Raw genomic sequence first — 57,671 nt, 5'->3', positions numbered from 1 at the left:
AGCCTGTGACAAACAGGGAATCAAAGGGAGTGCTATGAAAGACAAGGTCAATCCAGTGTACCTGGATAAAGTAAAACAATTGAACGCGGATGAGGCTGAGCGTATTTTGTCTCGCATGGGCGGCAAATTGCCTAAGCGTTTTATCAAGGAAAAATTGAGCCAGGAAGAAGCGCTGGCTTTGCAGTTGGAAATCGAAGATGAGCAATTGCAAGAGTGGCGCGATAAAGTCGTCAAATTGCGCGAAGAAGATGAAAAACGCGATAAGAAGAAGAAAGACTGAGTCGCAATCAACGCAATAAAAAAACGGGCATAAGTGCCCGTTTTTTATTTGGCCATTTTGATTTAGCTGTGCCGGATTTCCAACTGCCAGCCCAGCTTTTGCCATAACAGGCATTCTTCTTCCAGCAGGTAGTGCGTTTGCGGGTGCTGGCTGGCCCATTGTGATGACAGTGCCAGTATAAATTGCTGTTTATGCCGTTCCAGTTGTAAGTGTTTGAGTGCTGGCAGTCGGCGCGAGTGGCAGAAAATCACCGCTAACCGTAATGCCATCAACTGACAGACCAGGTCCTGGTTATCAAAGTCTGCGGCTAGTTTGCGCAATTTACCCTGGTGCCCGAGCACGAGCAGGCTGATGGTATGCAGTTCACTTTGAGCGAACCCCATCAGTTCGGTATTATCCAGAATATACGCGCCGTGTTTGTTGCAATCAGTATGCGAAATAGCCCAACCAACTTCATGGCATAGCGCCGCCCAGTGCAATAGCGATTTTTGGCTATCGCAGGCCTGCATGGCACCATAAAAATACAAAGCCAGCTTGCTCACATTGTTGGCGTGATCCATCTCGACGCCAAAGCGTTTGCATAGCCGCACAATCGATGCCGTGCGCAAATCTTCGGTGGCATTGTCTGAGCTCAGCATATCGTACAGCACGCCATGGCGCAGGGCGCCATTAGCCACCATCAGCGTGTCAATTTTTAGCGTGTCAAACACAGCGGTCAAGACTGCCAGCCCGCCACCAATCACGGCACGTCTGTCGTCCTTAAGGCCTTCCATATTGAGGCGGTCGGCGGATTTGGCCTTGATCAGTATTTGTTTCAGCCAGTCCAGTTGTGCACGTTCAATGCGATCTGTGGCAAACCCGGCACCGGCCAATACATCCGCTACTGCGCCTACCGTGCCAGAAGCGCCATACGCCACTTCGGATTGGCCGACGTAACGGCTGGCAATCATGTCGATAATGGATTCGGCAGCAATTTCCGCGCGTTCAAAGTTGCGCTCGCTAAACTGGCCATCGGCAAAATACTTTTGCGACCAGCCAACAGAGCCTAAGCGTAAAGACTCCGTGACATTGGCTTTGAAATGCTGGCCGAGGATAAACTCGGTCGAGCGCCCACCGATATCCACGACCAGACGCTTTTCATCTGATTGTGGCAACATACGACTCACGCCTTGATAAATCAGGCGCGCTTCTTCCACGCCTGAAATAATCTCGATCGGATAGCCGAGTACTTTTTGTGCCTGCCTGATAAACTCTTCACTGTTGGCTGCCTCACGCAAGGTTTGCGTGGCGACGGCACGTACGTGCTCAGGTGGAAACCCTTTCAGGCGCTCGCCAAAGCGCGCCAGGCACTTCAGTCCGCGCTCAAACGCCTGCGGTTTCAGGTTACGGTCTTCATCCAGGTCACCGCCTTGGCGCACGGCTTCTTTTAAGTAGTCGACGCGCAGAATCTGGCCGTCAACGACGCGCCCGATTTCGAGACGAAAACTGTTGGAACCCAAATCTACGGCAGCGAGTTGGGTATCTTGAGTAATATTTAGCATGCGATAATACGGGGTAGGTTACTTTAGGTAGCGGTTAATGGCCTTGGGGTATTCTGGAAAATAGCGTTCAATCACGCTTAAATCAAAGCTTCTCAAAATACTGGTATTGGATTCACGGTCGAGCAAGAACTGGAAAGAGGCCGCCACCAGCTCGGAAGCGTTGTGCGTGGCATCGAGCAACTGGCCTGCATAATCAGGTTTGACACTGACTTGATGCGTGGTGATGTGCGATCCATGTACGGTGACAGAAAACGAGTTCGGACTGGTTTCAATCACCTCAATATTCGCCATGCTTGCCTCCCCAGACAATTGCTGCAAACAGTATAAATTGTTATGTTGGCAGAGGCCAGTGAAACTAATATGAAAATGAAACCGCATGTGTATGCTTGATTTCATCAAACCGTCATGCCACAAAAATAAGATAAAACAAAACTCAATATATCCTAGACACCTTCCATGCGTAGCTTATTTTCCCTGATACTTTCACTTTTGATCGCCCAGTGTGCGCATGCTGCCCGCCCGCTGGTGACCGATGATGCGCGTTTAACCAATGCCCATGGTTGCCAGCTCGAAAGCTGGATGCGCAGCTATCAGGGCGGGCAAGAGTTATGGGCACTGCCCGCCTGCAACCTCGGTGAGAATTTTGAAATTACTCTGGGTGGGGGCAGCTATCGTAACAATGACGACAACTACCATACTGAAGACTGGGTTGCCCAATTCAAGACGCTATTTAAACCGCTGGAAACCAATGGCTGGGGCATCGGCTTTGCCGCTGGACGCGTCATGCATCCGGATATTCAGCCTGGGCCCAACCAGCTCGGTAATACTTACTTCTATATCCCGGTCTCTTTTTCACTGCGTGACGACGACGTGATTGTGCATGTCAACGTCGGCATGCTGCGCGACCGGCAGGAAGATCGCAACAAGGTCAATATGGGTGTCGGCTCCGAGTTTAAATTGGGCGGAAACTTCAAAGGCGTGGCTGAAGTGTTTGGTGACCATACGCAAAATCCCTTCTACCAAATGGGATTGCGTTACTCGCTGGTGCCGGAGGTGTTTCAGATTGATGGCACGGTAGGGCAGCAGGTGAATGGGGATAGTCGGACGCAGTGGTTGTCTATTGGGGTTAGGTGGACGCCATAGGGGATAGTTCTTTTTAGTAGTATTTTTTCGCCTCTCGGCGAGTCACTTTCTGATGCTTGCCCCTCAGAAAGTAACCAAAGAAGAGGGCACCCAGCCATCACGGCCTTCGGCTTCCTTGCGTTGCTCAACAAAGTGGGCGTCCATCGAAACTCGCCCTAGCGGCTTGCACAACCCGCAAGCCACCGCGGAACTCGAACAGCCGATGGCCGACTACTCCCACTTAGTCTCCGCTACTCAGCGTGATGGAATGGGATTTATCTCGCCAAACTCACATCACAGAAGTACGGATGGTTCAAAAACCAGATTCTTTTGTTAAACCCTCTAAACGGTGGCGCTCTCTTGGTGTTCGGGGTCCCCATCTGCCGCGCCGAGTAGCGCAGGCAAAATAAGGAGAAAGGGAGCGACTGTTCGAATCCCGCAGTAGCTCACGTTGTATGTGAGCTACTAGGTTGAGTTTCGTGACCGCTTATTTTGGCGAGCAACGCAGGAAACAAGCGGAAGCTGGGGTGCATTTCTTTTGGTTACTTATTCTTTGTGCAAGCAAAGAAAAGTAACTCGCCGAAAGGGCGAAAGGAAGTGTTGCCTAAAATCGCCAACAATCCAATCTGGCCATCAAAACCTACTTCAACAAAATAATCCGATTAATCTGCCCCAATCTAAACGCCGTCTTAGTCAATTTGCCCCCTTTTAGTGCCAATGGCCGAATCGGGCAGGGCGGGATACGCCGGCCATCTTCGAGCAGGGTGTCATCTTCTGCCGTCGATTGCCAAACACCGCCATTCACTGGCCGGAATTGCCAGTGGATGTACCCGACTTTGGCACCCAACTGCAACATTTCGTCACGGTCCGGTGCTTCGCTCACCAGTAACTCACTTTCGAGTTCTTCGTCATATTTGCCAAACGCCTGTTTGCAGGCGAGGGCTTCATGTTCACTGGCGCCGACATAGGTGCAGGCGCGATGTTCTTCGCGTTGTACGTCCCACGCACCTAATTGCCAGGCGGCGTCGAGTACGGCTTCTTCGACCACTTCAGGCTGCCGCCAGCGGTCATTGATCTGCAAGGCGGAGCCTGGGACTGGCTGCAGGATGGGTTTGAGCATGGGCAGGGCGGGGGTGGGCTGTTTGCGAAAACCATGCCAATGCAACATGAGTAGCAAAGGCGTATCTGCGCGCGGGACGGCGGTCAGGGTGACTGCGTATAGGGGCAGTTTCATGACCTGCATTTGCTCGATTAAGGTGTGAAAGAGATTCATACATTGCTTTCCTGACCGGGTCTTTGAACAAAGAATGCTGCTTTAATCAATCCCTAGCAAAAAGCATGCAAATAAATGCATCTCAAATGCCTGAAAAAGCATGGATTTTAATGACTGTCTGTCAGACGCAGGCGGCTGATTCAGGCCTTAAATAATGGATTGGCTGGCGGATGACACAGCTTTCACAATTCCCCTCTTGAAAAACGGTTTTTATTTCCCCATCTAAACGTAAATTTTTGTGTTTAACCCTGTTTTTTGGAGAAATTGTCATGACTACTGCGACAGCAGAATCGCAATCTAAACAGACCATGGGCTTTCAGGCCGAGGTCAAACAATTACTGCAATTGATGATTCACTCGCTGTATAGCAACAAAGAGATCGTGTTGCGCGAGTTGATTTCCAACGCTTCTGATGCCGCTGATAAGTTGCGTTTTGAAGCGATTTCTAACGGCAGCCTGTATGAAAATGACAGCGAGTTAAAGATTAATATCGCCTTTGATAAAGACGCACGCACGTTGACCATTGCCGATAATGGCATCGGTATGCGCCGCGAAGAGGTGATTAACAATATTGGTACCATTGCTAAATCGGGCACCAAAGAATTCTTTCAGAACCTGACCGGTGACCAGGCCAAAGATGCCAACCTGATTGGCCAGTTCGGTGTAGGCTTTTATTCAAGCTTTATCATTGCGGACAAAGTGACACTGATTACGCGCCGTGCCGGTGAAAGCGAGGCGATCAAGTGGGAGTCGGGTGGTGAAGGTGATTTCACGATTGAAACGACGGAAAAAGCCGGTCGCGGCACTGAAGTTATTTTGCATCTGCGCGAAGGTGAAGATGAGTTCCTCAATGACTGGAAACTGAAAACCATTGTCCGTAAGTATTCAGACCATATTACCTTGCCTATCGTGATGAAAAAATCCGAATGGCAAGATGGCGAGAATGGTGAAGGCGGCCAGATGGTGGCGACCGATGAAGACGAAACCATTAACAAGGCCTCGGCGTTGTGGGCGCGTAGCAAAAGCGACATCACTGAAGAGGAATATAACGAATTTTACAAACACGTCTCGCATGATTACGAAAATCCACTCGCGTATACGCATAGCCGCGTAGAGGGCAAGCAAGAGTATATTTCATTGCTGTATGTGCCGGGTAAAGCGCCGTTTGACTTGTATGACCGTGATCGCCGCCAGGGCATCAAGTTGTATGTGAAGCGTGTATTTATCCTTGAAGACGCAGAAAAACTGATGCCGCAATACCTGCGCTTTGTGCGCGGCGTGATTGACTCTGCCGATTTGCCGTTGAATGTGTCGCGCGAAATTTTGCAAGACAGCCGCGATGTGGAAGCAATTAAAAATGGCTCAGTGAAAAAAGTACTGAGCTTGCTCGAAGACGTGGCAGAAAACAAACCGGAAGATTACGCCAAGTTCTGGGACGAGTTTGGCCGTGTGCTGAAAGAAGGTCCAGGCGAAGATTTTGCCAATAAAGACAAAATCGCTGGCTTGTTGCGCTTTGCCTCTACCCATGCCGATACCGAAGCGCAAAATGTGTCGCTCAAGGCCTATATTGAGCGCATGAAACCTGAGCAGGAAGCGATTTACTACATCACGGCCGATACGTTTGCCGCCGCCAAAAACTCACCGCACCTGGAAATCTTCCGTAAAAAAGGCATTGAAGTATTGCTCATGTCCGACAAGGTAGATGAATGGTTGCTCGGCAGCCTGACTGAGTTTGAAGGCAAAAAATTGCAGTCGATTGCCAAAGGCGATCTGGACCTGGGCAAGCTGGAAGATGATGCTGATAAAGAAGCGCAGAAGCAGGTGGAAGAAAATGCCAAAGACCTGGTTGAGCGACTGAAAGCGGCGTTGGGTGACACGGTGAAAGAAGTCAAAGTGACCCATCGCTTGACCGATTCGCCAGCCTGCCTGGTGGCCGGTGAGCATGATTTGTCGGGTAACCTGGCGCGTATTTTAAAAGCTGCCGGGCAAAAGGCGCCTGACAGCAAACCTGTGCTTGAAATCAACCCGACGCATCGATTGGTAGAAAAACTGGGCGCGGAAACTGACGATGCCAAGTTTGCCGATTACGCGCATGTGTTGTTTGACCAGGCTTTGCTGGCGGAAGGCGGGCAATTGGAAGACCCGGCCAGTTTTGTTAAACGCATGAACAGCCTGATTCTATAGTTGTTTGAATACGCCGTGATGAGAAAGCCACCTGAGCAAGGTGGCTTTTTTGTTTTTGTGCAGATCGAATTATCATCAAGAAACAGATATTTTTTAGCAGCTGTGGCATGATTTAAACTGTTGAATAAGCTAAAAGTGTTAAATGGTTTCATGAATGAAGCAACGCTTGCTATTCTTAACCTAGGCATATGTTTTTATTAATAAAATAAGAGGTGGTTTGCTTGTTTGCATGCCATTATTGGTATGGTTGTTTAATCTTTAGGCCTACAGTACGAGGAGTGTTTATGAAACAATATAACGATGGCCTTGACGACCTTCGTGAGCAAAATCTTCGTGATCCGTTGCAGCATGCACATGCTCTTTTTTCAATCGAACGTGAAGTCAAAGATATGTCAAATGGGATTGCACGGATTTCTGACGATTTAGAAAGCCTTAAAGATGAGTTGGAGGCAGAGAGGAAGTTTCGTTACGAAGATCGTATGAGTTATTTGCCAAAGAGTTTATCGGAAATTACGGAAATTAACCGTTCACTAAGGCATATCAAAGTTCTGATGTTAGCGTTTATAGCATTCCTTATTATCGATTTTCTAAAGTGAAATATTTAAGCCTAACCCATCCTTAAGCGGGATGCGCTAAAGCGTTCCCCTCAATTCAAACGTAGCCACTAATGCCCTCCCTGCTGGACTGAGCTATTCCTACCAATTGATGAGCATATATAAAGCCCGCCTTGGCGGGCTTTATATTTTTTATAGTTATAAAGATATTCAATTTTATTATTTATTGGTATTAAAGTGGCTTGCTATAGTGATTTCATCACCATTTGTATGGAAGTCATTATGCGCCGCTTATCAAACATTATTCCGCTGCTGGTTTCGTTTTCTTTTGGTAGCGCCTGGGCAACCGATGGCTATTTTGCACACGGTTATGGCGTGCGTTCACAGGGCGTGGCTGGTGTGGGCATTGCCTTGCCGCAAGACGCATTGGCGGCTGCGGCCAACCCGGCTGGCATGGGCAAAGTAGGTGACCGCATTGATGCGGGTGCGACCTGGTTTAGGCCGGTGCGCGAGTCTGAGCTGGAAGGTAGTCCTTCACCAGGTGCAAATGGCACCTATAAAGGTAACGATACGCAGAATTTTCTAATCCCTGAGTTTGGCTATAACAAGCAATATTCTGACGACGTGACGCTGGGTGTGAGTGTGTATGGCAATGGTGGTATGAATACCGATTACAAAAACGGTATTCCATTGTTTCAAAGTCAGGGCAGTGCCGGGGTAGATCTGATCCAGGTATTTGTGGCGCCGACCGCGACCTGGAAGGTGTCTGAGAAGCATATTATTGGCGCGTCGTTAAACCTGGCTTACCAGCGTTTTGAAGCCAAAGGACTGCAGGGTTTTGATAACGCAACATTCAGTGCCGCGCCAGGGCGTGTGACTAACAATGGCCACGACAATTCGTATGGGGCAGGCGTCCATATTGGCTGGTTGGGTGAAATCACCGATACCGTGACTTTGGGCGCGACTTATCAAAGCCGTACCTATATGAGCAAGTTTGATAAATATAAAGGTTTGTTTGCCGAGCAGGGGGACTTTGATATCCCGTCTACTTATGGCGTGGGTGTGGCGGTGAAAGTGACGCCTGCATTGACGTTGGCAGCAGATTTTCAACGCATTAATTACGGTGAGGTAGATGCCGTAGGCAATGCCTCACAGGCGAATTTGTTTAATGGCCTCGGCAATGACAATGGGGCCGGGTTTAACTGGCAGGATGCCAAGGTGTATAAAATCGGAGCGCTGTATCAATATAGCCCCGCTTTAACCTTGCGTGCTGGCTTTAACCATGTTGATCAGCCTATCCGCCGCGGTGATACCTTGCTCAATATCCTGGCGCCGGGTGTGGTAAAAGATCACGTGTCACTCGGTGCGACCTGGGTTTTGAGCCCGCAATCCGAGCTGTCGTTCTCCTATACGCATGCCTTTGAAAACAGTGTCAATGGCAGTGGTTCTATCCCGGCTGCCTTTGGCGGCGGTGAGGCAAATCTGAAGATGTATCAGGATGCATTAGGGGTGGCCTATACCTGGAAATTGTAAAACTCTTTTATTTTCGCCATCTTCGGGCGTTATAATCAAAAGCCACAACATGAATTTCGTGGCTTTTTTTATGTCTGACATATTCTTGTTGTAGGCTTGTTTTTTGCTTTTGGCTCATTTAAAGCAAATTTGTGATCAACACCTCAGGGGAAGATGTATGACTGCCAATGTGAAAAAAACACCTAAAAAAGCTGATAAATCTGACACAGCGCAAGCGGTCGATGAGTTCTTGCTTGAGCAACTGCCGATTCCGCAGGCTTTGCGTAATCACCTGACTTTTTCCATCGGCAAGTCCAATTCATGGGCGACGACGCGCGATTGGTACCAGACCGCAGCCTTTACTGTACGCGACCATTTGATGAGCCGCTGGGTGAATACGCGCGATGCCTATCGTGATGCTAATACCAAGCGTGTCTATTACCTCTCCCTTGAGTTTTTGATCGGGCGCATGCTGTCTAATGCCGCACTTAATTTGGGCATTGCACCGGAACTAAGCGATGGTTTGCAGGAAATCGGCCAGCGGCTGGAAGGCGTGGCCGAACTGGAGCCGGATGCTGCCTTGGGTAACGGTGGTCTGGGTCGTTTGGCGGCGTGTTTTGTCGACTCCATGGCGACCATGGATATTCCGGCCACGGGTTACGGTATTCGTTATGACTATGGCATGTTCAGGCAAACCATAGAAAACGGCCAGCAAAAAGAAAATCCGGATAACTGGTTGCGCTACCAGAATATCTGGGAAGTACAGCGGCCAGAGCATACGTGTGAGGTGAAGTTTTATGGCCGCGTGTTGCACGTGCATACTGAACACGGTATCGAGCATCATTGGGTAGATCATGAAACCGTGGTGGCCATGCCCTATGATGTGCCGGTGCCTGGCTATGGCACGCAAACGGTGAACAATCTGCGTTTGTGGTCAGCCAAGGCAACCAATGAGTTTGACCTGGCATACTTTAATGAAGGTAATTATGAGAAATCGGTTGAAGGGCGCCATAGTGCAGAGACCATTTCGCAAGTGCTGTATCCGAATGACACGTCAGAATCTGGCAAGGCGCTACGCCTGAAACAACAATACTTTTTCGTCTCGGCGTCTACGCAGGATATTCTGCATCGGTTTACCAACTATAACGCTGACTGGAGCACCCTGCCGGAGAAGGTGGCGATTCAGCTCAACGATACGCACCCTGCTATTGCTGTTGCTGAAATGATGCATCAACTGCTTGATCATTACCACTTGCCATGGGACAAAGCCTGGAAATTGATCACCAAAATGTTTGCATATACCAACCATACGCTGATGCCTGAAGCGCTGGAAACCTGGTCGGTCGATTTGTTCGCGCAGTTATTGCCACGCCACCTGGAGATTATTTACGAAATTAATCACCAGTTCCTGCAAATGGTCAATCAGCACTTCCCAGGCGATACTGCCTTGTTGCAACGTGTCTCCATTGTTGATGAGACGCATGGCCGCCGCGTGCGTATGGCGCACCTGGCGATTGTCGGCAGCCATACTGTGAACGGGGTAGCCGAGTTGCATAGCGAGTTGTTAAAAACTACCTTGTTTGCCGATTTTAATAAAATCTATCCGGGCAAGTTTACCAATGTGACCAATGGTATTACACCGCGTCGCTGGTTAAACCAGGCCAATCCATTGTTGACCAGTTTGTTAACCAAACATATAGGCACTGGCTTTCAGAAAGACCTGAGCCTGATTAAAAAGATCGAGCCGTTTGCCGATAATGCTGCGTTTAGAAAAGCCTTCCGTGAGGTGAAAAAAGCCAACAAGCAGCGCCTGGCCGACAAAATTCTGCAAAAAACGGGCATCGCCATTAGTACCAATGCGCTGTTCGATGTGCAAATCAAGCGTATTCATGAATATAAGCGCCAATTGCTGAATGTGCTGCACGTGATTACCTTGTATAACCGTATCCGTAGCGGGCAGGTGAGCCAGCATACGCCGCGTGTAGTGATTTTTGCCGGTAAAGCCGCGCCTGGCTACTGGCTGGCCAAGCAGATCATCCGTTTGATTAACGATGTGGCGGTGATGATTAATAATGACCCAGCAGTCAATGATCAGCTGAAAGTCGTGTTCTATCCTAACTATGAGGTGAGCGCAGCGGAGATCCTGTTTCCGGGGGCTGATTTGTCCGAGCAAATTTCAACCGCAGGCACTGAGGCCAGCGGCACCGGTAATATGAAAATGGCGCTCAATGGCGCGCTGACCATCGGTACGCTGGATGGTGCCAACGTTGAGATTATGGAAGAAGTGGGCGACGAGAATATCTTTATTTTTGGCCTCACTACGCCAGAAGTCGCGCAACTGAAAGCCAGCAACTACAACCCATGGGATTATTACCATGGCAACCATGAGCTGAAACAAGTCATAGACATGATAGGCAACGGTTTCTTCTCGGTAGAAGAGCCTAGCCGTTACCAGGCGATTGTGGATACCTTATTGCACAAAGGGGATCAGTACTTGTTGCTGGCGGACTATGCTGCGTATGTCACCACGCAAGAAAAAGTGGCGGCCTTGTATCAGGATGAAGAGGCCTGGTCACGCATGGCGATTTTGAATGTGGCGCGTATGGCGAAATTCTCCAGTGACCGCACCATTGCTGACTATGCGCAGCGTATCTGGCAGGTTTCACCATTTAAAGCCTGATTTTTTTCTGCTTGCCTCAATACAAAGCAAGTCCATCTGGACTTGCTTTGTGCTTTATGGGTACACTGCATTAACTTGTTAAAGAGCGTAATCATGAAAAATACAGCGTGGGTATTGTTGGCCGGTTTATTAATCACAGATGCACAAGCGTTGGACCTCAAAGGCTTGGGCGATATTGTTGAAAAAGTCGGTGGTAGCTCGACCAGTGGTAGCAGTAATAGTAGTGCGGTCAGCAATCTGAGCGAACAGGAAACCAGCGATGGGCTGAAACTTGCCCTTAACCAGGGCGTGAGCAAAGCAGTGGGCCTGCTAGGTGCCACAGATGGTTTTATGGGGAATAAAGAGGTCAAAATCCCATTGCCAGAGTCATTAAAGAAAATCGAAAAAGGCATGCGACTGGTCGGTATGGGCAGCCAGGCGGATGAACTGATTCTCAAGATGAACCGGGCAGCCGAACAAGCCGTGCCTGAAGCTAAAACGCTATTGGTTAACTCGGTCAAGCAAATGAGTGTGACAGATGCCAAGAATATCCTCACTGGCCCGCAAGATGCGGCCACACAATATTTCAAGAAAACGACTTCGACAGATATGGCGGCTAAGTTCTTGCCCATCGTGCAAAAAGCCACCGCCAATGTGCAATTGGCAGATACCTATAATAAATATGCCGAGATGGGCAGCAAGTTTGGCGTGATTAAGAAAGAAGATGCCAACATCAATCAATATGTCACGCAAAAAGCACTCGACGGGGTTTACCTGATGATTGCCAAAGAGGAAGCCGCGATTCGTCAGGACCCGATGGGCCAGGCCAGTAGCCTGCTCAAAAAGGTGTTTGGCGCAGCCAAGTAGCTGATTTTAATAAACCTCTCATTGCACCCGCGTGATGTCGCGGGTGTATCGACATAATTCCTTCTTTTTATTTTAATCTTTTTGTCATGATGCACCTCTAACCTGCACGGCATATGCAGGTGGTGCCCATGATCAGTCAAAATCGTTCAAACAATTCTCTGAGTTCAAGCAATGCCCTAGTAGTGTGGCGTCTTTTAGACGGCAAGCCCGGTCATGAGCATCAGTCTTTAGGCCTGGTCAATGCCATGCAGCAGCGTTTGCCGGTTCACGTCGTCGATGTACCCGTAGGCCGCGGTGGCGCAGGCTGGTTATATCTGGCCGCAGGTGTGTGGCCCGCCGGTAAATATTTGCCCAAACCGGACATGATTATTGGTGCTGGCCATGCCACGCACGGCCATATGCTGGCCGCCAAGCGCGCTTACGGTGGACAAACGGTGTGCATGATGCAACCCAGCCTCCCTGCCGAATTGTTCGATGTCTGTTTGATCCCGGAACACGACCAGTACCGCGGTTTCTCCAGTTTTATCGAAACGCGTGGTGTCATCAATCATATTCAGCCCAGCACTGCCGCCAAAGAGAGTAGTGACGTTTTGATTATGATAGGCGGGCCCAGCAAGCATTTCCACTGGGATGAGCTGGGTGTGATCGCGCAAGTCTATGACTTGGTTCGCAAGCATACCGAAGTCAATTTCGTCCTGACCACCTCCAGACGCACGCCAGCCAGCTTTGTTTCTGCCATGCAGCGCGTCAGGTTGACCAACCTGACGATTATCCCGATTGCTGATACCGGCAAAGACTGGGTGCAGACCACATTGGCACGGGTCTCTACCGCCTGGGTGACTGAAGATTCTGTCTCCATGGTATATGAAGCGCTTACGGCACAAGTGGCGGTAGGGCTGATTAGCCTCTCTGCAAAAAACAGCGGCCGCGTTAGCCGTGGCATCGAAAAATTAGTCGACCGCCAATTGGTCACCAGATATGACCCTTATGGTTTGTATCGCCAATATATGCGACCAGTGCTCGGTTTTAATGAAGCCAGCCGTTGCAGTGATGCCTTGCTGGCTTATTTCAACAGCACTTCTACAAGGCGTCGCCTGGTATCACGATTAAGCTAGTGGTTGAACTCCTGTTTTGCGTACACTGACAGTTTTACAAGTATTACCTGCCTTGCAATCGGGCGGGGTGGAGCGGGGCACCTTGGAGGTCGCTGCGCATCTGGTTTCGCAAGGTCACCGCTCGCTGGTGATGTCGGCTGGTGGCAGGATGGTGGCTGAGTTGGAGGCCGCAGGCAGTACGCACTTTACCTTTCCCATCGGGCGCAAATCGCTGCTGACTTTTTTACTGATTCCTAAATTGCGTGCACTATGGCGGCGTGAACAAGTGGATATTGTGCACGTGCGTTCGCGCTTTCCGGCATGGGTCGTGTATCTGGCCTGGAAAGGCATGCCCTCTGAGCAACGGCCGCACCTGGTGACGACGGTGCATGGTTATTATCGCCCCGGCTGGTATAGCCGCATCATGACCTGTGGTGAGCGGGTGATTGTCATTTCTAAAACGATAGAGGCTTATGCGCAACGAGAGTATCAGGTAGATGCACGCAAATTGCAGCTGATTTACCGTGGGGTGGATACCGCGCAATACACGCCAGGCTATACGCCAGATCTGAATTGGCAACAAGAATGGTTTGCCGAATATCCGCAGACGCGTGGCAAGCGCTTGCTGGTGTTGCCCGCCAGGGTCTCACGTTGGAAAGGCGCCGCAGACTTTGTCGATATGTTGCGCATTGTTTGCCAGCAACATCGGGATGTACACGCTTTGCTGGTGGGCGAGGTGGCTGCTGATAAACAGGCCTTTGCCGCCTGTTTGCAGCAGAAGATACACGCAGCTGGATTGTCTGAGTGTGTCACCTTGACCGGCTACCGCCAGGATGTGAAACAGATCATGGCCATATCCAAGATTGTTTACTCTTTATCTACCGAGCCAGAGGCCTTTGGGCGCACGACAGTGGAAGCATTGAGTTTGGGCGTGCCGGTGATTGGCTACCAGCATGGTGGCGTGGCGGAGCAGTTGGCAGCGCTATTGCCGGAAGGGGCGGTGCCGGTGGGCAACGTGGCTGAAGTCGCCATGCTGACACTGAGCTGGCTTGCGCATCCGCCAACAGTGCAGCCAAATACGCAATTTTCATTGCAGGTGATGCAGCAAAAAACACTGGCGGTTTATCACGATGTGATGGCCGATGCCGGACAAGGGAGTTGACTATGCATGCCATTGCGTCTTTACATCAGGATAAGCCCCTCGCCATACCGCAGGCTTTAGCACACATTTGCTTATTGCTGGCTGTGATGATTATTGCCTGGAGCCCTTTTTCTGGCGGTGCGAGGTTGCCCACTTTGTTACTGGCTATTGTTGGTGCGGGATTGTTGCTGGCGAGGTTCTCAGATTTACGCAAGCAGCGCGCAGTGTGCCGCTGGACAGTTTTGTTTCTGTTGCTATGGCTACCTATGTGGCTATCATTGCTGCATGCGTTTGATGCAAAAGCCACGCTCGCGGCTATTGCCTGGTTTAGCCTGATGTATCTGGCAGGCCTTGCCTTGGTTATGCAATTGCAGCAGGCTATGGTCAGGCAATTACTTGCGCGCTGGCTGAGTTGGGTCATTGCCCTGTGGATACTGGATAGTGCTATTCAATACCTGTTTGGGGTGGATGTATTGGGTATGCCTAAAACGCCGGAAGGCCGTATAACGGGCATGTTTAGCGATTTGCATCAGGGAATCTTGATGCTGGCCGTGCTGCCGTTGATTTTTTATCACTTGCAAGCCAAACGTGCCTGGCTGGCGTGGGTCATGTTGCTGGGGGCCGGGGTGGTAGTGGCGCTGTCTGGTGCGCGTGGTTATGTCTATATTTATCTTCTGATGTTGCTGCTGGGGCTATGGCGCAGCCAGCCTGGCTGGAAGGTCTGGCTGGCCGTATTGGCAGTGCCGCTAGTGGTGACGCTATGTTCCAGCTTTCTAAATCCACAGTTAGCCAAATATAAATTGCAGAATACACAGGCCATTGCTGCCGCTGAGCAATCCATCTTTGACCGGGTGAATCATGCACTCAGTTATCGACTGAACTTGTGGGAAACCGGTTTGCATATGTGGCAAGCCAATCCAGTCACCGGTATAGGCAGTAATAACTACAAGCGTGCCTATGCACAATACGCCAGCCGTGCCGATGATCCTTTTGCCCACAATCCTACACATAGCCATAACATCTATATCGAATGGCTGGCGGAAACCGGACTGGTTGGCGGTTTGGGGTTGGTGGCGATTGTGGGGTTATGTGTCCACTGGTTCAGGCAGGCAACAGTCACTGATCAACATCAGGCCTGGCCTTATGCCTTGCCATTAATGGTGATTTACTTCCCGGTCAATACTACCCAACCCATGTTAGTGCCCTGGTGGTTTCCGGTACTAATGCTGCTGGCTTGCGCTTTTATCGCCAGTCTGGAGCGGAGCAACAATGACCGCGCAAGTTAAACTGATGCAATACCGGGATGCTGATTGTTTTGGCGCAACGCTGGATCACACCATCGTGCGCGATTTGCCGCGTGACCCGGCCATCAAGCGCATCCTCATTATCAAATGGGGTGGCATGGGCGATATCGTCATCAGTACCGCCATCATGGAAGATATCAGGCTAGCGTTTCCGCAAGCGGAGTTGCACCTGAATACCATGCCCGCCTGGCAATCGCTGTTTACACATGATCCAAGGTTTAGCCGGGTCTGGTGCGTCAACCTGCAGCAACAGCCGGGTCGCTGGCGTGCCTACCGGCAATGGCTGGCTGAAGTGGCTGCGATGCAGTATGACCTGATTATCGATTTGCAAACCAACGATAAAAGTCGTGGTTTGCTGACCATGCTCAGGCTTATGGGTAAGGCGCCGGCCTTGTTATTGGGTAATCACCCGCGTTTTCCTTACACCATACGCCAGCGGCAGCGCCTGCTACAGGCACACGGTTTCCAAATCATGCAGCAAACCTTGCTTTGTGCGGGTATCCCTTTGCGCACACCTGCGCCCAAGCTGCATACTCCACCGTCGTCAGTCGCGTCTGCCGGGCAACTGTTGGCAGGGCATGCGTTGCAGCACAAATCGTTTGTGGTTTTTTTATGCGGCAGCCATGCCAGTGGCCAGACCAAGCGCTGGGGTGCTAAACATTATGCTGATTTGGTTGCGCATTATGGTCAGCAGGGCATGCGTGTGGTCTTACTCGGCGGGCGGGATGAGGCTGAGGAGTGCCTGGCCATTGCCAGCCAACATCCACGGCACGTGGTGAACCTATGTGGGCAAACCAGTTTGCTTGAGGTGCCGGTTATCTGCGCGCAGGCGGCCGCCATTGTTGCCAATGATACTGGCACCGCCCATTTGGCGGCAGCGACCAGCACACCGATGACTGTGATCTGTGGCCCGACTAACCCGTTACGCGTGAAGCCACTGGGGCAGCAAGTGCTAGCGCTACAACTGGAGGTGTCATGCAAGAACTGTTACGCCAAGCAATGTAGCCACCATAGCTGCATGCAGCAACTCACTCCGCAGCGCTTGGTTCCTTATTTGGCAGAACCTAAGCATGCCTAAAGTGATTTGGTGGGGTCGTTCGGACCTGGATTATTCGCGTAACCGCATTTGCAGGCAGTTGCTGCAAGCCTTGGGTTATCAACTCATCGACTTTTCACCGCGCATCAGTGCCCTGGCAGATATTGAGGCGCAGTTGAAAGGCCTCAGCGCAGACCTAGTGTGGGTGCCTTGTTTCCGGCACCGCGATGTGGCCGCTGCTGCGCGTTGGGCACGTAAAAAAAATATCCCGTTGTTGTTCGATCCCCTGATTAGCGCCTGGCAGAAGCAGGTTTATGAGCGGCAAAAAATCAGGGCGGATGGCCTGGCAGCACGTCGCTTGCTTAACCGCGAAAGCCAATGGTTGCACTCTGCAGACATGGTCTTGCTGGATACCGAACCGCAGCGGCAGATGTTTATGCAGCGATTCAAGCTGTCCGCTGCAAAAACTGCCTGCGTCTATGTGGGCGCCGAGCAACCGTTGTTTACGCCTATTGCAGCTGAACGCTCCCCATCGATAATTGAGGTGTTGTTTTATGGCAGCTTTATTGCCTTGCATGGGGTGCAAACCGTCATAGAAGCTGCAAGATTGACGCGCCAGTATACGCATATTCGCTGGGTGTTGCTGGGTGACGGCCCTGCCAGGGCAAGCGCCCAACAGCAGGCTGTCGGTTTGGATAATGTGGATTTTGAGGCTAGCGTGCCTTATCGCCAGTTGCCGCAGCGCATTGCGCAGGCAGATCTTGTGCTGGGGGTGTTTGGTGATTCAGAAAAGGCTGCACAGGTGATGCCTAATAAGGTATTTCAAGCATTGGCGTGCGGGCGGCCAGTGATCACGCGTGCCAGCGCTGCGTATCCAGCAGACATCAGTAAGCAGCATGGCTTATGGCAAATTGAAGCAGCCAATCCACAGGCGTTATCAGAAGCGGTGTTGCAATGGTCACATTGTGCGCGTGAGCAAGGCCAGGCCGCGCATACCTTATATGCACGCTATTTTTCTCCACCGCAGTTGCAACAGCAATTGCAGGCAGCACTACACGCTTTGGGGGGAGTGCATGCGTGATCCCCGGAGATTAACGATGACGATGACCGCCAAACGTATTCTCGTGACCACGCTCTCTAATATTGGTGACGCCGTGATGACCACACCAGTCCTGGCCGCCCTGCATGCGCGATTCCCGGATGCATGTATCGCTCTGTTCTGTGATCCTCGTTCCTCTGTCTTGCGGCAAACACGTTATGACATCATTGTAGATTTACGCACTGCTTTTCTTGGCTATCTACTGCGCGCAACGCGGCGACTCAATAAATATTCGAATGCAATTCCCGCTGCAATATATGTGGAGCTATGACAGGTATAAACAACCATAATGAATAATACGCAAAGCACTTACGCATACCTGAGCAGGCTGATGGCCTATATCAAACCCTATTGGCTGACCTTTGCTGCGGCGCTTTGTTGCCTGGTCATCCTCTCTGCCAGTAATACCGGTTTTCTGAGTACTATTAAACATGTGACTGACGAAGGTTTTGCTGGTCATGCAGAAAACAACTCGCGCATCTACCTGGCCGCCATGCTCTGCGGCTTGCTGTTTGTGCGGGCATTGGCCGGTTTTGGGTCTAATTACCTGGTGCGTATTGTCGGACGGCGTGTGATTGAAGATGTACGCAATCATGTGTTTGACCATATGTTAAAACTGCCTGCCAGTTTCTTTGACCAGCATGCCATTGCCAACATCACCACTAAAATGACCTTTGATTGCGAGCAACTATATAGTGCCGTCACCAAAGTCATTATTTCATCCATTCGCGATAGCCTGACGATTCTCGGTATTGTGGCTTATATGCTCTACCTGGATTGGAAACTCACGCTGGTCTTCTTGATGCTAGCGCCTGTCATTACCCGCTACCTGAAAAAAATGACGCCCAAGTTACGTAACTCTGGCAAGCAGGTGCAAGCGAGTATGTCTGACATGACACAGGTGATTGAAGAAGCCGCCAGTGGTCAGCGTGTCGTCAAGGTATTCAATGGCGAAGCTTATGAATACCAGCGGTTTAGTCGCATCGTTGCCACCAACCGGCAAATGATGGTCAGGCTGGGACGCATCTCAGGGCTCAATAGCATGTTTGTTGAAATGCTGGCAGCGATTGCGCTGGGGATGGTGATTTATTATTCTGCCGGGCAATTCACCGCCGGCGAATTCGCGGCGTTTATTGGTGCTTTGCTCATGCTTATCGGGCCGGTGAAGGCGATTGCTTCTGTGAATGAGGATGTGCAAATTGCAGTGACTGCCTGCCAGAGCGTTTTTGCCGTGCTGGATACGCCGACCGAAATAAATCAGGGTGAGTTAGCGCTAGAGCAGCCTGTTAAAGAGATTCAATTCCACAATGTCGCTTTTAAGTATCCTTATGGTCAGCATGCGGCATTGAAAAACCTTAACCTGACTATTCAGGCAGGCGAAAGTATTGCGCTGGTAGGCATGTCTGGTGGCGGCAAGTCTACGCTGGTGCATCTGTTACCGCGCTTTCATGAGGTACAGCAAGGCAGCATTACCATCAATGGCATCAACATACAGCAACTGGGGTTGCCGTATTTGCGCCAGCAGTTTGCACTGGTGAGTCAGGATACTGTGCTGTTTAACGACACTATATATAACAATATCGCTTACGGTAGCTTGCGCGGCGTGTCTAAAGCAGAAGTGATTGCCGCTGCCAAAGCTGCGCATGCCTGGGAGTTTGTCGAAAAGCTGCCGCAGCAGCTGGATACGCATATCGGTGACCGTGGCCTGCGCTTGTCAGGTGGCCAGCGCCAGCGCCTGTCGATTGCACGTGCCATGCTCAAGAATGCCCCTATCCTCATTCTGGATGAGGCGACCTCAGCGCTGGATAACGAGTCCGAGCATAAAGTACAAGCTGCGCTCAACCAGCTGATGTTAGGCAAGACCACGATCATGATTGCCCACCGCCTGAGCACCATACAGCACGCCAGTCGAATTATTGTGATGGACCAAGGTCAAATCGTTGAAGAGGGCGTGCATGAACAATTGATGCAGTCTGGCGGCAAATATGCCTCGCTCTACAATATATTTAGCAAATAACTGTTGACACTGTTTTTGTAAGTTTGCTATAGTCTCACCTCTCGACGCAACACAAGTTTTACTAGTCGATTCGGACGCGGGATGGAGCAGTCTGGCAGCTCGTCGGGCTCATAACCCGAAGGTCACAGGTTCAAATCCTGTTCCCGCAACCAAGCAAAAATGAGTTTAGAAATTAAATGATTTTGATGCTTGACCGAACGAAAAACCTCTGTATAATGCGCACCTCGTTACGAAATAACGGTAACGAAAACGGCTTAGAAGCTGACTGTTCTTTAAAAATTAGGATGACTGATAAGTGTGGGTGTTTGTAGTTGAGTGAAGCGCATTTAATGCGTAGAAACTCAGAAAATACAAATGCTTTACACTTAGATTTATGACAAGTATGTACAGTGTTTTTTACACACATACCTTGAAATGAATTTGAGATATAAGCGAATCGAATACCGCCTCTTAATTGAGGTAAAAAGTAATAGTTAGGAATTAAACTGAAGAGTTTGATCCTGGCTCAGATTGAACGCTGGCGGAATGCTTTACACATGCAAGTCGAACGATGAACCTTAGCTTGCTAGGGGGATTAGTGGCGAACGGGTGAGTAATATATCGGAACGTACCTTGTAATGGGGGATAACTAGTCGAAAGATTAGCTAATACCGCATACGCCCTGAGGGGGAAAGTAGGGGATCTTCGGACCTTACGTTATAAGAGCGGCCGATATCTGATTAGCTAGTTGGTGGGGTAATGGCCTACCAAGGCGACGATCAGTAGCTGGTCTGAGAGGACGACCAGCCACACTGGAACTGAGACACGGTCCAGACTCCTACGGGAGGCAGCAGTGGGGAATTTTGGACAATGGGCGAAAGCCTGATCCAGCCATTCCGCGTGAGTGAAGAAGGCCTTCGGGTTGTAAAGCTCTTTCGCAAGGGAAGAAAACTTACATTCTAATAAAGTGTGAGGCTGACGGTACCTTGATAAGAAGCACCGGCTAACTACGTGCCAGCAGCCGCGGTAATACGTAGGGTGCGAGCGTTAATCGGAATTACTGGGCGTAAAGCGTGCGCAGGCGGTTTTGTAAGTCAGATGTGAAATCCCCGAGCTCAACTTGGGAACTGCGTTTGAAACTACAAGACTAGAATATGTCAGAGGGGGGTAGAATTCCACGTGTAGCAGTGAAATGCGTAGAGATGTGGAGGAATACCAATGGCGAAGGCAGCCCCCTGGGATAATATTGACGCTCATGCACGAAAGCGTGGGGAGCAAACAGGATTAGATACCCTGGTAGTCCACGCCCTAAACGATGTCTACTAGTTGTTGGTGGAGTAAAATCCATGAGTAACGCAGCTAACGCGTGAAGTAGACCGCCTGGGGAGTACGGTCGCAAGATTAAAACTCAAAGGAATTGACGGGGGCCCGCACAAGCGGTGGATTATGTGGATTAATTCGATGCAACGCGAAAAACCTTACCTGGCCTTGACATGCCACTAACGAAGCAGAGATGCATTAGGTGCCCGAAAGGGAAAGTGGACACAGGTGCTGCATGGCTGTCGTCAGCTCGTGTCGTGAGATGTTGGGTTAAGTCCCGCAACGAGCGCAACCCTTGCCATTAATTGCCATCATTTAGTTGGGCACTTTAATGGGACTGCCGGTGACAAACCGGAGGAAGGTGGGGATGACGTCAAGTCCTCATGGCCCTTATGGCCAGGGCTTCACACGTAATACAATGGTCGGTACAGAGAGTTGCCAACCCGCGAGGGGGAGCTAATCTCAGAAAGCCGATCGTAGTCCGGATTGTTCTCTGCAACTCGAGAGCATGAAGTCGGAATCGCTAGTAATCGCGGATCAGCATGTCGCGGTGAATACGTTCCCGGGCCTTGTACACACCGCCCGTCACACCATGGGAGTGGGTTTTACCAGAAGTAGTTAGTCTAACCGCAAGGGGGACGATTACCACGGTAGTATTCATGACTGGGGTGAAGTCGTAACAAGGTAGCCGTATCGGAAGGTGCGGCTGGATCACCTCCTTTCTAGAGAAGATCACTCGGCTTCAAGCATTCACTCTTATCAGTCATCTAAAATTAAGCAGCAACAAAGATTTAGGCAAACCGCCTTAGGGTCTGTAGCTCAGCTGGTTAGAGCACCGTCTTGATAAGGCGGGGGTCGTTGGTTCGAGCCCAACCAGACCCACCACTCTATATTGGGGGATTAGCTCAGCTGGGAGAGCACCTGCTTTGCAAGCAGGGGGTCGTCGGTTCGATCCCGTCATCCTCCACCAAGAACTTTGTTGTGAATTAGAGATTAGAAGCAAGCGTTATTAATTGAAGTTTAATTAAATGTTTGCTTCTGGTTTTTAAACATTAGTTTAACTACTAAGACTGCTCTTTAACAAAATGGAAGAAGTAAAGGAATATAGGTTGTGTGATGACAACTTATATTCAATGGGCGATATTATTTTTTAACCGGAAATAATATCGATTGATTGCAAAATCATAAATATTAAACGCAAGTTGAGAAGTTTAGGTTATTGAGTGATTGATAATTTAAGCGAATCTAACGAGGTTTGATAGTGCTTTAGAATTACCTGTAACGCGTGTCTCATGCACGACGAAATCTAGATTTAAAAAGGGTTTAGGTTTTAACGTTATAGGGTCAAGTGAATAAGTGCATATGGTGGATGCCTTGGCGATATCAGGCGATGAAGGACGTGATAGCCTGCGAAAAGCTTCGGGGAGCTGGCAAATAAGCTTTGATCCGGAGATGTCCGAATGGGGAAACCCGGCCGTAAGGTCATTCTCTTCTGAATATATAGGAAGAGTAAAGCGAACCGAGTGAACTGAAACATCTAAGTAACTCGAGGAAAAGAAATCAACCGAGATTCCGTAAGTAGTGGCGAGCGAACATGGAACAGCCTGTTATTTTTAGCAGACGCGATAGTAGAACGGAATGGAAAGTCCGACCGTAGTGGGTGATAGTCCCGTATACGAAATCCCGTTTGTGGAACTAGGGTAACGAAAAGTAGGGCGGGGCACGAGAAACCTTGTCTGAACATGGGGGGACCATCCTCCAAGGCTAAATACTCGATATCGACCGATAGTGAACAAGTACCGTGAGGGAAAGGCGAAAAGAACCCCGGGAGGGGAGTGAAATAGATCCTGAAACCGTATGCATACAAACAGTGGGAGCCTCGTAAGGGGTGACTGCGTACCTTTTGTATAATGGGTCAGCGACTTACATTCAGTGGCAAGCTTAACCGATAGGGGAGGCGTAGAGAAATCGAGTCCGAATAGGGCGAATCAGTCGCTGGGTGTAGACCCGAAACCAAGTGATCTATCCATGGCCAGGATGAAGGTGCCGTAACAGGTACTGGAGGTCCGAACCCACAAATGTTGAAAAATTTGGGGATGAGCTGTGGATAGGGGTGAAAGGCTAAACAAACTTGGAGATAGCTGGTTCTCTCCGAAAACTATTTAGGTAGTGCCTCGTATATCATTCTCGGGGGTAGAGCACTGTTATGGCTAGGGGGTTCATAAGAACTTACCAAACCATTGCAAACTCCGAATACTGAGAAATGCAATTACGGGAGACAGACCATGGGTGCTAACGTCCGTGGTCAAGAGGGAAACAACCCAGACCGACAGCTAAGGTCCCAAATGACGTGCTAAGTGGAAAACGAAGTGGGAAGGCATAGACAGCCAGGATGTTGGCTTAGAAGCAGCCATCATTTAAAGAAAGCGTAATAGCTCACTGGTCGAGTCGTCCTGCGCGGAAGATGTAACGGGGCTAAGCACGTAACCGAAGCTTCGGATGCCATATTTATATGGCATGGTAGGAGAGCGTTCTGTAGGCCTGCGAAGGTGTGCTGTGAGGCATGCTGGAGGTATCAGAAGTGCGAATGCTGACATGAGTAGCGATAAAGGGAGTGAAAAGCTCCCTCGCCGAAAGCCCAAGGTTTCCTGCGCAACGTTCATCGGCGCAGGGTGAGTCGGCCCCTAAGGTGAGGCAGAGATGCGTAGCTGATGGGAAACAGGTTAATATTCCTGTACCTCTATACAATGCGATGTGGGGACGGAGAAGGTTAGGTCAGCCGGGTGTTGGATGTCCCGGTTCAAGCGTGTAGGTTGGTTCTTTAGGCAAATCCGGAGAGCTAAGACTGAGACGTGATAACGAGTCTGCTTGCAGACGAAGTGATTGATACCATGCTTCCAAGAAAAGCCACTAAGCTTCAGTTGTATAAGACCGTACCGCAAACCGACACAGGTGGGCAGGATGAGAATTCTAAGGCGCTTGAGAGAACCCGGGAGAAGGAACTCGGCAAATTAGCACCGTAACTTCGGGAGAAGGTGCGCCCCGGTAGTGTGTAGAGATTTACTCTCGAAGCACGATGGGGTTGCAGTGAAAAGGTGGCTGCGACTGTTTAATAAAAACACAGCACTCTGCAAACACGAAAGTGGACGTATAGGGTGTGACGCCTGCCCGGTGCTGGAAGATTAAATGATGGGGTGCAAGCTCTTGATTGAAGTCCCAGTAAACGGCGGCCGTAACTATAACGGTCCTAAGGTAGCGAAATTCCTTGTCGGGTAAGTTCCGACCCGCACGAATGGCGTAACGATGGCCACACTGTCTCCTCTCGGGACTCAGCGAAGTTGAAATGTTTGTGAAGATGCAATCTCCCCGCGGCTAGACGGAAAGACCCCATGAACCTTTACTGCAGCTTTACATTGGACTTTGACAAGATTTGTGTAGGATAGGTGGGAGACGTTGAAGCGGAGTCGCTAGATTTCGTGGAGTCAACCTTGAAATACCACCCTGATGTTGTTGAGGTTCTAACCTAGGTCCGTAATCCGGACTGGGGACCGTGTATGGTAGGCAGTTTGACTGGGGCGGTCTCCTCCCAAAGAGTAACGGAGGAGTGCGAAGGTAACCTAGGTACGGTCGGAAATCGTACTGATAGTGCAATGGCATAAGGTTGCTTGACTGCGAGACGGACAGGTCGAGCAGGTGCGAAAGCAGGTCATAGTGATCCGGTGGTTCTGTATGGAAGGGCCATCGCTCAACGGATAAAAGGTACTCTGGGGATAACAGGCTGATTCCTCCCAAGAGTTCATATCGACGGGGGAGTTTGGCACCTCGATGTCGGCTCATCACATCCTGGGGCTGTAGCCGGTCCCAAGGGTATGGCTGTTCGCCATTTAAAGTGGTACGTGAGCTGGGTTTAAAACGTCGTGAGACAGTTTGGTCCCTATCTGCCGTGGGCGCTGCAAGTTTGAGGGGACCTGCTCCTAGTACGAGAGGACCGGAGTGGACGCACCTCTGGTGGACCAGTTATCATGCCAATGGTATAGCTGGGTAGCTAAGTGCGGAAGAGATAAACGCTGAAAGCATCTAAGCGTGAAACTCGCCTCGAGATGAGACTTGCCTCTGGCTTTAAGCCAGCTAAAGAGTCGTTCAAGACCAGGACGTTGATAGGTCAGGTGTGGAAGTGCAGTAATGCATTAAGCTAACTGATACTAATTGCTCGTGAGGCTTGATCCTATAACCTTAAAACTTAAACATAAGTCTAAAGGTGTAGTTCAAAGCAATATGATTTGGCAATCATCTAGAAATAAGAAACACAAGTTGTTTCATACCCTAATCCCATTGAAAACAAGCGTAAAACGCTTGCATCCTTTACTTCTTCCAATTTGTTAAAGCAGGCTGAGCCAAAACTCAGCACCATGCATAACATTACCAGTTATGTTTGGGGACAATAGCGGTTTGGAACCACCCCTTCCCATCTCGAACAGGGCCGTGAAACGAACTTGCGCCAATGATAGTGTACTCTTCGTATGCGAAAGTAGGTCATCCCCAAGCTCCTATTCTAAAAAGGCCTCAACACTCGCGTGTTGAGGCCTTTTTTATTGCACGAAAATGGGGTTGGACATTAGAAATGCCTCCTTAAATATACAAAAAAGCCTCTTAACAAGAGGCTTTTTTGCTTAGGCAGCCGTTAATTGATCGTTTGCCATTGGCCTTGTTCTGCCAGGCAGGCGCGATTGCTGGCTTGCTGACGTTTTCCCTGTTCTATCCATTCAAGGCGGTAAGATTTACATTTTTGATTACCTTGTATGAAGTCTGCGGTTGGCGTGAGGTTGTATTCAATACGGCTATCAGGATTTACCCAATGAACCCGTTGCCCTATGCGTCCCAGTTCGAGCGCGTGGCCTATACAGCCCCTATCGTTATTATCTATAGCTTTACCTATCTGATTACCGATCACTGCGCCTATGACGGAACCGAGAATAATTGCAATCGGTTTATTTGAGTCTTCACCGACGCTGGCGCCCACTGCGCCGCCGATGACACCACCAGTGACCGTGCCGACGATTTGCCACTGACATTCTCCACTGATTACACCATAGTCACGCTGCCACTGGTAGCCTGAATAGCCACGATAGTAAGGGTCATGTTTCTTTCTCCAGCCATGAGCCGGTGCGTGCGCTGGCGGGTCCGCGTAGCTGGTGCCTATTATTGCGCACAATGATAGCAATATACTGCTGATGATTACCTTGGTATTGTTCATGATTCGCTCCCGAGGATCTATTGTTATGATGGGTACCGCTGCTTGATTATAGAATGACTTTTTAACAAGTGTTTAAGTCGTCTTAAACAAAAGCAGGTAAGCAGTCATGAGGATGACGTTTTGTTGCAATATCAGCCGCTTGATTTCAGGTGTGCCAAAGAAGTGCATGCCTGCATGATAAAATGACAGGATGACTCAATATCATGTTCTGATTCCCAGTGCCGGCAGTGGCTCGCGTATGCAAAGTGTTGCGCCCAAGCAATATTTACCACTCAACGGGAAACCAATCTTGCGTCACGCTATCGATACCTTTGAGGCGATACCTGCCATCAGCCGTATTTTTATTGTGACTGCACCTGAAGATGCTTATTGGTCGGATGACTTGTTGCAAGACTGTCATAAGACTCAGGTATTGTCTTGCGGTGGCGATAGTCGCGCGGCTTCTGTCTATCAAGGTTTGCAGGTCATGGCGTCATATATTGATCGCGATGATTGGGTATTGGTACATGATGGGGCACGCCCCGGTGTTGATGCGGTGATGGTGCAGCGTTTAATTGACGCCATTAGGCCGACGGACGTTGGTGGTCTGCTGGCTTTGCCGCTGGCAGACACTTTGAAGCGTGCTGATACGACTCAGCATGTCGCTGAGACTGTTCCGCGTGAAGCATTGTGGCAGGCACAAACGCCGCAAATGTTTAAAGCGGGCATGTTACAGCACGCGCTGGCAACACATTTACACCGTCAGCCTACAGACGAAGCGCAGGCAATGGAGTGGGCAGGCCATGCACCCAAGCTGGTGCTGGGTGATTTGAAAAATTTAAAAATTACGTATCCGCATGATGTTGCCGTTGTTTCGGCACTGATGCAGGCAATGCAGAGCGAACAGGATGCAGAATGATCCCCTTTAGAATTGGCCACGGCTTTGATGTGCACGCGCTGGTGACTGGCCGTGACTGTATTATCGGCGGCGTGCATATTCCACATAGCCATGGCCTGGATGGGCATTCTGATGCGGATGTATTGCTGCATGCTATTTGCGATGCTTTGCTAGGCGCGGCTGCTTTGGGCGATATCGGCAAGCATTTTCCACCGACAGATATGCAATTTAAAGGAATCGATTCCCGCACGTTGTTGCGGCACGTGGTGGCTTTGCTGAATGGTAAAGGCTATCAGGTCGGCAATATTGATGCGACAGTGATTTGTGAGGCCCCCAGGTTAAGCAGACATACGACACAGATGTGCAGCAATATTGCGGCTGATTGTCAGGTTGCCGTTGACCAGGTGAATGTGAAAGCAACCACCACAGAAAAACTCGGCTTTACTGGCCGTAGTGAAGGCATCGCTGCAGAAGCCGTTTGTACCATTTATTCCAAGTAGTGATCATGCGATTATTCAGCCGTTTTGAAGCATTGGTGTCGCCATTTCCGCGCGAGATACTGCATCAGCTCCCCACCCGTTTCTGGCCTTTTATGTGGGCATGCTCGTATGGCATGCGCCGTTATATCCTGGCGATGACGATACTCACTGCCTGTATTGGTTCTTTTGAAGCGTTATTGTTTGCACTGATGGGCAAAGTGGTCGATAAGTTGACTGCGATTGCGCCGGGTCAGCTATGGACCACCCATCATGACACTTTGTGGCTGGTGGCTTCTATTTTAATGGGTAGTACGCTGGTTATTGTGTTGCAAACATTGATCAAGCACCAGACGCTGGCAGGTAATTTCCCCATGCGTTTGCGCTGGCAGTTTCATCAGCATATGCTCAACCAGAGCATGGGTTTTTACCAGGATGAGTTTGCTGGCCGCGTCTCGGCCAAGGTCATGCAAACCGCACTTGCCGTGCGTGAAGTCTGGTTTATCCTCGCGGATATCATGGTCTATGTGTTGTTGTATTTCACCACGATTGTGACCGTCGTCGGCAGCTTTCATCCATGGATGGTGCTGCCTTTCCTCGGCTGGCTGTTGCTCTATGCTTGCGCCCTGGTCTATTTTATTCCGCGGCTGGCCAAGGTGTCACAGCATCAGGCTGACGCGCGCGCGCTGATGACCGGCCGTATTACCGATGCCTATACCAATATTTCTACCGTGAAATTGTTTTCGCACGCAGGGCGCGAGGCGAGCTATGCGCAATCGGCCATGCAAGAGTTTCTCGACACTGTCCATGGGCAAATGCGCATGGTGAGTTGTGTCGAAAGCATTAATCATTTTTTGAATATGTGCCTGATTATTGCCAGCGGCAGCATGGTGTTGTGGTTGTGGTCACAAAGCCTGGTCGCCGCCGGGGCGGTGGCAGCTGTGATGGCCATGGGCTTGCGCCTCAACGGGATTTCGCACTGGGTGATGTGGGAGCTGACTTCGCTGTATGAACAAATCGGCACGGTGCAAGACGGCATGAATACCTTGTCGGTGGAAAACCGCGTGGTGGATGTGCCGGATGCGTTGACGCTGAGTGTGCCCAAGGGGGAGGTCTTGTTCCAGCAAGTGGATTTTGCCTATGACAAACAGGCGCCGTTACTGCAGGATTTTGACCTGCATATCCAACCTGGTGAGCGTGTTGGACTGGTGGGGCGTTCCGGAGCTGGTAAATCGTCTATCGTTAATTTGCTTATGCGTTTTTACGATATTCAGGCCGGGCATATCCGCATAGACGGGCAGGCGATTGATAGCGTTAAACAGGATTCTTTACGTCAGCAAATCGGTATGGTGACACAAGATACTTCTTTGTTGCATCGCTCTGTGCGCGAGAATATTTTATATGGCCGCCCGGATGCAACTGATGATGAGATGATCATGGCCGCCAAGCGTGCCGAGGCGCATGATTTCATTCTGAGTCTGCGCGATGCCAAGGGTCGTACCGGCTACGATGCACATGTCGGTGAGCGTGGTGTGAAGTTATCAGGCGGTCAACGCCAGCGTATTGCCATTGCCCGTGTCATGTTGAAAAACGCACCAATACTGGTGTTGGACGAAGCGACTAGTGCGCTGGACTCTGAGGTGGAATTAGCCATTCAACATCATCTCGCACAATTGATGGAAGGCAAAACCGTGATTGCCATTGCCCATCGTTTATCCACCATTGCTGCCATGGACAGGCTGATTGTGCTTGATCAAGGCCGTATTGTTGAAACAGGTACACACCATCAATTGCTGGCACACGATGGCATCTACGCCAAATTGTGGACGCACCAAAGCGGCGGTTTTTTGGGCGAATAAGCGTTCACGCTTGCCGCGGTTTTTCTTTGCTGATCTTTTAATTAATTTAAAAACATTTCAATAAATGTTATCCTCTCCTGGGTGTTGACCGCCCAGGCAGAGCGCTCACCTCATTGTCTGGCAGCCTGGTGATGTTAATCCAACATTACAACTGTGACAGATTGTCATATTGCCGCCACTTTTCTGCAATCTAATCTGCTTAGTATTGTCATCAAATTTTCATGGAGTGTTAGCGATGCCTTGTCGTTCTGTCCGGAACAGTCGCGGTTTTACCTTACTAGAATTATTAGTGGTGATGGTTATTATTGGCCTGCTTGCTGGTTATGTTGGGCCGAAGTATTTCCAGCAGATCGGTAAGTCAGAAGTGAAGACGGCGAAGGCACAGATTGCAGCGCTGGAGCAGGCACTGGATCAGTATCGATTGGATGTTGGTCACTATCCGGCCACCGAGCAGGGTTTGCAGGCATTGATGACCAATGCCGATAACAACACGCACTGGAGCGGCCCTTATTTAAAAAAAGAAGTACCGAATGACCCGTGGGGCAAAGCGTACCAGTACCGTATGCCGGGTCAGCATGGCGAGTACGATTTGTTCAGCCTGGGCAAGGACGGCCAGGTAGGTGGTAGTGACGAAGCACAGGATATTACCAACTGGTAAACTGCCATGCATTATCAGGCAAAAGTGCTCAATGGTTCTACGCTCACGATGGTGGAGCTGCAAGCTGACGATGAGCAGGACGCGTACGCGCAACTGAAATCCAAAGGCTTGATGCCGGTGTCGCTGCATGCGCAAAAGGCAGCCAAAGTATCCCGGCGTGAAGCGTTTCCCCTGGCATTGTTCAGCCAGGAGTTACTGGCTTTGCTGGATTCTGGCCTCAACCTGGTGGAAGCGATTGATGCGTTGTCTTTGCGCCAGGACCACACGCGTAGCGTATTACAAAGCATTCTGCAGTCCTTGCAGCAAGGCAAGTCATTCTCTGCCGCACTCGAGCGCCAGCCTGCTGTATTCCCACCACTGTATATTGCCACCGTTAAAGCCGCCGAGCGCACCGGTGACCTGGGCAATGCCTTGTCGCGCTATATTGCTTACGACAACCAGGTCTCACTGCTTAAAAAGAAAATCATCAGTGCCTCTATCTACCCCCTGCTGCTGATTGTGGTGGGTGGCCTGGTGATTGCCTTTTTAATGGGGTTTGTCGTGCCGAAGTTCAGCAGTGTTTATGAAGGCACCGGGGCTGACTTGCCGTGGATGTCGAAAATGATGTTGCAGTGGGGCACGCTGATTTCACAGCATGGCGAGACCATGCTGGTGATACTGGCAGGCATGATCATTGGCCTGGTATTGCTATTCAAAACGCCTGCCATGCGCCAGTCCATGTTGCGGACACTGTGGCGTATCCCCGCCATTGGTGACAAGTTACATCTTTATCAACTGGCCCGTTTTTACCGCACCCTGGGCATGCTGCTGGCCGGCGGTACACCGATTATGACCGCAATTGATTCGCTGGGTGGCTTGCTCGACAGCAGCCTGGCCCTGAGCCTGCAACAGGCACAAACCATGATCAGCGAGGGCCAGCCACTGTCACAGGCCTTTCAAACTGCGGGCATGACGACACCGATCGGAGAGCGCATGCTACTGGTCGGCGAACGTGGCGGTAACGTCGCGCAGATGATGGATAGAATCGCCAGCTTTTATGATGAAGAACTGGCACGCTGGATAGACTGGTTTACCAAATTGTTTGAGCCTTTGTTAATGCTGTTTATCGGCCTGGTGATTGGGGTCGTGGTGCTACTGCTCTATATGCCTATCTTTGAACTGGCGGGACAAATCCAATGAACCAGCCTGTGCCCAACCACGCCTTATCCGCCTTGCCGGCAGACCTGTTTGCCCAGGCGCAAACACTGGCGCAACAACAGCAACGCCGTGTGATTGAAGTGCTGGAAGAATTGCTTTCTTTAGAGAACGAAGCGCTGATCACACAATTGGGTAGCCTGTTGCATTACCCGGTGGCTACCATGCGTGAGATGCGCGAATGGCAGGTTGCCTTTGATGTCATCAGCTATAACACCGCCCAGCAGAAAGAGTGCCTGGCGTTTTACGATGCGCAACAAACCCTGATTCTGGTGTTTGCTGACCCGTTTAACCGCCAGTTGCCGCTATGGGTGCAGCATGCGGTGCAAGTGCCGTTTGAATGGCGGCTGGCGCACAGGTTGGAAATCAGTGCTTACCTGGCCGGTGAAGAAGAAACCATGCGTGCCATGGATGGTGTCGGCTTGTCTAGCGAGCAGGCGCAAGAGGGTGACGAAGAAGTCGTCATGCAGTTGTCGCTCAAGTCTATCCATGAAGACGCCAACCCCATCGTCAAGCTGATCAACTCCACCTTATATGACGCGCTTAAAACCGGCGCCAGTGATATCCACCTGGAAACGCATCCTGGCGGCCTGGCCGTGAAATATCGCATTGACGGCGTCATGGCCAGCATTGCCAACAGCCCGGGGCTGGACAGCGCAGAACAGGCCATTTCACGTATCAAGGTCATGGCGCAGCTGGATATTGCCGAACGACGGATTCCACAGGATGGCCGCTTTAAAGTGCATGCCATGGGGCGGCTGATCGATTTCCGTGTCTCCATCATGCCCAGTGCTTTTGGTGAAGATGCCGTTTTGCGCGTATTGGACCGTAAGGCATTGACCGAGCAGGCGCAAGGCCTAAGCCTCAAGGCCCTGGGCTTTGATCCGCAGGTTATTGCCGGCTTCAGGAAACTGGCCAGTGAGCCGTATGGCATGGTACTGGTGACCGGCCCGACCGGCAGTGGCAAAACGACATCCCTCTATGCTGCCATTTCTGAAGTGAATACCGGCTTTGACAAAATCATCACCATTGAAGACCCAGTCGAATACCAATTACCTGGCGTGCTGCAAATCCCAGTCAATGAGAAAAAAGGCCTGACCTTTGCGCGCGGCCTGCGCTCCATCCTGCGCCACGACCCCGACAAAATCATGGTCGGTGAAATCCGAGATGCCGAAACGGCGCAAATTGCCGTGCAGGCAGCATTGACCGGTCACCTGGTGTTCTCCACCGTGCACGCCAACAGTGTGCTGGATGTGATCGGCCGCTTTATGCATATGGGGGTGGATCCCTATCACTTTGTCTCTGCGGTGAATGGCATTATTGCCCAGCGCCTGGTGCGTGCCTTGTGCCCACATTGTGCTGAGCCTTTTGTGCCGGACGAGGACATGTTAAAGGCTTCCGGGCTGACATCCGCGCAGGCGGCTGGCATGCAGTTCAAACACGCACAAGGGTGCGGCCATTGCCGTGGTACTGGTTATAAAGGGCGTAAGGCCGTGGCAGAAATGCTGGTGCTCAATGATGAGCTGCGCGAGATGATTATCGCCAGGCAACCGATCCGGCAACTTAAGGAGGCTGCAGCCAGAAATGGCATGCGCACCATCAGGGAAGCCGCGATCACTGCGGTGGCAGAAGGCATGACCAGTTTACAGGAGATCAACCGTGTCACGTTTATTGCCTGATTTCCGTTGGCTAGGTTTAACGCGGGTGCTGATCACCGCAGACCGCCTGCTGGCTGAGCACAGGCCTGCAGGCTTGCACACACGCAGGCTGACGGCACAAAGCAGCTGGACCGGAACAGACTTGCAAACTGCGCTGCCGGCATTGCTGGCACAACTGCCCGCCGCCCGCTGGCAGCGTATTGAAATTTACCTTGCTGACAAACATGTGCATCTGTTGCGCCTGCCTGCCATGACACAATCCCTGCAAACGCTGGATGTATCCGGGCAGGAACAGCAGGCCTATGCGCGGGCGGTATTGATGCAAACCTATGGCGAAGCCGCACGGGCATGGCCGTTCCGGTTAGCCGATATCCAGCAGCCACAAGACAGCTTGCTGGTGGCGATGCCTGCTTTGCAAGCGTTGAATTTGAATGCACTGTTGGCAAGCAAGGCCATGCAATGGTCGGTGCAACCCTATGTGTGTGCCTTATGGGCGCACACACGTCTGCCTGCGAGCGGCACGGTGCTGACGGCTGAGCCGCATATGCTGAGGTTGTTACAGCTGGAGCAAGGCCAGGTGACCCATGTTGCCAGCCTGACAACAGACATGACTGAGGTGGAAGCCATGGCTGCCTGGTTGTTGCGTGAACGTACCTTGCTGGGTGTGCAGGCGAGTCCGTGCTATTGGGTGAGTGAACCGGCCTGCGCGCCTGTGGCTGCCACCGGGCGTCGGCTGTCACAGCAACTGGCAGGGCAGTTGCCATGGCAACTGCTCTATGCTGCGAATCAGGTGACTTCGCTGTGGCCGGAGGTCATGCATGTGGCCTAATCCTAACTATCAATTTGAATTTGCGCAGTCACCGTTTGCCTGGCAGGCATTGCGCTGGCCAGGTGGATTGCTGGTTGTGCTATTGGGTGTGTTAGTCGCCGTACAGTATACGGGACTGACAGAGACCGAGGCGCAGTTGCAGCGCCTTGCGCAACGCCAGCAGCAGTTGACGCAACAACAGGCCGGAGCGACAGCCACAGAACATCAGCCAGCCACTAAAGTGGCAGTCAAGCAGCCTGTCGCGGTATTAAGCCAACCACAGCAGAAGGTCGCTGAAAAAATTGTGCAACAGTTAAATGTGCGCTGGTTTGATCTGTTGCAAGCCTTGGAATCGCGCCAGGTGCCAGACATCGCCTTGTTGCAATTATTGCCAGATGCTAATCGCGGCCAGTTTGTGCTGTCTGGCGAAGCCAAGAGCTACCAGGACTTGCTTAAATATGTGAGCCAGTTACAGGCGGTACCCACGCTCAACCAGGTGCATCTGCAAAAGCACCAGGTGAACGAAAGCCATCCGCAACGCCCGGTCAGTTTCGAGATACAGGGTGGATGGCAACCATGACTGCATTGCGTCTTGTGACACCCATGACCGTGATATGGCTGCTGCGCCGTTGTGCCTGGTATTTAGGCTGGGTACCCATGGTGTTGTCTGTGGCATTGCTGGTGATGTGGCTAGTCTTGTCGCAGCAGCAATCTGGTCAGCTGGCGCAGCTGGGTGCACTGGAACAAGAGATTCGGCAGTTGGCAGTTCGGCCTGTGCATCAAGACCGGGTGACACCAGCCAAGCCTGAAAAAACATTGGCAATAGATATTAAAACGGCGCCAGACGAGCCAGTGGAACTGGCGGCACTTTGGCAGCAATTGCCTGCATTTGCTGACTTGTCTCCGCGCATGATGCATATCGCCAGCTTGGCGCAAAAGCGGCAGATTGCATTGAATGTGGGGGATTACCAATGGCAGGCACACCAAGCTACTAGTGCAACCCAGACTAGCAGCGGGACACAAGACATTCAGCAGTTTGATATGCGCTTTACGATACAGGCAGACTACGCGACCTGCCGCCAATTTATGATGGATGTGTTGAAGCAATATCCGTCGATGGCGTTGACCGGGCTTGAGTTGCGCAAGAATGAAACGGTACAACCAGTCGTCGATGCCACACTGACATTCTCGGTATTTATCCGTGGAGGGCGTGCACATGGCGCTTGAGTCTAAATCGGCACCACAGCCTTTATTATGGCTGGCCTTGCTGCTCACGCTGGGCCTGGTCTATTGGCAGTGGTCGCAAGAAGAAACGGCTGATGTGACGGTGGTGGCTGCAAATACGAATGGCGCACGATCTGCGCCAGAGACGCCAGCAAACCCTGTACCACAAGCGCCAGTCAGCCAGACGTTGGTGCCGCCGGTGGTCACATCACCGCCCATTACACCATTAGCATCTACGCCAGACAATACTTACTTCACGAGGCAGCTGCCAGCCGCAAAACTGAGTCATGCATTGTTTGCTGCGCATGAATGGTTGCCGCCACCGCCAAAGCCGCCACCGCCACCGCCGCCCGAAGTGCCACCCTTGCCTTATACCTATGTTGGCAGCATGCAGGATTTGCCGGGCGGGGATGCCGTGATTTTAATGCAGCAGAAAAAAATGTTGTTACCGAAGCTGGGAAGCAATATCAATGCGCAGTGGCGCCTGGACCGGGAGGATGCGCAAGCAGTGTATTTCACTTATGTACCACTCAATAAAATGGTGGTGTTGAGTAAAACCAAAACAACGTCAGGTGCTGGCCAACGTCAGGCGCTCACCGATAATAATCAAGATGAAATGTTAAACCAATGAATGTCTTTAACTTGAGTTCCCCTTTATTGACGGCGATGCCGCGTTTTGTGGCGATTAGCTTGTCGACATGGGTGTTGTCTTCTTGCGGACTGTTTCCACCCAAGCTGACCGCTACCACCCCGGAAGGTAAAGTGCATGAGCTGGCACAGCAAGTAGCCGAACATCCGGCCGATGCGGTGCTGCGTAATCGTTGGTTCCGCGAGCGGGAACAGACGATTAATGCGCTGTCTGCCGAGGCAGAAGCCGCCGATGCCAGAGGGGATATTGCGACGGCCAAGCAGGTATATGCACGTATTCTGACGCTGGATCCGCATCATATTAAAGCATTTGCCTATGAGAATGCCAGTGCGCGTGAAATTGCCTTGCGCAAGCAGCTCGAAGCCGTCAAGCAGCACATGGATAATCCTAAGCAGGCCTTAAGAGAGGTGCGCGATATATTGCTGGAACAGCCGACCAATGCCGAGGCACAGGCGCTGGAAAAGCAGCTGATTGCGATGGAGCCGCGTGCGCGTGCGGCCTTGCCACAATTGCAAACCGGCCTCAGCAAGCCAGTGACGCTGGAGCTACGTGATGCCAATATCAAGGTGGTATTTGAAGCCTTGTCACGTGCCACGGGTGTGAACTTTGTGTTGGATAAAGATATCAAGCCGGAAACCAAGGCCTCGGTATTCGTCAAAAAAATGCCGATTGAAGAAGCCATAGACATGGTCTTGGCCAGTAACGGTTTGCAGAAAAAAGTGTTATCACCGACCAGTATGCTGGTTTATCCGGCCACGCAGCAAAAGAACAAAGATTATCAGGACTTACTCATTCGCAACTTTTACTTTGCCAACACCAGCGCCAAGCAGTGTGCCGATATGTTGCGCACCATTCTGAAAGTCCGTGATGTGTATGTGGACGAACGTTTGAACATGCTGGTACTCAGGGACAGGCCGGAAGTGCTGGCGCTGGCGGAGAAAATGATCAAGGCACAGGATATTGCCGACCCGGAAGTGATGCTCGAAATAGAAGTGATGGAAATCACGCGCGGCAAAATGAACCAGTTGGGCATCGTTTATCCTTCGTCACTCACCGTCCTCGACAGTCAGTTGACGCTGGAAGCGCTCAAGCGTATCAAGTCTTCTGATATCGGTGTCAGCCCTAACCCCAGTCTGCAATTCAAGACCACAGACAGTGATTTGAACCTGTTGTCCAACCCACGTATCCGCGTTAAAAATAACGAGAAAGCCAAAGTGCTGGTGGGTAACAAGGTGCCGGTGATTACGACTAACACCACCGCCAACGTGGGCACTTCAGAAAGTGTGTCTTATGTCGATGTTGGCCTCAAACTGGAGGTTGAACCACGGGTGATGCTGGACGATTTTGTCAGCATTAAAATTAACCTGGAAGTAAGTTCGCTCGGCGAAGCGATTACGCTGAGCAATAACTCCAAGGTCTATAACATAGGCACCCGTAACGCGACTACCATGCTGCGCCTGAAGCACGGGGAAACCCAGATTCTGGCGGGTCTGATTCAGGATTCGGAGCGTAAGAATGCGGACAAATTGCCGGGCTTGGGTGAAATCCCGATTTTAGGCCGCTTGTTCTCACGTCATATTGATGAAAAAAATAAAACTGAAATTGTGCTCGCGATTACGCCAAAAGTGATCAGTAATGTGACCTTGCCGGAAGCGACCTTCTCTGAGTACTGGAGCGGTACTGATACCGTGATTTCTGACAAACCCTTGTTAAACAGTACGCCGAGCAATGCACCGGCGCGTGGCCAGCAGGCACGTGAACAGCAGTTGCAACGTCAGCGCGAGTTGAATGATGCTGCAGATGTGCCGGTCAATGACACGCCTGAATCAGCCCCGGCGCCTGAACCTGCTGCATTACCTGCGCCAGATGCACAACCGGCCAATACTGAGTCTATGCAGCCTGCGCCAGCCATGCCGGGATTGTCTAATAACGTCAATGGTATTTCCGAGCAAGGCACGACCACCTTACCAGCACCCAAGGTTATTCCTTGATGGACTATATAGTGAAGCGCACGGCCGGATTTACCCTGATTGAACTGATGGTGTCGCTGGCGATTATCGCCATCATGGCCAGTGTGGCCACGCCCATGATACAACTGACGGTGCAGCGGCAAAAAGAGCAGCAATTGCGCGAGCATTTGCGTGAGATGCGACGCGCGATTGATGCTTACAAAAAGGCAGCGGATGAGGGTAGGGTGAAAAAGAATGCCGATGCCAGTGGTTATCCACCCAATTTGCAGGTATTGGTAGAGGGCGTGGAAGATGCCAAAAGTGCCAAGCATGAACGTTTGCGTTTTTTACGGCGTATCCCGACAGACCCCATGTTGAATGGCCAGGCGAACAAGGGATTGACGCAGTCCGCCAGTCAATGGGGACTGCGCAGTTATGATAGCCCGCCGGAGCAGCCACGTTATAGCCAGGATGTCTACGATGTGTATTCATTAAGCACTCAGACCGGTATCAATGGAGTCGCTTATGCGCAATGGTAAGCAACGCGGTTTTACACTGGTAGAGCTGCTGGTGGTGCTATCGATCCTGGCCTTGCTGCTATCACTGGCGGTGCCGCGTTATTTTTATGGCGTGCAGCGTGCCAAAGAGCAGGCACTCAAGCAGCAACTGGCAACTACCCGCAAAGCGCTGGACGAATATTATGCTGATCAGGGTCAGTATCCAGACACCTTGCAGGAGTTGGTCGAAAAACACTATCTGGACAAATTACCCTGGGACCCGATTGCCGAGCGTAATGATGTCTGGGTGATTACGCCGCCGGAGCTGCCTGTGGTAGGTGCGGTGTATACCTTGCACAGCAGTGCAGTTGGGCAGGCTGCCGATGGCTCTGCCTATACCGACTGGTAAACGACGGACATGTTCAGACAAGACGGTTTTTCTTACATCGGCGTGATGGTGACACTGGTGATTGCGGCCATAGGCATGCAGGGGGCGGCGGTCATATGGCAGCAGCAATCCCAACGCAGTAGTGAGGCCTTACTGCTAGAGACTGGCGAAGCCTACCGGCTGGCGATTGGGCGCTATTATGAATCTACACCGCAGCCGGTCAAGCAATACCCGGTACGCTTGGATGAGTTGATAGAAGACAAACGCTTTCCGGTGTCAAAACGGCATTTACGCAAATTGTATGCAGACCCGTTTGCGGTCAAACAGGGTATGACCCTAGTTATCAGGGATGGCCGTATTGTTGGAGTGCACAGCCAGTCGCTGTTGGCTCCCATACGCAGCAGTGGCTACCAGGAGTCCCAATCAGGATTTCATGGCGCCAAGCATTATCGCGAGTGGTTGTTTGTGTATGAGCCTAATACCCTGGCTGACCTGGAGCAGGCCTGGGTAAATCGTTAAAGCGGATCAGTTGCTGAACTGGCTGGCGTAACCTGTTGGTGCGAGCCGGGTTTTAAACGCCTGGTAGTAGCCAAGTACCTTGGGAATATATTGCCTGGTTTCGGCAAAAGGCGGCACGGCGTGCTGGTGGGTTTTCACTGCTTGTGGCCCGGCATTATAAGCCGCCAGTGCTAGGGGAACATTGCCTTCAAACATATCCAGCATGCGTCTTAAATAATGCGAACCCCATAATATTTGCTGCGGTACCGACCATTGCCTGACCGGGATGGCGGTCATGGTTTGTGCAGTGGCTGGCAGCACTTGCATCAGGCCATAAGCACCTTTACGTGACAGCGCCTTGGGGTTGTAGCCGGATTCGGTGGCAATCACGGCATGGATCAGCGCCGGATCTATCTGCGTCGCCTCAGCTGCGGCCTGTACCTCGGCTTGGTAAGGGACTGTACCGCTTTTCCATTTAGACGGCTGGCTGGCGGGGGATGGTGCGTATGACTCATGCTCTGTTTCTGACACGTCAGTATTACTGATCACTAACTCCATGTCGCTGGAGTTATCCAGCCGAATATGTTCGGCTAATGTCTGCGTCGTTGAGGTTGTGCCAACAGGGAGCGCCTCCGCATGTGCTACGCCACACACGATCAAAGTCGCCAGCAACGCTGCCAGTGTGATTCGACGCAAGGGGTGAGCGGGCGCATTCATGATAAGACTGATTGTGCCACAACCATGTGACACGGCAAAGACAATCGGTCCTGCGCTGTCAGGCATGCTTTGCCTGGTCATTCATGTGATTGTCATGTGGGTACAGAGCTGTGCCAATAAAACCGGCCGTTGGTAAAGTGCCGATTTCCCTTTCTAGTCATACCGCTAATCCACTGTCATCAATTTATCAATCAACTGACACGTGCGAATCATTTTTCTGTCACAAATCCTGAGCAAACTTGCTGCATTTATATAAATGTGGTTAACACATGGATACAACAATAACAGGGATGGATCAGGCCAGCGACCAGTGGACGTTGGCACTGAATGAAGAGCAACGCGCGCTATTTATGGAGGTGATTGAGGAGTCGTTGCGTCTGCAGCATCGCTCACACCTTTTTAACTGGCTACAGCGAGGGTTTCAGTGTTTGTTGGCGCATGAGGTGGTGATTATTGGTGTGCGTAGCTTGGAGCGTGCCAGTTATGACTATGAGTATCTGACCTCCAGCCGCTATTTTGGCGACACCCAATTTGACCAGGTGCTCAACGATGAAGATGGCCTGGTCAGTGAAGCCTTTACACGCTGGAGCAAGCTGGGTATGCCGGTGTTCTACCATACCGAGCTCGCCGCGCAGCAGTATAACCATTATGCCGTTGAGCATGTCGATGCTGAGCGTATGCTGTCCTCTGAGCTCAAGCGCTTTGTCGTACATGGTTTTGGCAATGAGCATAGCCGTATTGCCACCATGGTGATGTTTGGCCGTTTAAGCTCACCGGCCAATGCGCAAACCGCCCATTTGCTCGAGTTGCTGATGCCGCACTTGCATTGCGCGATCGTTAAAGTCACCGCCAATAAATGTCCTTCCGTGTTATCTACCACTGCGCGCAATGGTCGTATCAAGCCTTTAAGTAAGCGTGAACTTGAAGTGCTGGAATGGCTACAAGCCGGTAAGACTAATTGGGAAATTGGCAACATCATGCAAGTCAGCCCGCTCACGATTAAAAACCACGTACAAAATATCCTGCGCAAACTGGATGTAGAAAACCGCAGCCAGGCAGCCAGTAAAGCACTCAAGCTGGGCCTGATTACCCGCAAACAATAAACATTTCTCAGCCGTATTTTTGCCGCTTTGATGCAATCACTCTAACTAGTCCGAACGGACTAGTTTTTACTTTAAGCCTGTCATGTTGAGTTCCTAAACTACTCAGGATTTTTATGCAGCTATTTTGCGCGGCCAGACTAGTCCATATGGACTAGGTTTACAAAGTAAGGCTGTCATGTAGCAACTGCATAATTTTTTGGGATGAGTTTCATCGTATTCGCTCAGGTATTAGTGGTTTGCTCTTTCTATCGGTTTGCTCAAAAAATTAAGGAGAAGTTTATGAAATTTCAAGTAAAAGCATTGGTTGCTGCATTGGCTCTGTCCGCTGCAACTATTCCAGCACACGCGGCTATGACGTTCGCAACAAGTGGCAGCTCAAGCCTGATTCTGACTTTGCTGGACTTTAACAGCAACACATCAGCAACATTTGATTTGGGCTACGGTTACGATAGCTTCCAAAGCCTGGTTGTTGATGCACATACTAACGGCACAATTTCTGCAGATGGTTTGTCTAAAACCTTTGCTTTTGATGTGGCTGGTGGTGACTATGCTAATGCATGGAGTTCTTTCTGGAGCACGGCTTCAGCTTCAACCACCAAGTGGGCAATTTATGCTGCTGATGGTACCGGTACTGGTGCAGGTGCACGTGGCATTATTTCTACGTACAAATCAGGTGCTAACCTGACAAACTCTAACCAATTGCAGACTTCAGTTGCAAACTTCAATAGCTATATGACCAACAACAACGCGTTGGACAACCACAACACTGTAGATGATGGCGCAAGCGTAGTGACTTCAAACCTGTCACAGGCTTATGCTGGCCGTGCTGTGGCTTACGGCTCTACAGGTCGTATCAACGGCCAAGGCCATGTATCTATGGATAGCCTGGACAGTTCCATGACTGTTGTGCAACAACTGACAGGTGCAACAGCGGCTTCTCCAGTGGCATTCAATACACTGGGCTTAAATGGTAATTTCCAATTCAAAATGACATCCGGTGGTCTGTTGGAATTCGTAGTACCAGTTCCAGAAGCTGACAGCTATGCAATGTTGCTGGCTGGCCTTGGTGTAGTTGGCTTGGTAGCTCGTCGTCGCAAGGCTTAATACAACATTAAAAAAGCCATGAAAAACGGCCAGTTTACAAGCTGGCCGCTAATCAAATCTTTTATCGAAGGAAGCGAAAAATGTTTAAATTTAATAAAGTATGCTTGGCTGTAGCCGCTACTCTCTTTGCAGGTCAAGCTTTTGCTGCGCCTGTCACTCAAGCACAAATCAATACTGCGCGTGGTAATAGTGCATTGAATGAAACTTGGATTTCTGGCGCTTCAGCACCAACTTACAACGTTTTCCAAGGCTTTGCTGCTGGTTGTGATGCAAACACACTGTCCGTGTTCAACAACGGGTCAGCAACAGCCGCAGTAAGACCAGGTAACTCAGCTGCAAGCAACTTCCTGGCTTATGCTTGTACACGTGGTGGTAAAGTGTCTGTGGTTTACCACACGATTGATGGCGGTTCTTTTAACGCCTACGCACCACACATTCCTAACGATGTTGACGGTGACGGTACAGTGGGTACTACTAATTTGCGCCGTATTGGCAAACTGGGTGCTAACGCTGGTTGTGTGGCTCAAACTGGTTCTTTGTCTCTGCCAGGTCAAACTGCAATTGCAAGCTATCGCTCATGTGCGATTGTGACTCCAGCAACTGCTGCTGATGGCGCAACGGTTAAACCAGCAGGTGGTTTCTCTGACGTTGAAGCGGCATTGTTCGGTGTATCCGTTGACGGTTACGGTGTTGAGTCAAACGCTAACGTTGGCCAAGCATTTGGTATCGCTACTTCAACTTCATTGTACCGTGCTATGCAAGTTGCACAAGGTATCTATGCGAGCGTAGCTGCAGCCAACTCTGCTGATCCTGATTACTTGCCAGCCAATGCACCTAGCATTTCTCACGTGCAGTATGCTTCTATCGTGAGTGGTACTGCTGCTGATGCGGGTATCTTGGTACCAGGTTCTACAGCTGCCTTGAATCTGGCACGTCGTGTGCCAACTTCAGGTACTCAAGCGTCTTCTAATGCGACTTTCCTGCGTAATCCATGTAACGGTGATGCTGCGATTGCCGGTGCTTTGGCACCTGTAGGCCTGGCTGACTCTACCCCTACTTTGATCATCACAGAAGGTTCAGGTACAGGTAACGCAAAAACTGCGTTGTCTACAGCTGGCTTTGCGATCGGTGTGTTGTCTCTGGAAAACAACTGGCGTACAGATACATCATCCAACGGCTATCGTTACATCAAGCTGGATAATGTTCACCCAGAAGCGCCAGTCGCTGGCTCCGGTCAGACAACAGATGCTAACGCACGTTACACCGCTGCTCAGGGTTTGTACGATTTCCACATGGAAATGAAATCTTTTGTTGCTAACTCAGCTTCCGGTACATTCGGCGAGACTGTGATCAACGAAATCGTTGGTGCTTTTGCTGGTCTGGATTGTGCTGAAGTACCACGTGGTTTGACCATCAACCCGTTTGCTGGCTCATCTTGCACTATCGGTACTATTGTTGCTAAAGGCTCACGCAATGGTAACAACTGCCAAGCACAACAATTGTTCTAATCTCAAGCACTAGCAGTCAAAAGCTGCGAAGCTTGATTAAAAGCACACCCATACTGGGTGTGCTTTTTTATTGCCTAATTCAATCAAAAGCCAGTCGCGACTCGCAGACATCTGAGCGTCTCTTGGCAATGGCTCGCATGGGCTATACAAACCAGTCCGCGGACTAGTCCGTATTTCATCTTTGTGACACGCGGTGCTTTCAAAATGGCAAGCCTCAGGAAGTGCCTTAGGCGATTGAACCAAAAAAGAAAGGTGTTGCGATTGTTGCTGCGTGTGATGAGTTGTATGTGTGTTCTGTGGTCTTTTGCATTACATGCAGAGGAGGCTTCAGAGTCCGCCCAGCAGCCTGTGAATGGTTGGGGGACAGAGGTTTCCGGGCAAGCGGCTGCAGAAGTGCCCGCCAAAGACCAGTTTGATATTTTTGAATACGTGGTCAATGGCAACTCCGTGCTCAGCGTGACAGAGATTGAAAAAGCTGTTTATCCCTATCTCGGTGAGCATCGTTCGATTGACGATGTAGAAAAAGCGCGTAGTGCACTGGAGCAAAGCTTTCATGAAGCGGGCTATCTGACAGTGTTCGTGAGCATTCCAGAACAAGAGGTAAACGCTGGGGTCGTGAAGCTGGATGTGCTGGAAGGGAAAGTTGAGCGCTTAAGTGTGGTCGGCTCCCGCTATTACTCTCTGGGCAAAATCAAGCAAAACGTTACCGAGTTCAAAGAGGGGCATGTTCCCCACTTCCCAACGGTGCAAAAACAAATTGCTTCGGTCAATATCAATCAGGACCGTGTGGTAGCACCTGTGCTGCGTCCAGGCAAGTCACCGGGTATGGTTGAAGTGGATTTGAAGGTGGATGACAAGTTTCCCTTGCACGCCAGCATGGAATACAACAACCGGTACACGCCGAACACGACAAAAACACGCCTTTCCGGCAATCTGAGATACGACAATCTCTGGCAGAGCGATCACAGCATTGGTCTAGGTTTTCAGGTGACACCGGAAGATGCCAATGAGGTGAAAGTATTTTCTGGCACCTATGTCATCCCTTATGCCGGAGACTATTGGGCCATGTATGGCGTGGTTTCTCAAAGTGATATCAGTGCGGTAGGTGATTTGAATGTGGTCGGTAACGGTAATATTTATGGCCTGCGTTACATTCATCCCATGCCCAGCCCGTTTAAATCGTTCAACCACAATTTAACCCTGGGCGCGGATTACAAGGACTTTAAAGAAAGCACGCGCAGACTAGGGGCGGATTTGGGTAATAACCCGATTACTTATCTGCCTTTCATGATCGGTTATACCGGCAATTTGGTCATGCCTGAGAGTACCACCAAGTTAGACCTGAACTTTGTCTTTTCAACCAAAGCGCTGGTTAACGATGACGCTGAGTTTGCCCAGCGGCGTTACTTGGCACGCTCCAACTTCTCTTACTTAAGAGGGCAGCTTGAGCACACGTATACCTTGCCTTATCAATGGCAATGGTATGGCTCTTTAGGCGGGCAAGTGACTGGCGATTCACTGGTTTCCAACGAACAATTCTTTATTGGTGGTTTGGATACGGTGCGCGGCTTCCTCGAGTCCAGTGCGCTGGGGGATAAGGGTACCAACCTGACGATGGAGTTGCGCTCCCCACCTTTGCAAAAGTATGCAGGCTCATGGGTGAAGGAAATGCGCCTGCTGGCTTTTTACGATTACGGCTACGCTAAAACGCGTGATCCAGCGACGTTTGCCGATGACCGGTTTTCACAAATCCAGCAATACATCCTGTCCTCATATGGATTGGGTTGGGATGTGAAGGCAGCGCACGGCTTGTTTATGCGCCTGGATTTTGCGCGTGTCTTGCAATCAAGCTGGACATTGGAAAACGGACACACTGCACCACTCAAGCCAGCAGGGATGGCTGAAAGTGGTGATACGCGCCTGCATTTTAAAGTGGGTTTTGACTGGTAATAAGCGCTTAGCTGAAGTAAACGAGGTGAAATGATGAACAAGTTACGATTTAAATTGGTATTTAGCAAACGCTTGGGCATGTTGGTACCCATTGCAGAGATTGCGCGTACTCATCAAAAAACAGTGACTTTAGCGGGTGTGGTTGATTGTGATGCCAGCGTAGAAGTCATGCTTCGTCCTTTATGGCGCATATCAACGAGGAGTGTCGTCTTGCTGATAGCAGGCTGCCTGAGCTGGGCATCTGCGCCTGTCCTGGCGGTCGATGCAAATACATTGCCAGTTCAGCAACCCGGTTACAACTTACCGGCTGGTGTGAGTATCCCGACACCAGTGAACAACACGATGAACATCAACACAACGATTCAGAATGCCGTGATTCGTTGGGACAGTTTTAATATTGGTTCGCAAGCCGCGGTCAACTTCAATATGCCTAACGCATCTTCGAGTGTGTTAAACCGTGTCATGGGTAGTGGGGCAAGCTTTATTAATGGCACACTCACCTCGAATGGGCATGTGTATATTGCCAATCAGAATGGCATATATTTCGGCGCTGGTTCACAAGTCAACGTGGGTTCGTTGACAGCGACTACACTGGATAATTTAAAGAACAATAATATCGAAACGATTTACCAGAACGGCATTTTGTCTAATAAGACCGAGCCCGTATTTTCCTTTGCCGATGCCGTTGGTGTCATTGATGTGGCCAAAGGCGCAAACATTACGACTACCACTGGCGGCCGAGTCATGTTGCTGGCGCCTGATGTGACTAACAGCGGCGTGATTAAAACACCTGATGGTCAAACCATCTTGGCTGCAGGCAAGACGGTTTACCTCAGTACGCTAGACAAATTTGCAGGTTTGTTGGTGGAGGTCAGCTCTGGTGGCAATGCGACGAACTTGGGTGACATTATTGTTAATCATGGGAACGCCAGCTTGATTGGCCTGGCGGTAAACCAACAGGGTAGTATTTCTGCGAAGACCTCTGTACGAGCCAATGGCTCTATTTTCCTCAAAGCTGAACAAATCGGCTCTAAAAGTGGCGAGCTTAATATCAATCCAGAATACGGCAAAGTGACCCTGGGCAAGAATAGTAAAACGGCCGTTACCATCGATGTGGATGATAAAGAAGAAATTATTGATGCACAAAAACTGCCTGTATCGGTTTACAAACTCGATGGTACGCAAACGACCAAAACAGAGCTTGAGGGGTCGGTGATCAATATTCAAGGTAAGGATATTGCCATTGATGGGAAGGTGACGGCTAACAGTGGTCAAGTATTCGTGACCGCCACAGATATCCAGACGAATAACAGTAGCATCTATCTTGGCGAGAATGCGGTGATCGATGTATCAGGCGTGGATGCGACCGCACCCATGAGCCGTAACCAACTTGCCATCCAGCTGTATTCTGACCAGTTAAGAGACTCTCCTGTATTAAGAGGTGGGGCTTTATTCGGCGAGGTGTTGTATCTGGATGCCCGTAAGGGCACTAAACTCCTGAGCCAGAGCGTGATTGATCAGGCGAAGGCGGGCATCACCAGAACGGTGGCCGAGCGCTCCACCAATGGCGGCCAGGTGAATTTGTCTGCAACCAATGTCGTCAGCAAGTCAGGCTCTAAGATTGACTTGTCAGCAGGCAGCACCACTTACACCGAAGGGACGATCCGCGAAAGCAGTTTACTCATCAATGGTAAATGGGTGCTTGCTTCTGAGGCGATTCCCAATACGCCCTATCAGGATATGAGTGATTATTATTCTGTCACCAGCTCACGTTGGGGCCAGACCAGGCAATGGGCGCTTACAGCCAATGCTTTGAACGGTGTATCTGGCAACGTGGCTAAAGATGCCTCAGTCAGTGGTTATTTGCAACCAGGTTATCAGCAAGGGGGGGATGCCGGGACCCTGAATGTATCGACGACTAATATGGCATTGCAGGGCGATGTGCTTGCCAGCACCGTGAGTGGTCTTTATCAGCGTGGAGAAACTGACGCGCATAGCGCACCATTGGGTGGCACCTTCAAGTTGACCTATAACAACTCCGGTGCCTTGAATCTCGTCTCATCTGCTGCCCCGCTGTCTGATAGCTTTAATGAAAACAGCCAATTGAGCACAGAGCAAAAGCAAACGTCCGAGTTAAGTACAGCCATGCTGGCAAATGGGGTAAACCATGTAGTGATCAAAGCCACTGGACAGGTCAACCTTAATACAGACCTCAATATGCAGGCGAATGGTAGCCTGCATGTGCTAGGTAGTGGCGGTGTAAACGTTAATAACGATATTCGTTTGCCTTCCGGCACAGTAGCCCTGTCAGCCAGTCAAAGTGCCGACGTGAACGTGGCCAACAACGTAAAGATCAATGTTGCGGGCCTGTTTACTAATGATTCACCAGGCGTTAACGGTGCAATGCTGGGTAAAGTTGCGCTCAATGGTGGCAACATTACCGTTGGCAGCATTATCGTTCACAAGGATACCGGTGACATTATTACCGATGGCAACATTACCAATGACAGCATTGCCATTAATAGTGGCTTGCATATGGGGCAGGGTGCAAGCATAGATGCCTCTTCTGGTGCATGGCTCAATAATACAGGCCAACTGAGCGCCGGGCATGGTGGCGATATCACGGTCATCATGGCAGATAACAAGATCGGGGCTGGCACCTTTAGCAGTTATGGCATGATGGTCGACGGGAAGCAAACGCAAGGTGGCCATTTAACGGTGAAGTTACAGGGTGAGCAGGCGACGGGGGTGGTTGATCACATCCAGTTGGGTGGCATCAATCCTCAGCAAGAAAATACACTGTGGCTATCTGAAGGCTTTTTTCAACAGGGTGGTTTTTCAAATTACACCATCAGTAATGCGGACCGCCTGAATGGTGATGTGAGCATTGGTGACCAGGCCAATAGCCAGGTGACAATCCGCCCCGAGCAACACTCGCGTGTATTAGGCACGTCCGCACAGGTGGCACAAAGTGGTAGTGACTTAAATACACTGACCAGTACGACATCACTGGCAGGCCGTATGCGGACACCAGCCAGCCTGGCGGTCGTCGCGGGGGATCATCTGACTCTGCAGTCGAATGCCAGTATTATCACTGATGTGCCTGTGAGCCAGTCTGGTACCAGGGGCAATGTGAGCTTGACATCTAAGGGCCAAATGACCATCTTGGGCGATATTACCACCCCTGGAGGAGACATTAAGCTCACCATTGATGCGATTCCAGACTCCGGTGATCTGACGTTGCCTAACAGTAGTTTTGATCCAACGCTGAGTTTGTTCTTGGGTGAAACAGCGACGCTGAGCGCACGTGCGCAATACATTAAGCCGCCCACTAGTGACGGCAACTTGCGCACAGCCTTTGTGACAAATGCTGGCAATATTTCTTTATCGGCAGGTAATGGTGTATTGATTACAAAAGAGGGTTCTTTGATCGATGTGTCGGGAGCCAGTGGCAAGGTAGACTTACCTGTGTCAGGCGGGTATTCACGACAATCCGTTGCTGGCAGCGCTGGAGTGGTTTCCCTTAGCGGACGTGATGGTGTTGCTCTGGATGGCACTCTGATGGGCAATCCGTCTGGTAGCGGTGAGGGCGGTACATTGAATGTAACCCTGGGCGGCAAGAATGCTGCAGGCATTGAGAACGACATTTCGTCCCCGCTGTATTTTACGAGTGGTACACGTGTGTTGACTGTCACCAATAGCAAAGAGTTGATTGCCTCTAATAATACGGCTGGTGGCAGTAACGCCAACCTGATTAATACCTCCAACTCTTCAACCGAACCACTGACCACTGCGCAAGGTGTGGGGCAAATCTCTGCCGAACAGATTCACCAAGGTGGCTTTGATAATGTGAGCTTAAAAGTCGATAACGTCAGTGCCACGACCGGTGATGCTATCCATTTCGCCAATACCACCATGAATGTGCCTTCGCTGCTGACGCTGGATGCCACGACATTGTCTGGTTCTGCTAATCTCAATGCATCCACCTTGGTGCTGGCAAATAATAGCAGTATCACCATGGACAGTAGTCAGTTAGCAGCGGGTACGGATCGTTTTATAGCCAAGGCAAACTTTATTGACTTGCAGGGTAATATTGCAATCAATGGTGTTGCTGAAACACGCTTGCAAAGCAAAACTGATATTCGTGCGCGTGGCATCACTTCTGCACTGCAAGGAACGGCTTCTCTTGCCGCGCCTGGTCTGATCCAACTGGATGCTGCACAAATTTACCCGGCGACCGCTGTTGATTTTACGGTCACAGCAACCGGTGCTGGCAGCAGAATTGAAGTGAGCAATCAGGCTAAAACCGCAAGTTCGGTGCCTTTATCTGCGGTAGGTAGTTTGACCTTAAATGCAGATTCTATTCTGCAAGCAGGTGTGTTACGTGCGCCGTTGGGACAAATTACCCTGAATGCTGCCCATGATTTAACACTGGCGGCAGGTAGCTTGACTTCAGTGTCTGCGGAAGGCAGCTTGATTCCATATGCCGTGACTGTACTTGGTGGGAGTGAGCTGGCTGATACCAAAGGCGCCATTAACAATTTCATGACGGCTGTCGACAAGAAAAAGGTCACGTTGAATGCCAATAATATGAATTTGCAGGCAGGTTCACGCGTAGATATTTCTGGCAACGGCGATACCATGGCCTATGAGTGGATCCAAGGCATCGGCGGGTCTGTCGACGTATTGTCGCAAGCCGGCTATTATGCGGTCTTGCCATCGTTGGGCAATCAGTACGCGCCTTACGATTATTTAATGAGTGCAGGCTCAGATGTAGGTATCGGTCAGGCCATTTACTTGTCTGGTGGTAATGGTTTGGCAGCAGGTAAATATACCCTCCTGCCTGCGCATTATGCACTGTTGCCTGGGGCTTTTCTGGTCAGTGCCAACGGTGCCAATGTCCAGCTCAATACGCAGCTCACCCAGGCTGACGGGACCGGTTTGTCTTCAGGCTATTTAACCAAGATTGATGGCACCAGCCGCGGCCAATATACGAGTTTTAATATCGTCAATGGCAATAGCTTTTACAAAGATTACGGTACCAAGAACTATAAAGGCCTGGCTGAGTATCTGGTCAGTTCAGGCAATGCCCTGTTAACCAAGAATGCCATCAGGGATGGCAAGGAAACTCCACGACTGACAAACGATGCTGGCCAATTAGTGTTAGCGGCGGATAATAGCCTTAACCTGGAGGGGAGTATTAATACCAGCAATGTGGCAGGCGCCAAAGGGGCCCTGGTGGATATTTCCTCTAATGATATTCGTGTGGTTTCAACGGTTGATCCGCAGCAAGCCGGGGTGTTGCAGATCTCAGCAGATCAACTCAGTAAAATCAATGCGGACTCTATCCTGTTGGGCGGCAGCCGCTCTGTGAGCGGTAAGACACAGACCATTACAACTACTGCTTCCAATGTGACTTTCAGTAACGACTCTGATCATGCCGTACAATCTGGGGAGTTAATCGTTGCCTCCAAAGATACGATTACCTTAAATCAAGGCTCGGTGGTGAAGACCAGCGCCAAGCCAGACAAAACAGGCACTACTACACTGGTGACCAATGGCGATGGTGCAGTGTTGGCCGTGTCTGCCAAAAATGATTTTGAGTTTTCGAGAACAGGTGTGACTGCCACACCAACGACCGGTAAATTAACGGTGCAAGAGGGGGCTACGGTCTCTGCGGCAAGGTCTATGGTGTTGGACGCTACCAATGCCTTTGACCAGTCAGGCGATATTAAGCTGGCTGATGGCGGAACCGTAACATTGGGCGCCAATCAGTATGCCATTGGTGACCAGCCGGTGAACGGTGCGACGCACATTAGTTCGGAGACCCTGAGTGATTTTGGCCGTTTGTCTGCGATTACTTTCAATAGCTATAAAAACATCGATATCCTGGGTGCGGTCAATTTTGGTAATAGCAACCTGAATATCACTTTTAATACAGCAGGGATTGCGCATCATGATGCTGGCAATGTGAATGTCAATGCCAATAACTTTGTGCTTAAAAACACAAATAACGCCTCATTTACTATACCTGCAGCGCTGAATGGGCAACTGGCAATCAATGCCAACCAAATTACCTTCGGGGACACAGGTAGTGTTTCCAGCAATATCGGTGGATTTAATAGCGTTAGCCTGAATGCCAATAAAGACATCCGCTTTGCAGGCACGGGGACGATCAATATCAATGCTGACCAGGCAACCATGAGCAGTGCCGTGATAACGGCAGACTCTGGGGCCAACTACTCCCTAGCGAGTGCTGGTAACCTGCAGACACTAAGCAATGGCCAGCAGCCAGCGAATACCTCAGGTTTGGGCGCAACGCTCAATTTGTCTGCAAACGAGATGCAGTTGGGGGGCAAGCTGGTGCTGAATGCTGGGACTGTGAATGCCGTGGCCCGTAGCGGCAATCTGACCGTGGCTTCAGGAGGGGCGATTGACGTCTCTGCGGCGACGGTGGCTTTTGATAGTACCCATTCTGCCACGACGGATGCAGGCAATGTGCACCTGACCTCAGCACAGGGCAATGTCCAGATCGAAAACAATGCGCTGTTGAACCTCAAGGGGGGCACCACTGCTGGAGATGCCGGTACCTTGCAAGTAGAGGCGAAGAATGGTCGTTTTGTGGTTGCTGATGGCACCCTGCAAGGCCAGGCGGCCAAAGGTCAAAAGACCGCCTCACTTCAGCTGGATGTCGCCAGTTTAGATAACTTTAGTGATGTTAATCAGGCGCTGGAAAGTGGCCGCTTTAATGAAAGCCGCGACATACGTGTACGTAGCGGCGATGTCACCATTGCCGCCGGGGATACCGTCACTGCGCATACATTTACCCTGGGTGTGGATAGTGGTAATGCAACAGTTGCTGGACGTATTAATGCCGATGGTAACAAAGGCGGTGATGTGGCTATTTATGCCAATGGTTTGGTGACATTGGCTAATACTGCGCAAATCACCGCACGTGGCCAAGAGGCCAATCAGTCTAGCGGAGACCGGCAAACAGGGGCTGGTGGTTCTGTGCTGCTCTCCTCTAACAGCCTGTCTACGGTGAATGCGGTATCTGCTGATACGGGCGCTCTGATTGATACCAGCGGCTATGACGCCGCGGCCAACGGCAATAAAGGGGTCGATGGCTATGATGGTTCGGTGACATTAAGAGGTGCACGCGGAACCACAGGCACTGCTAATACCGTGAATGTGGCATTTAATACAACAGCTGCAATCAAAGGCGCGAGTGAAGTGACGGTTGAGGGCAGCCGTACGTATACAGCCACGACATTTACGGCTGCCAATATGGCCAGCATGATCAGCGATACCAATGGTTTCTATAACGCCAATACTGGCGCAGGCAATTACGCACTGACGCAAGATGGCAGCAGCGCGAAAGTGTTGCCGCATATTGAGGTGCGTAGCACCACTGGTAACACGGCAACCGCAATGACTGTTGGTACGACTGATGTTAACTTGCGCTCATTTGGAGCGCTGCTGGCAGGGCGCGGTGGCTCTCTGACTTTGCGTTCAAATGGTAATTTGACTTTCAGTGGTTCTTTAAGCGATGGCTTTAACACGGCGACCACGGCAGGAGTGTTACAGTCGAACGCGAACACGTTTAACTTTAATTTGATCGCCGGGGCCGACTATAGCGCTGCGAATATCACTGAGACCAAAGCAGGGGTGGGTGATTTCACGCTGGCAAATAATAAGTTAATCCGTACGGGTGAAGGCAATATCACCATTGCTGCGGGTGGCAATATGACCTTGGGTAATGTCAGCTCTGTGATCTATACGATTGGTAAAGAGGCGGCACCTCTGACCGGGTTTACGCCTGCATCAGGCGGCACTAATGTGCCAACGGCGGCCAGCTATGTGAATAATGGCGGAGATATTGCCATTGATGTTGCTGGCAATATCACAGGTGCGGCCACGACGCAAAGTGTCAACCAGTGGTTATTGCGCCAGGGCGGTAATGGCACAGATACCAGCTGGTGGGTGCGGCCAGACTTGTTCCAACAAGGCGTTGCTGCCTTAGGCGGGGGTAACGTCAATATCCAGGCGGGTGGAAACATCACTAACGTGTCAGCTTCTTCAGCGACCAATGCACAATTTGTTAAAACGCTGGATGCTAAAGGAGATGAGGTACGCACGAGTTTGGTCAACGGTGGCGGTGATGTGTCTGTTTCCGCAGGCGGTAACTTGACAAATGGGGTGTACTACGTTGGTCGTGGCGAGTTAGCGTTAGAGGCCGGTGATAGTGTACTTAAATCGGGAACGACAGGCACTGTGATTGCCTTGCAGGACGCTAGTGCGGACGTGCGTGCAAAAAACAATGTGAAAATTGAGACCGCGTTTAATCCTACTCTTTGGGTGCAAGGCAGTACATTGGCGCAGAACCAGATTGTAAATAGTACTTTCTTTAATACCTATTCAGCAGATTCTGCCTTGAATGTAGCTTCTTTATCAGGCAACGTTGAAGTCGGGCAAAGTAACAGGCAGTCGATTGTGAGTACGGGCCTTAACTCAGCGGGGTACACGACATTAACTAATAATGATATGGCGGCTATCCACCCGGGTACAGTCAATGTGACTGCGTTTGCAGGGGATATTACGACCTATAAAATGCTGTTGGCGCCAGCAGCGAGTGGCAACTTGAGTTTATTGGCCGCTGGTAGTGTTGTCAGTGGTGTGAATACAAGTGGAAACATCAATCCTACAGCGAATATCTTGATTTCAGATGCAGATTTAAGTACTGTTTTGAACGTCTTTAATCCTACGATAGGCAGCCCAAGCGATAGCAGCATTACAAGCATCCTGGGTAGCATCAAAACAGGCGTTTCTGCGGTACCCGTGCATCAAAACGATTCAACAACCGCAGTGATTGTGGCACGTGATGGCGATATTCGACTTACTGGGTCACCCACCGAGAGAGATGGTACCAATATCTATGGTATCAAATCTTCAAAACCAGTTTATATCAATGCTGGTAATAACGTGACCTTGCATGCATCCATTCAGCATAATAATGTGGATGATGTGTCAGAAATTCACGCGGGTAACGATTTTGTCATGGAGAACGGTAAGCAGCAGGCGCGTATTGCTATCAATGGTCCGGGTGAAGTGTTGATTAAGGCTGGCCGCACTATCGACTTGGGTAATACCAGCGGTATTCTCTCCTTGGCGAATACCGTGAATCCTAACCTGGCTGACAACAGCGCTAATGTCACTTTACTGGCGGGCATGGGCAAATCGGGCACCAATGTTGATGGTTTTGTCAGCACCTATATTGACCCGACCGGTAGTGGCCCTGTATCCCTGCAAGGCAATGCCGCTGCATTAGCTACTTATCGCCAGGCCACGGCTGCGCGGGTACAGGCTTATATGAATGAAATCACTGGCAGCAAAAATCCAACGACCGGTAAGCCATACACCGCGCAGGAGGCCATGACTGCATTTCTGGCGCTGGGTACGACCAGAAAAGAGATTTTTGCCCTGAGGCAATTCCAGGCAGAGTTGCTGGAGGCTGGAAAGGAATATATTAATACCGCCGGCACCACCAGAAGTGACGATGTCATTGCCTCCTTGTTCTCTGGCAAGGACTACTCCGGCGATCTGCTGATGTATCAAAGCCAGATCAGGACCTCCAGGAATGGCAATATTAACCTGTTTGCCCCAGGAGGCTTGATTAATGCTGGCGTGGCCTCTAACAACTCACTTGATCATGATATTGGTGTGGTGACTGAGAAGGGGGGCAATATCGGCGCCTATGCTGACGGTAACTTCCTTGTGAACCAGTCGAAAGTAATTACGCAGTATGGGAGCGATATTCTGATTTGGTCCAATCATGGTGATATTGATGCCGGCAGAGGCTCCAAAGCAGCACAGTCTGTGCCTGAGCGCGTGGTCAGCATCAACGCCAACGGCGATGTGACTGTCGAGGTAAAAGGGGTGGCTTCTGGTTCTGGCATTCGTGCACAGACTTATGACCCCGATGGTCCTAGTGGCCCACTGCAAGGGCCTAAACTCGAAGATGCCACAGTTGCGTTATTCGCGCCGCGTGGTGTATTGGATGCGGGTGAAGCAGGCGTAGCAGCGGGTAACCTGTTGGTAGGTGCAACCCAAGTGTTGAACAGCTCCAACATTACCGTCTCAGGCACCTCTTCTGGCGTGCCGGTGGCGGATACAGGTAGTCTCGCAGGAGCGGCACTGAGTTCGGCCAGTACTTCTGCAGGCGCTGCCAATACCATGACTGAAAATCTGGGTAACCAGATGAATAATCAAAGTGTCACGCCTAAAGAGTTGCCGCCTATCGTGACGGTAAAAACGATTCGTCTGGAGGATTAAACGCTTGACCGTAAAAACGCCCACCAACAGGTGGGCGTTTTTATTTCTTTGTGATTAATGTATTTTCCCGTTGCCAGCAAAGGCCTTGCGTAACTCACCAATCGCGAACACTTGTGCTTCCCTGGCTTTGGCGACGACATCGGCCATGCCAAAAAACTCATGGGTGACGCCATCAAAATGGCGATAACTCACAGGCACACCATCTTGTTGTAGCCGTTCGGCAAATGCGCGTCCCTCCTCATATAAAGGATCAATCTCCGCCGTGATGAGGGTGGTGGGTGGGAGTGCTTTGAGGGATATTGCCTTGTCTGGTAACGCATAAGCGCTATCAGCCTCTGTGGCTTGGCTGTAGTGTTGAAAAAACCACTGCATCATGGCGGCATTCAGTGGTTTGGCATTGGCGTTGTCCTCATAAGACGCATTCTGCGTATCGTTATTGACCAGCGGATAAATCAGCAACTGATGTATCGGCAGGGGTACATCCTTGTCGTGCGCCATCAGTGACGTCACCACGGCAAGATTACCACCCGCGCTTTCCCCAGCGACGGCAATGCGCTGGTGGTCGCCATTTAATTCCCCTGCATGCTGTCGCAGCCATTGGTAGGCTGCGAATGCCTCATTGGGCTGGGTCGGGAATGGGTGCTCCGGTGCCAGGTGATAGTCGACGGCGACCACGATGGCGCGTACACCTTGTGCGAGCGCAAGAATCGACGCTTCATAAGTTTTGCTGTCGGCAAGCACAAAACCACCGCCGTGAAAATACAGAATGACCGGAAGTGGTCCTTCGCCTGCCGGGGTATAAACATGGGCAGGAATGCTACCGAGCGGCCCGCCGGGCAGGCTGATTTCTTTGCTGGATACCTGCGCGGTGGCTGGGAATTGACCTCGTTCTTGCAACACGCGCTTGACGGCATCTGCCGGTGTCGGTTGCTCGCGTGCTTCAGCAGGCGACAAGGTTTCTATCGGCTTGCCACCCAGCGCGGTCAATGCATCCAGTACCAATTGCATGTCTGGGTCGGCTTGGGGTGGTTCAGGGAGAGGGGGCATCATTTCCGCCAAGGGAGCTGTACCTTCAATGCTTGGCACGAGGGCGACGACCTTGTCGAGTAAAGATTCATGAGCGTTTGCCATTGGCGTCCTTTCTTGCATGCATGGTTCTAAAGCTCACACTGTAAGCGGCTCACTTTTTTGTCGGTATCAGGCATTGCGCAATCTCATGTAGGACAAGCCATCCGGCACGTTTTTGGTGCATATGACTAGCAGGCAGGTCTGGTCATTGACCAAAAACTGTACCAATTGCCGCGGATTTAAGGTGGTTTTCTAGTCCGACCTGCCTAGCGTGTTGGTATGAAACTTAACATTGACAGCAATATAGATTGCTAAAGTATTCAGGATTTTATCGAGTCATAAAAACTTCGGAGTCCTGAATGAAATTTAAAAAAATGCATTGGGCGCTAGCCTGGCTAGGCCTGTCTTCCCTGAGTCTTCCTGTATATGCCGAGGTGGTCATTAGCCAGCTTTATGGCGGCCAGGGCAGTGTCTATAACCAGGACTTTGTTGAATTATTCAATGCTGGTGCAGCCGCGGTGAATATCAATGGCTGGTCTGTGCAGTATGCCAGCGCGACTGGCAACGGTAATTTCTCTGCCAACGGTGTGACTGCGCTGTCTGGCGTGTTACAGCCTGGCCAATATTACCTGGTGGGCTTGCGCAGTGCTGCCAATGGCCTGGCATTACCTACGCCTGATGTGGGCAATAACGCTACCGACATGAGCGGCACGAATGGCAAAGTCGTGCTGGTGAATAATAGCACTGGCTTGGCCTGTAACGGTGGTTCTGTGGTGTGTAGCCCAGCTCAGCTGGCACAGATTGTGGACCTGGTCGGCTATGGCACGGCCAATTTCTTTGAAGGGGCTGTTGCTTCGGCAATCAACAGCAGCACAGCTTTGTTACGCAAAAATAATGGCTGCCAGGATACCAATCAGAA

The 57,671-nt window shown here is 50.7% G+C and carries 41 protein-coding genes, 3 tRNA genes and 3 rRNA genes (1 of these 47 only partly in view); 41 read left to right on the top strand and 6 right to left on the bottom strand.

Annotation, left to right across the window (positions count from 1 at the left end; all coding sequences use genetic code 11):
• The first annotated feature begins 34 nt into the window (after nucleotides 1-34).
• Entirely contained in the window at nucleotides 35-280 is a 246-nt protein-coding gene (locus MET42_RS0111285; protein WP_019883105.1) for a hypothetical protein, read from the top strand.
• Nucleotides 281-342: 62 nt separating this feature from the next.
• On the opposite strand, the gene ppx is transcribed toward MET42_RS0111285, so the two are convergent.
• Complete coding sequence (gene ppx / locus MET42_RS0111280; RefSeq protein WP_019883103.1) at nucleotides 343-1,821, bottom strand: exopolyphosphatase; 1,479 nt, start codon at nucleotides 1,819-1,821, stop codon at nucleotides 343-345.
• A gap of 18 nt (nucleotides 1,822-1,839) precedes the next feature.
• Nucleotides 1,840-2,112 (bottom strand): hypothetical protein, encoded by a 273-nt coding sequence (locus MET42_RS14430; protein ID WP_024930816.1) that lies wholly within the window; start codon nucleotides 2,110-2,112, stop codon nucleotides 1,840-1,842.
• Nucleotides 2,113-2,277: 165 nt separating this feature from the next.
• Here MET42_RS14430 and MET42_RS0111270 point away from each other — a divergent pair, with 165 nt between their 5' ends.
• Nucleotides 2,278-2,964, top strand: coding sequence for a hypothetical protein (locus MET42_RS0111270; RefSeq protein ID WP_019883098.1), 687 nt, complete (start codon nucleotides 2,278-2,280; stop codon nucleotides 2,962-2,964).
• A gap of 619 nt (nucleotides 2,965-3,583) precedes the next feature.
• Here the strand turns inward: MET42_RS0111270 and MET42_RS0111260 are convergent.
• On the bottom strand, nucleotides 3,584-4,216 hold the full coding sequence (locus tag MET42_RS0111260; RefSeq protein WP_019883097.1) for a hypothetical protein: 633 nt from the start codon (nucleotides 4,214-4,216) through the stop codon (nucleotides 3,584-3,586).
• A 269-nt stretch (nucleotides 4,217-4,485) separates the two neighbouring features.
• Here MET42_RS0111260 and htpG point away from each other — a divergent pair, with 269 nt between their 5' ends.
• The 18 genes from htpG (at nucleotide 4,486) to rrf (ending at nucleotide 25,526) form a co-directional block, all read left to right on the top strand.
• Nucleotides 4,486-6,399 (top strand): molecular chaperone HtpG, encoded by a 1,914-nt coding sequence (gene htpG, locus MET42_RS0111255; RefSeq protein ID WP_019883096.1) that lies wholly within the window; start codon nucleotides 4,486-4,488, stop codon nucleotides 6,397-6,399.
• Between the two features lie 284 nt (nucleotides 6,400-6,683).
• Nucleotides 6,684-6,995, top strand: coding sequence for a hypothetical protein (locus tag MET42_RS0111250; protein ID WP_019883095.1), 312 nt, complete (start codon nucleotides 6,684-6,686; stop codon nucleotides 6,993-6,995).
• A 240-nt stretch (nucleotides 6,996-7,235) separates the two neighbouring features.
• Nucleotides 7,236-8,486 (top strand): OmpP1/FadL family transporter, encoded by a 1,251-nt coding sequence (locus tag MET42_RS0111245; RefSeq protein ID WP_019883094.1) that lies wholly within the window; start codon nucleotides 7,236-7,238, stop codon nucleotides 8,484-8,486.
• A 157-nt stretch (nucleotides 8,487-8,643) separates the two neighbouring features.
• Nucleotides 8,644-11,145: a glycogen/starch/alpha-glucan phosphorylase gene (locus tag MET42_RS0111240; RefSeq protein WP_019883093.1), complete on the top strand. Its 2,502-nt coding sequence runs from the start codon at nucleotides 8,644-8,646 to the stop codon at nucleotides 11,143-11,145.
• 93 nt (nucleotides 11,146-11,238) lie between these two features.
• A complete protein-coding gene (locus tag MET42_RS0111235; RefSeq protein ID WP_019883092.1) occupies nucleotides 11,239-11,991 on the top strand; it encodes a DUF4197 domain-containing protein in 753 nt (250 codons plus the stop codon).
• 182 nt (nucleotides 11,992-12,173) lie between these two features.
• Entirely contained in the window at nucleotides 12,174-13,106 is a 933-nt protein-coding gene (locus tag MET42_RS0111230; RefSeq protein ID WP_232411526.1) for a mitochondrial fission ELM1 family protein, read from the top strand.
• A gap of 16 nt (nucleotides 13,107-13,122) precedes the next feature.
• Nucleotides 13,123-14,247, top strand: a complete 1,125-nt coding sequence (locus MET42_RS0111225; protein WP_019883088.1) for a glycosyltransferase family 4 protein — start codon at nucleotides 13,123-13,125, stop codon at nucleotides 14,245-14,247.
• 2 nt (nucleotides 14,248-14,249) lie between these two features.
• Complete coding sequence (locus MET42_RS0111220; protein WP_019883087.1) at nucleotides 14,250-15,512, top strand: O-antigen ligase; 1,263 nt, start codon at nucleotides 14,250-14,252, stop codon at nucleotides 15,510-15,512.
• On the top strand, nucleotides 15,496-16,608 hold the full coding sequence (locus MET42_RS0111215) for a glycosyltransferase family 9 protein (protein WP_019883086.1): 1,113 nt from the start codon (nucleotides 15,496-15,498) through the stop codon (nucleotides 16,606-16,608). The genes MET42_RS0111220 and MET42_RS0111215 overlap by 17 nt, the downstream gene beginning before the upstream one ends.
• A complete protein-coding gene (locus MET42_RS0111210; RefSeq protein ID WP_019883085.1) occupies nucleotides 16,601-17,647 on the top strand; it encodes a glycosyltransferase in 1,047 nt (348 codons plus the stop codon). Before MET42_RS0111215 ends, MET42_RS0111210 begins: the two co-directional genes overlap by 8 nt.
• Nucleotides 17,648-17,663: 16 nt before the next feature.
• Nucleotides 17,664-17,936 (top strand): glycosyltransferase family 9 protein, encoded by a 273-nt coding sequence (locus tag MET42_RS14825; protein ID WP_157380511.1) that lies wholly within the window; start codon nucleotides 17,664-17,666, stop codon nucleotides 17,934-17,936.
• 18 nt (nucleotides 17,937-17,954) lie between these two features.
• Entirely contained in the window at nucleotides 17,955-19,682 is a 1,728-nt protein-coding gene (gene msbA / locus MET42_RS0111205) for a lipid A export permease/ATP-binding protein MsbA (RefSeq protein ID WP_019883084.1), read from the top strand.
• 75 nt (nucleotides 19,683-19,757) lie between these two features.
• Nucleotides 19,758-19,834: transfer RNA gene (locus MET42_RS0111200), tRNA-Met, on the top strand.
• 330 nt (nucleotides 19,835-20,164) lie between these two features.
• A 16S ribosomal RNA gene (locus MET42_RS0111195) occupies nucleotides 20,165-21,703 on the top strand.
• Between the two features lie 86 nt (nucleotides 21,704-21,789).
• Nucleotides 21,790-21,866: transfer RNA gene (locus MET42_RS0111190), tRNA-Ile, on the top strand.
• Nucleotides 21,867-21,875: 9 nt separating this feature from the next.
• A tRNA-Ala gene (locus tag MET42_RS0111185) sits at nucleotides 21,876-21,951 on the top strand.
• 372 nt (nucleotides 21,952-22,323) lie between these two features.
• Nucleotides 22,324-25,208: ribosomal RNA gene (locus MET42_RS0111180) — 23S ribosomal RNA — on the top strand.
• A 204-nt stretch (nucleotides 25,209-25,412) separates the two neighbouring features.
• Nucleotides 25,413-25,526 (top strand): 5S ribosomal RNA (rrf, locus tag MET42_RS0111175).
• Together the 16S, 23S and 5S rRNA genes with 3 tRNA genes alongside form the textbook arrangement of a ribosomal RNA operon.
• Before the next feature lie 136 nt (nucleotides 25,527-25,662).
• Here the strand turns inward: rrf and MET42_RS0111170 are convergent.
• Nucleotides 25,663-26,235: a glycine zipper domain-containing protein gene (locus MET42_RS0111170; RefSeq protein ID WP_019883083.1), complete on the bottom strand. Its 573-nt coding sequence runs from the start codon at nucleotides 26,233-26,235 to the stop codon at nucleotides 25,663-25,665.
• A gap of 190 nt (nucleotides 26,236-26,425) precedes the next feature.
• Between MET42_RS0111170 and ispD the strand changes: the two genes are divergently transcribed.
• The 14 genes from ispD to MET42_RS0111100 all read left to right on the top strand — a co-directional run bounded on the left by ispD (nucleotide 26,426) and on the right by MET42_RS0111100 (nucleotide 38,991).
• Nucleotides 26,426-27,133 carry a 2-C-methyl-D-erythritol 4-phosphate cytidylyltransferase gene (ispD, locus tag MET42_RS0111165; RefSeq protein ID WP_019883082.1) on the top strand — a complete coding sequence of 236 codons (708 nt, stop codon included), beginning with the start codon at nucleotides 26,426-26,428 and terminating at the stop codon, nucleotides 27,131-27,133.
• Complete coding sequence (gene ispF, locus MET42_RS0111160; RefSeq protein ID WP_019883081.1) at nucleotides 27,130-27,612, top strand: 2-C-methyl-D-erythritol 2,4-cyclodiphosphate synthase; 483 nt, start codon at nucleotides 27,130-27,132, stop codon at nucleotides 27,610-27,612. Before ispD ends, ispF begins: the two co-directional genes overlap by 4 nt.
• 5 nt (nucleotides 27,613-27,617) lie before the next feature.
• Nucleotides 27,618-29,447: an ABC transporter ATP-binding protein gene (locus MET42_RS0111155; RefSeq protein WP_019883080.1), complete on the top strand. Its 1,830-nt coding sequence runs from the start codon at nucleotides 27,618-27,620 to the stop codon at nucleotides 29,445-29,447.
• A gap of 235 nt (nucleotides 29,448-29,682) precedes the next feature.
• On the top strand, nucleotides 29,683-30,105 hold the full coding sequence (gspG, locus tag MET42_RS0111150; RefSeq protein WP_019883079.1) for a type II secretion system major pseudopilin GspG: 423 nt from the start codon (nucleotides 29,683-29,685) through the stop codon (nucleotides 30,103-30,105).
• Between the two features lie 6 nt (nucleotides 30,106-30,111).
• On the top strand, nucleotides 30,112-31,284 hold the full coding sequence (locus MET42_RS0111145) for a type II secretion system F family protein (protein ID WP_019883077.1): 1,173 nt from the start codon (nucleotides 30,112-30,114) through the stop codon (nucleotides 31,282-31,284).
• Entirely contained in the window at nucleotides 31,281-32,978 is a 1,698-nt protein-coding gene (locus tag MET42_RS0111140; protein ID WP_019883076.1) for a GspE/PulE family protein, read from the top strand. The genes MET42_RS0111145 and MET42_RS0111140 overlap by 4 nt, the downstream gene beginning before the upstream one ends.
• On the top strand, nucleotides 32,959-33,786 hold the full coding sequence (locus MET42_RS0111135) for a hypothetical protein (protein WP_019883075.1): 828 nt from the start codon (nucleotides 32,959-32,961) through the stop codon (nucleotides 33,784-33,786). Before MET42_RS0111140 ends, MET42_RS0111135 begins: the two co-directional genes overlap by 20 nt.
• Nucleotides 33,776-34,345 (top strand): PilN domain-containing protein, encoded by a 570-nt coding sequence (locus MET42_RS0111130; protein ID WP_019883074.1) that lies wholly within the window; start codon nucleotides 33,776-33,778, stop codon nucleotides 34,343-34,345. Before MET42_RS0111135 ends, MET42_RS0111130 begins: the two co-directional genes overlap by 11 nt.
• A 23-nt stretch (nucleotides 34,346-34,368) precedes the next feature.
• On the top strand, nucleotides 34,369-34,992 hold the full coding sequence (locus MET42_RS0111125; protein WP_232411523.1) for a hypothetical protein: 624 nt from the start codon (nucleotides 34,369-34,371) through the stop codon (nucleotides 34,990-34,992).
• Nucleotides 34,982-35,620 carry a hypothetical protein gene (locus MET42_RS0111120; RefSeq protein ID WP_019883071.1) on the top strand — a complete coding sequence of 213 codons (639 nt, stop codon included), beginning with the start codon at nucleotides 34,982-34,984 and terminating at the stop codon, nucleotides 35,618-35,620. Before MET42_RS0111125 ends, MET42_RS0111120 begins: the two co-directional genes overlap by 11 nt.
• 11 nt (nucleotides 35,621-35,631) lie before the next feature.
• On the top strand, nucleotides 35,632-37,629 hold the full coding sequence (locus MET42_RS0111115) for a secretin N-terminal domain-containing protein (protein WP_232411521.1): 1,998 nt from the start codon (nucleotides 35,632-35,634) through the stop codon (nucleotides 37,627-37,629).
• Nucleotides 37,629-38,126 carry a type II secretion system protein gene (locus MET42_RS0111110; protein ID WP_019883068.1) on the top strand — a complete coding sequence of 166 codons (498 nt, stop codon included), beginning with the start codon at nucleotides 37,629-37,631 and terminating at the stop codon, nucleotides 38,124-38,126. Before MET42_RS0111115 ends, MET42_RS0111110 begins: the two co-directional genes overlap by 1 nt.
• Nucleotides 38,113-38,493, top strand: coding sequence for a type II secretion system protein (locus MET42_RS0111105; protein ID WP_019883067.1), 381 nt, complete (start codon nucleotides 38,113-38,115; stop codon nucleotides 38,491-38,493). The genes MET42_RS0111110 and MET42_RS0111105 overlap by 14 nt, the downstream gene beginning before the upstream one ends.
• Before the next feature lie 9 nt (nucleotides 38,494-38,502).
• Nucleotides 38,503-38,991, top strand: a complete 489-nt coding sequence (locus MET42_RS0111100; RefSeq protein ID WP_019883066.1) for a type II secretion system protein — start codon at nucleotides 38,503-38,505, stop codon at nucleotides 38,989-38,991.
• Nucleotides 38,992-38,997: 6 nt separating this feature from the next.
• Here MET42_RS0111100 and MET42_RS0111095 read toward each other — a convergent pair whose 3' ends face one another.
• On the bottom strand, nucleotides 38,998-39,687 hold the full coding sequence (locus tag MET42_RS0111095) for a lytic transglycosylase domain-containing protein (protein ID WP_232411520.1): 690 nt from the start codon (nucleotides 39,685-39,687) through the stop codon (nucleotides 38,998-39,000).
• Between MET42_RS0111095 and MET42_RS14950 the strand changes: the two genes are divergently transcribed.
• The 6 genes from MET42_RS14950 to MET42_RS0111070 all read left to right on the top strand — a co-directional run bounded on the left by MET42_RS14950 (nucleotide 39,686) and on the right by MET42_RS0111070 (nucleotide 55,684).
• Nucleotides 39,686-39,823, top strand: a complete 138-nt coding sequence (locus MET42_RS14950) for a hypothetical protein (protein WP_232411518.1) — start codon at nucleotides 39,686-39,688, stop codon at nucleotides 39,821-39,823. The two genes, MET42_RS0111095 and MET42_RS14950, sit on opposite strands and share 2 nt — an antisense overlap.
• A gap of 133 nt (nucleotides 39,824-39,956) precedes the next feature.
• On the top strand, nucleotides 39,957-40,790 hold the full coding sequence (gene epsA / locus MET42_RS0111090) for an XrtB/PEP-CTERM-associated transcriptional regulator EpsA (RefSeq protein WP_232411516.1): 834 nt from the start codon (nucleotides 39,957-39,959) through the stop codon (nucleotides 40,788-40,790).
• Between the two features lie 279 nt (nucleotides 40,791-41,069).
• Nucleotides 41,070-41,894, top strand: coding sequence for a PEP-CTERM sorting domain-containing protein (locus MET42_RS0111085; RefSeq protein WP_019883063.1), 825 nt, complete (start codon nucleotides 41,070-41,072; stop codon nucleotides 41,892-41,894).
• A gap of 80 nt (nucleotides 41,895-41,974) precedes the next feature.
• Nucleotides 41,975-43,402 (top strand): hypothetical protein, encoded by a 1,428-nt coding sequence (locus MET42_RS0111080; protein ID WP_019883062.1) that lies wholly within the window; start codon nucleotides 41,975-41,977, stop codon nucleotides 43,400-43,402.
• Between the two features lie 285 nt (nucleotides 43,403-43,687).
• The gene (locus tag MET42_RS0111075) at nucleotides 43,688-45,352 is read left to right on the top strand and encodes a ShlB/FhaC/HecB family hemolysin secretion/activation protein (RefSeq protein ID WP_232411514.1); all 1,665 of its coding nucleotides are present in this window, start codon (nucleotides 43,688-43,690) and stop codon (nucleotides 45,350-45,352) included.
• A 30-nt stretch (nucleotides 45,353-45,382) separates the two neighbouring features.
• Complete coding sequence (locus tag MET42_RS0111070) at nucleotides 45,383-55,684, top strand: filamentous haemagglutinin family protein (RefSeq protein WP_019883059.1); 10,302 nt, start codon at nucleotides 45,383-45,385, stop codon at nucleotides 55,682-55,684.
• Between the two features lie 54 nt (nucleotides 55,685-55,738).
• Here MET42_RS0111070 and MET42_RS0111065 read toward each other — a convergent pair whose 3' ends face one another.
• A complete protein-coding gene (locus MET42_RS0111065; protein WP_232411512.1) occupies nucleotides 55,739-56,815 on the bottom strand; it encodes an alpha/beta hydrolase in 1,077 nt (358 codons plus the stop codon).
• A 296-nt stretch (nucleotides 56,816-57,111) separates the two neighbouring features.
• Here MET42_RS0111065 and MET42_RS0111060 point away from each other — a divergent pair, with 296 nt between their 5' ends.
• Nucleotides 57,112-57,671, top strand: partial view of an ExeM/NucH family extracellular endonuclease gene (locus tag MET42_RS0111060; RefSeq protein WP_019883056.1) — the beginning only. Its footprint extends 2,509 nt past the window's final position; only the first 560 of its 3,069 coding nucleotides appear in the window; the start codon lies at nucleotides 57,112-57,114; its stop codon lies beyond the right edge, outside the window.

Origin of the sequence: Methylophilus sp. 42 (genome assembly GCF_000384155.1) — a bacterium.
In the GTDB taxonomy this organism is placed as follows: Bacteria; Pseudomonadota; Gammaproteobacteria; order Burkholderiales; family Methylophilaceae; genus Methylophilus.
Note: the sequence above shows the minus strand (reverse complement) of the source record. Positions and strands in the feature narration are given on the sequence as shown.

Bases quoted from the DNA above. Each gene is read 5' to 3' on its own strand.
- MET42_RS0111235 (WP_019883092.1), top strand. From the start codon at position 11,239: ATGAAAAATACAGCGTGGGTATTGTTGGCCGGTTTATTAATCACAGAT.
- MET42_RS0111210 (WP_019883085.1), top strand. From the start codon at position 16,601: ATGCCTAAAGTGATTTGGTGGGGTCGTTCGGACCTGGATTATTCGCGT.
- ppx (WP_019883103.1), bottom strand. From the start codon at position 1,821: ATGCTAAATATTACTCAAGATACCCAACTCGCTGCCGTAGATTTGGGT.
- MET42_RS0111170 (WP_019883083.1), bottom strand. From the start codon at position 26,235: ATGAACAATACCAAGGTAATCATCAGCAGTATATTGCTATCATTGTGC.
- MET42_RS0111155 (WP_019883080.1), top strand. From the start codon at position 27,618: ATGCGATTATTCAGCCGTTTTGAAGCATTGGTGTCGCCATTTCCGCGC.
- MET42_RS0111080 (WP_019883062.1), top strand. From the start codon at position 41,975: ATGTTTAAATTTAATAAAGTATGCTTGGCTGTAGCCGCTACTCTCTTT.
- ispF (WP_019883081.1), top strand. From the start codon at position 27,130: ATGATCCCCTTTAGAATTGGCCACGGCTTTGATGTGCACGCGCTGGTG.
- MET42_RS0111215 (WP_019883086.1), top strand. From the start codon at position 15,496: ATGACCGCGCAAGTTAAACTGATGCAATACCGGGATGCTGATTGTTTT.
- htpG (WP_019883096.1), top strand. From the start codon at position 4,486: ATGACTACTGCGACAGCAGAATCGCAATCTAAACAGACCATGGGCTTT.
- MET42_RS0111130 (WP_019883074.1), top strand. From the start codon at position 33,776: ATGTGGCCTAATCCTAACTATCAATTTGAATTTGCGCAGTCACCGTTT.
- MET42_RS0111100 (WP_019883066.1), top strand. From the start codon at position 38,503: ATGTTCAGACAAGACGGTTTTTCTTACATCGGCGTGATGGTGACACTG.
- msbA (WP_019883084.1), top strand. From the start codon at position 17,955: ATGAATAATACGCAAAGCACTTACGCATACCTGAGCAGGCTGATGGCC.
- MET42_RS0111250 (WP_019883095.1), top strand. From the start codon at position 6,684: ATGAAACAATATAACGATGGCCTTGACGACCTTCGTGAGCAAAATCTT.
- MET42_RS0111260 (WP_019883097.1), bottom strand. From the start codon at position 4,216: ATGAATCTCTTTCACACCTTAATCGAGCAAATGCAGGTCATGAAACTG.
- MET42_RS0111240 (WP_019883093.1), top strand. From the start codon at position 8,644: ATGACTGCCAATGTGAAAAAAACACCTAAAAAAGCTGATAAATCTGAC.
- MET42_RS0111070 (WP_019883059.1), top strand. From the start codon at position 45,383: ATGATGAACAAGTTACGATTTAAATTGGTATTTAGCAAACGCTTGGGC.
- MET42_RS0111110 (WP_019883068.1), top strand. From the start codon at position 37,629: ATGGACTATATAGTGAAGCGCACGGCCGGATTTACCCTGATTGAACTG.
- MET42_RS0111105 (WP_019883067.1), top strand. From the start codon at position 38,113: ATGCGCAATGGTAAGCAACGCGGTTTTACACTGGTAGAGCTGCTGGTG.
- ispD (WP_019883082.1), top strand. From the start codon at position 26,426: ATGACTCAATATCATGTTCTGATTCCCAGTGCCGGCAGTGGCTCGCGT.
- MET42_RS0111085 (WP_019883063.1), top strand. From the start codon at position 41,070: ATGAAATTTCAAGTAAAAGCATTGGTTGCTGCATTGGCTCTGTCCGCT.
- MET42_RS0111220 (WP_019883087.1), top strand. From the start codon at position 14,250: ATGCATGCCATTGCGTCTTTACATCAGGATAAGCCCCTCGCCATACCG.
- MET42_RS0111270 (WP_019883098.1), top strand. From the start codon at position 2,278: ATGCGTAGCTTATTTTCCCTGATACTTTCACTTTTGATCGCCCAGTGT.
- MET42_RS0111145 (WP_019883077.1), top strand. From the start codon at position 30,112: ATGCATTATCAGGCAAAAGTGCTCAATGGTTCTACGCTCACGATGGTG.
- MET42_RS14430 (WP_024930816.1), bottom strand. From the start codon at position 2,112: ATGGCGAATATTGAGGTGATTGAAACCAGTCCGAACTCGTTTTCTGTC.
- epsA (WP_232411516.1), top strand. From the start codon at position 39,957: ATGGATACAACAATAACAGGGATGGATCAGGCCAGCGACCAGTGGACG.
- MET42_RS0111125 (WP_232411523.1), top strand. From the start codon at position 34,369: ATGACCGTGATATGGCTGCTGCGCCGTTGTGCCTGGTATTTAGGCTGG.
- gspG (WP_019883079.1), top strand. From the start codon at position 29,683: ATGCCTTGTCGTTCTGTCCGGAACAGTCGCGGTTTTACCTTACTAGAA.
- MET42_RS0111245 (WP_019883094.1), top strand. From the start codon at position 7,236: ATGCGCCGCTTATCAAACATTATTCCGCTGCTGGTTTCGTTTTCTTTT.
- MET42_RS0111095 (WP_232411520.1), bottom strand. From the start codon at position 39,687: ATGAATGCGCCCGCTCACCCCTTGCGTCGAATCACACTGGCAGCGTTG.
- MET42_RS14950 (WP_232411518.1), top strand. From the start codon at position 39,686: ATGATAAGACTGATTGTGCCACAACCATGTGACACGGCAAAGACAATC.
- MET42_RS0111120 (WP_019883071.1), top strand. From the start codon at position 34,982: ATGGCGCTTGAGTCTAAATCGGCACCACAGCCTTTATTATGGCTGGCC.
- MET42_RS0111065 (WP_232411512.1), bottom strand. From the start codon at position 56,815: ATGGCAAACGCTCATGAATCTTTACTCGACAAGGTCGTCGCCCTCGTG.
- MET42_RS14825 (WP_157380511.1), top strand. From the start codon at position 17,664: ATGACGATGACCGCCAAACGTATTCTCGTGACCACGCTCTCTAATATT.
- MET42_RS0111285 (WP_019883105.1), top strand. From the start codon at position 35: ATGAAAGACAAGGTCAATCCAGTGTACCTGGATAAAGTAAAACAATTG.
- MET42_RS0111075 (WP_232411514.1), top strand. From the start codon at position 43,688: ATGTGTGTTCTGTGGTCTTTTGCATTACATGCAGAGGAGGCTTCAGAG.
- MET42_RS0111140 (WP_019883076.1), top strand. From the start codon at position 31,281: ATGAACCAGCCTGTGCCCAACCACGCCTTATCCGCCTTGCCGGCAGAC.